Source organism: Paraburkholderia phenoliruptrix (assembly GCF_902859825.1).
GTDB lineage: Bacteria > Pseudomonadota > Gammaproteobacteria > Burkholderiales > Burkholderiaceae > Paraburkholderia > Paraburkholderia phenoliruptrix.
Map to the genome: position 1 here is coordinate 1 of NZ_CADIKB010000008.1, position 55,953 is coordinate 55,953.

Annotated in this window: 54 protein-coding genes and 1 pseudogene (1 of these 55 only partly in view); 35 read left to right on the top strand and 20 right to left on the bottom strand. The window is 65.1% G+C overall.

The window, feature by feature from the left end:
* Positions 1-40: 40 nt before the first annotated feature.
* From HV711_RS11025 to HV711_RS11065, 9 genes are all read right to left on the bottom strand, one after another.
* Positions 41-1,597 carry an ATP-dependent nuclease gene (locus HV711_RS11025; protein WP_244142693.1) on the bottom strand — a complete coding sequence of 519 codons (1,557 nt, stop codon included), beginning with the start codon at positions 1,595-1,597 and terminating at the stop codon, positions 41-43.
* Positions 1,598-1,726: 129 nt separating this feature from the next.
* A complete protein-coding gene (gene qatD / locus HV711_RS11030) occupies positions 1,727-2,476 on the bottom strand; it encodes a Qat anti-phage system TatD family nuclease QatD (RefSeq protein WP_035483945.1) in 750 nt (249 codons plus the stop codon).
* A gap of 13 nt (positions 2,477-2,489) precedes the next feature.
* The gene (gene qatC / locus HV711_RS11035; protein WP_035483948.1) at positions 2,490-3,857 is read right to left on the bottom strand and encodes a Qat anti-phage system QueC-like protein QatC; all 1,368 of its coding nucleotides are present in this window, start codon (positions 3,855-3,857) and stop codon (positions 2,490-2,492) included.
* On the bottom strand, positions 3,854-4,849 hold the full coding sequence (gene qatB / locus HV711_RS33940; protein ID WP_308727937.1) for a Qat anti-phage system associated protein QatB: 996 nt from the start codon (positions 4,847-4,849) through the stop codon (positions 3,854-3,856). Before qatB ends, qatC begins: the two co-directional genes overlap by 4 nt.
* On the bottom strand, positions 4,738-6,672 hold the full coding sequence (qatA, locus tag HV711_RS11045) for a Qat anti-phage system ATPase QatA (protein WP_035483953.1): 1,935 nt from the start codon (positions 6,670-6,672) through the stop codon (positions 4,738-4,740). The genes qatB and qatA overlap by 112 nt, the downstream gene beginning before the upstream one ends.
* Positions 6,669-7,277: a poly-gamma-glutamate hydrolase family protein gene (locus HV711_RS11050; RefSeq protein WP_051224672.1), complete on the bottom strand. Its 609-nt coding sequence runs from the start codon at positions 7,275-7,277 to the stop codon at positions 6,669-6,671. Before HV711_RS11050 ends, qatA begins: the two co-directional genes overlap by 4 nt.
* A 57-nt stretch (positions 7,278-7,334) precedes the next feature.
* On the bottom strand, positions 7,335-8,252 hold the full coding sequence (locus HV711_RS11055; protein ID WP_035483956.1) for a restriction endonuclease: 918 nt from the start codon (positions 8,250-8,252) through the stop codon (positions 7,335-7,337).
* Entirely contained in the window at positions 8,249-9,160 is a 912-nt protein-coding gene (locus HV711_RS11060) for a nucleotidyl transferase AbiEii/AbiGii toxin family protein (RefSeq protein WP_035483958.1), read from the bottom strand. Before HV711_RS11060 ends, HV711_RS11055 begins: the two co-directional genes overlap by 4 nt.
* Entirely contained in the window at positions 9,160-10,251 is a 1,092-nt protein-coding gene (locus HV711_RS11065) for a hypothetical protein (protein WP_035483961.1), read from the bottom strand. The genes HV711_RS11060 and HV711_RS11065 overlap by 1 nt, the downstream gene beginning before the upstream one ends.
* A gap of 446 nt (positions 10,252-10,697) precedes the next feature.
* On the opposite strand from HV711_RS11065, the gene HV711_RS11070 reads away from it, so the two are divergent.
* The 3 genes and pseudogenes from HV711_RS11070 (at position 10,698) to HV711_RS11080 (ending at position 14,843) form a co-directional block, all read left to right on the top strand.
* Complete coding sequence (locus HV711_RS11070; RefSeq protein ID WP_035483964.1) at positions 10,698-11,090, top strand: hypothetical protein; 393 nt, start codon at positions 10,698-10,700, stop codon at positions 11,088-11,090.
* Positions 11,091-11,868: 778 nt separating this feature from the next.
* A pseudogene (locus HV711_RS11075) lies at positions 11,869-12,672 on the top strand (DUF932 domain-containing protein); the annotation flags it as partial.
* 119 nt (positions 12,673-12,791) lie between these two features.
* Entirely contained in the window at positions 12,792-14,843 is a 2,052-nt protein-coding gene (locus tag HV711_RS11080) for a ParB/RepB/Spo0J family partition protein (protein ID WP_052814406.1), read from the top strand.
* A 201-nt stretch (positions 14,844-15,044) separates the two neighbouring features.
* Here the strand turns inward: HV711_RS11080 and HV711_RS11085 are convergent, their stop codons facing one another.
* Positions 15,045-15,563: a GNAT family N-acetyltransferase gene (locus tag HV711_RS11085; protein ID WP_035479616.1), complete on the bottom strand. Its 519-nt coding sequence runs from the start codon at positions 15,561-15,563 to the stop codon at positions 15,045-15,047.
* Between the two features lie 814 nt (positions 15,564-16,377).
* On the opposite strand from HV711_RS11085, the gene HV711_RS11090 reads away from it, so the two are divergent.
* Positions 16,378-16,698, top strand: coding sequence for a DUF736 domain-containing protein (locus HV711_RS11090; protein ID WP_034008064.1), 321 nt, complete (start codon positions 16,378-16,380; stop codon positions 16,696-16,698).
* 63 nt (positions 16,699-16,761) lie between these two features.
* On the opposite strand, the gene HV711_RS11095 is transcribed toward HV711_RS11090, so the two are convergent.
* Positions 16,762-17,067, bottom strand: coding sequence for a helix-turn-helix domain-containing protein (locus HV711_RS11095; protein WP_034008067.1), 306 nt, complete (start codon positions 17,065-17,067; stop codon positions 16,762-16,764).
* 240 nt (positions 17,068-17,307) lie between these two features.
* Here HV711_RS11095 and HV711_RS11100 point away from each other — a divergent pair, with 240 nt between their 5' ends.
* The 9 genes from HV711_RS11100 (at position 17,308) to HV711_RS11140 (ending at position 24,744) form a co-directional block, all read left to right on the top strand.
* Positions 17,308-17,658 carry a DUF2958 domain-containing protein gene (locus HV711_RS11100; RefSeq protein ID WP_034008069.1) on the top strand — a complete coding sequence of 117 codons (351 nt, stop codon included), beginning with the start codon at positions 17,308-17,310 and terminating at the stop codon, positions 17,656-17,658.
* A 309-nt stretch (positions 17,659-17,967) separates the two neighbouring features.
* Positions 17,968-18,729 (top strand): DUF2285 domain-containing protein, encoded by a 762-nt coding sequence (locus HV711_RS11105; RefSeq protein ID WP_034008072.1) that lies wholly within the window; start codon positions 17,968-17,970, stop codon positions 18,727-18,729.
* An 83-nt stretch (positions 18,730-18,812) separates the two neighbouring features.
* Positions 18,813-19,094, top strand: a complete 282-nt coding sequence (locus HV711_RS11110; RefSeq protein WP_003107109.1) for a helix-turn-helix transcriptional regulator — start codon at positions 18,813-18,815, stop codon at positions 19,092-19,094.
* A gap of 26 nt (positions 19,095-19,120) precedes the next feature.
* Positions 19,121-19,978: a replication initiator protein A gene (locus tag HV711_RS11115; protein ID WP_035479500.1), complete on the top strand. Its 858-nt coding sequence runs from the start codon at positions 19,121-19,123 to the stop codon at positions 19,976-19,978.
* A gap of 289 nt (positions 19,979-20,267) precedes the next feature.
* Positions 20,268-20,906 carry a ParA family partition ATPase gene (gene parA, locus HV711_RS11120; RefSeq protein WP_034008074.1) on the top strand — a complete coding sequence of 213 codons (639 nt, stop codon included), beginning with the start codon at positions 20,268-20,270 and terminating at the stop codon, positions 20,904-20,906.
* A complete protein-coding gene (locus tag HV711_RS11125) occupies positions 20,903-21,187 on the top strand; it encodes a hypothetical protein (RefSeq protein ID WP_034008121.1) in 285 nt (94 codons plus the stop codon). Before parA ends, HV711_RS11125 begins: the two co-directional genes overlap by 4 nt.
* On the top strand, positions 21,184-21,717 hold the full coding sequence (locus tag HV711_RS11130; protein WP_034008076.1) for a DUF2840 domain-containing protein: 534 nt from the start codon (positions 21,184-21,186) through the stop codon (positions 21,715-21,717). The genes HV711_RS11125 and HV711_RS11130 overlap by 4 nt, the downstream gene beginning before the upstream one ends.
* Positions 21,714-22,313, top strand: coding sequence for a S26 family signal peptidase (locus HV711_RS11135; RefSeq protein ID WP_034008077.1), 600 nt, complete (start codon positions 21,714-21,716; stop codon positions 22,311-22,313). Before HV711_RS11130 ends, HV711_RS11135 begins: the two co-directional genes overlap by 4 nt.
* A 448-nt stretch (positions 22,314-22,761) precedes the next feature.
* Complete coding sequence (locus tag HV711_RS11140) at positions 22,762-24,744, top strand: relaxase/mobilization nuclease domain-containing protein (protein WP_012436214.1); 1,983 nt, start codon at positions 22,762-22,764, stop codon at positions 24,742-24,744.
* 47 nt (positions 24,745-24,791) lie between these two features.
* Here HV711_RS11140 and HV711_RS33480 read toward each other — a convergent pair whose 3' ends face one another.
* From HV711_RS33480 to HV711_RS11175, 8 genes are read right to left on the bottom strand one after another with little or no spacing between them, the layout of a single operon-like run.
* Positions 24,792-25,184, bottom strand: a complete 393-nt coding sequence (locus HV711_RS33480; RefSeq protein WP_253279287.1) for an enoyl-CoA hydratase/isomerase family protein — start codon at positions 25,182-25,184, stop codon at positions 24,792-24,794.
* A 31-nt stretch (positions 25,185-25,215) separates the two neighbouring features.
* Positions 25,216-25,587 (bottom strand): enoyl-CoA hydratase/isomerase family protein, encoded by a 372-nt coding sequence (locus HV711_RS33485; protein WP_230965136.1) that lies wholly within the window; start codon positions 25,585-25,587, stop codon positions 25,216-25,218.
* Positions 25,588-25,620: 33 nt separating this feature from the next.
* A complete protein-coding gene (locus HV711_RS11150) occupies positions 25,621-26,403 on the bottom strand; it encodes an SDR family NAD(P)-dependent oxidoreductase (RefSeq protein ID WP_035479509.1) in 783 nt (260 codons plus the stop codon).
* A 30-nt stretch (positions 26,404-26,433) separates the two neighbouring features.
* Positions 26,434-27,219, bottom strand: a complete 786-nt coding sequence (locus tag HV711_RS11155; RefSeq protein ID WP_027015145.1) for an enoyl-CoA hydratase/isomerase family protein — start codon at positions 27,217-27,219, stop codon at positions 26,434-26,436.
* An 11-nt stretch (positions 27,220-27,230) separates the two neighbouring features.
* Entirely contained in the window at positions 27,231-28,412 is a 1,182-nt protein-coding gene (locus HV711_RS11160; protein ID WP_035479512.1) for a thiolase family protein, read from the bottom strand.
* A 27-nt stretch (positions 28,413-28,439) separates the two neighbouring features.
* Positions 28,440-30,107, bottom strand: coding sequence for a long-chain fatty acid--CoA ligase (locus tag HV711_RS11165; RefSeq protein ID WP_035479516.1), 1,668 nt, complete (start codon positions 30,105-30,107; stop codon positions 28,440-28,442).
* Positions 30,104-31,171, bottom strand: a complete 1,068-nt coding sequence (locus tag HV711_RS11170) for a CaiB/BaiF CoA transferase family protein (protein ID WP_027015142.1) — start codon at positions 31,169-31,171, stop codon at positions 30,104-30,106. Before HV711_RS11170 ends, HV711_RS11165 begins: the two co-directional genes overlap by 4 nt.
* Positions 31,172-31,173: 2 nt before the next feature.
* Positions 31,174-32,319, bottom strand: a complete 1,146-nt coding sequence (locus HV711_RS11175) for an acyl-CoA dehydrogenase family protein (protein ID WP_035479518.1) — start codon at positions 32,317-32,319, stop codon at positions 31,174-31,176.
* A 194-nt stretch (positions 32,320-32,513) separates the two neighbouring features.
* On the opposite strand from HV711_RS11175, the gene HV711_RS11180 reads away from it, so the two are divergent.
* Positions 32,514-33,554, top strand: coding sequence for an AraC family transcriptional regulator (locus tag HV711_RS11180; RefSeq protein WP_027015141.1), 1,041 nt, complete (start codon positions 32,514-32,516; stop codon positions 33,552-33,554).
* 331 nt (positions 33,555-33,885) lie between these two features.
* Positions 33,886-34,935 carry an MBL fold metallo-hydrolase gene (locus tag HV711_RS11185; RefSeq protein WP_012436223.1) on the top strand — a complete coding sequence of 350 codons (1,050 nt, stop codon included), beginning with the start codon at positions 33,886-33,888 and terminating at the stop codon, positions 34,933-34,935.
* Positions 34,936-35,123: 188 nt separating this feature from the next.
* Here HV711_RS11185 and HV711_RS11190 read toward each other — a convergent pair whose 3' ends face one another.
* A complete protein-coding gene (locus tag HV711_RS11190) occupies positions 35,124-35,402 on the bottom strand; it encodes a transposase (protein ID WP_012436224.1) in 279 nt (92 codons plus the stop codon).
* A 267-nt stretch (positions 35,403-35,669) separates the two neighbouring features.
* On the opposite strand from HV711_RS11190, the gene HV711_RS11195 reads away from it, so the two are divergent.
* From HV711_RS11195 to ugpB, 20 genes are all read left to right on the top strand, one after another.
* Entirely contained in the window at positions 35,670-37,037 is a 1,368-nt protein-coding gene (locus HV711_RS11195) for an MFS transporter (protein WP_012436225.1), read from the top strand.
* 24 nt (positions 37,038-37,061) lie between these two features.
* The gene (locus HV711_RS11200) at positions 37,062-38,843 is read left to right on the top strand and encodes an acyl-CoA dehydrogenase (protein ID WP_012436226.1); all 1,782 of its coding nucleotides are present in this window, start codon (positions 37,062-37,064) and stop codon (positions 38,841-38,843) included.
* A 24-nt stretch (positions 38,844-38,867) separates the two neighbouring features.
* Positions 38,868-39,617, top strand: a complete 750-nt coding sequence (locus HV711_RS11205) for an electron transfer flavoprotein subunit beta/FixA family protein (protein WP_012436227.1) — start codon at positions 38,868-38,870, stop codon at positions 39,615-39,617.
* A complete protein-coding gene (locus HV711_RS11210) occupies positions 39,618-40,550 on the top strand; it encodes an electron transfer flavoprotein subunit alpha/FixB family protein (protein WP_012436228.1) in 933 nt (310 codons plus the stop codon).
* A 17-nt stretch (positions 40,551-40,567) separates the two neighbouring features.
* The gene (locus HV711_RS11215; protein WP_012436229.1) at positions 40,568-41,482 is read left to right on the top strand and encodes a LysR family transcriptional regulator; all 915 of its coding nucleotides are present in this window, start codon (positions 40,568-40,570) and stop codon (positions 41,480-41,482) included.
* A gap of 25 nt (positions 41,483-41,507) precedes the next feature.
* A complete protein-coding gene (locus HV711_RS11220; RefSeq protein WP_012436230.1) occupies positions 41,508-41,738 on the top strand; it encodes an EexN family lipoprotein in 231 nt (76 codons plus the stop codon).
* A gap of 217 nt (positions 41,739-41,955) precedes the next feature.
* Positions 41,956-43,974, top strand: a complete 2,019-nt coding sequence (locus HV711_RS11225) for a conjugal transfer protein TraG (protein WP_012436231.1) — start codon at positions 41,956-41,958, stop codon at positions 43,972-43,974.
* Positions 43,971-44,435 (top strand): CopG family transcriptional regulator, encoded by a 465-nt coding sequence (locus HV711_RS11230; protein ID WP_012436232.1) that lies wholly within the window; start codon positions 43,971-43,973, stop codon positions 44,433-44,435. Before HV711_RS11225 ends, HV711_RS11230 begins: the two co-directional genes overlap by 4 nt.
* Positions 44,432-45,496, top strand: coding sequence for a P-type conjugative transfer ATPase TrbB (gene trbB, locus HV711_RS11235; RefSeq protein WP_035479522.1), 1,065 nt, complete (start codon positions 44,432-44,434; stop codon positions 45,494-45,496). Before HV711_RS11230 ends, trbB begins: the two co-directional genes overlap by 4 nt.
* Positions 45,493-45,876, top strand: coding sequence for a TrbC/VirB2 family type IV secretion system protein (locus tag HV711_RS11240; protein ID WP_012202373.1), 384 nt, complete (start codon positions 45,493-45,495; stop codon positions 45,874-45,876). Before trbB ends, HV711_RS11240 begins: the two co-directional genes overlap by 4 nt.
* Positions 45,873-46,145 carry a VirB3 family type IV secretion system protein gene (locus HV711_RS11245; RefSeq protein ID WP_003103993.1) on the top strand — a complete coding sequence of 91 codons (273 nt, stop codon included), beginning with the start codon at positions 45,873-45,875 and terminating at the stop codon, positions 46,143-46,145. Before HV711_RS11240 ends, HV711_RS11245 begins: the two co-directional genes overlap by 4 nt.
* A gap of 15 nt (positions 46,146-46,160) precedes the next feature.
* Positions 46,161-48,614, top strand: a complete 2,454-nt coding sequence (trbE, locus tag HV711_RS11250) for a conjugal transfer protein TrbE (RefSeq protein ID WP_012202372.1) — start codon at positions 46,161-46,163, stop codon at positions 48,612-48,614.
* The gene (gene trbJ, locus HV711_RS11255; protein WP_012202371.1) at positions 48,611-49,336 is read left to right on the top strand and encodes a P-type conjugative transfer protein TrbJ; all 726 of its coding nucleotides are present in this window, start codon (positions 48,611-48,613) and stop codon (positions 49,334-49,336) included. Before trbE ends, trbJ begins: the two co-directional genes overlap by 4 nt.
* A 12-nt stretch (positions 49,337-49,348) precedes the next feature.
* Entirely contained in the window at positions 49,349-49,648 is a 300-nt protein-coding gene (locus HV711_RS11260) for an EexN family lipoprotein (protein WP_012202370.1), read from the top strand.
* Complete coding sequence (gene trbL, locus HV711_RS11265; protein ID WP_012202369.1) at positions 49,645-51,018, top strand: P-type conjugative transfer protein TrbL; 1,374 nt, start codon at positions 49,645-49,647, stop codon at positions 51,016-51,018. The genes HV711_RS11260 and trbL overlap by 4 nt, the downstream gene beginning before the upstream one ends.
* 18 nt (positions 51,019-51,036) lie before the next feature.
* On the top strand, positions 51,037-51,741 hold the full coding sequence (gene trbF / locus HV711_RS11270) for a conjugal transfer protein TrbF (protein ID WP_012202368.1): 705 nt from the start codon (positions 51,037-51,039) through the stop codon (positions 51,739-51,741).
* Entirely contained in the window at positions 51,738-52,727 is a 990-nt protein-coding gene (gene trbG / locus HV711_RS11275; RefSeq protein ID WP_012202367.1) for a P-type conjugative transfer protein TrbG, read from the top strand. The genes trbF and trbG overlap by 4 nt, the downstream gene beginning before the upstream one ends.
* 2 nt (positions 52,728-52,729) lie before the next feature.
* Complete coding sequence (locus HV711_RS11280) at positions 52,730-54,004, top strand: TraB/TrbI/VirB10 family type IV secretion system protein (RefSeq protein ID WP_012202366.1); 1,275 nt, start codon at positions 52,730-52,732, stop codon at positions 54,002-54,004.
* The gene (locus HV711_RS11285) at positions 54,001-54,246 is read left to right on the top strand and encodes a DUF2274 domain-containing protein (protein WP_035479525.1); all 246 of its coding nucleotides are present in this window, start codon (positions 54,001-54,003) and stop codon (positions 54,244-54,246) included. The genes HV711_RS11280 and HV711_RS11285 overlap by 4 nt, the downstream gene beginning before the upstream one ends.
* A 452-nt stretch (positions 54,247-54,698) precedes the next feature.
* Positions 54,699-55,953, top strand: partial view of a sn-glycerol-3-phosphate ABC transporter substrate-binding protein UgpB gene (ugpB, locus tag HV711_RS11290; RefSeq protein ID WP_028362331.1) — the 5' portion only. 80 nt of this gene lie beyond the right edge of the window; the window shows 1,255 of its 1,335 coding nt (coding positions 1-1,255); the start codon lies at positions 54,699-54,701; its stop codon lies off the right edge, out of view.

Below are 55,953 nucleotides of genomic sequence, written 5' to 3' on the forward strand. Positions count from 1 at the left end.
TCTTTACGTCCGCTGTATCCCGCGCTCTTTGCGGTGAAGTTCAAAAATTCGTTCCCGACGTTCGCGATACAAACATCCCCCGCCGATCCTCAAATAGACCGGGACGTAACACACGGTTGTCGGCATGCAGGGCCAAGTCGTATTCGAATGTCTTGAGACCGTGGAATACCTTGACGAAGGTATCCTCGCCTTCCTTCATCTTGGCGGTGTTGTCCGACACCTTCACAGCAGTACCGGGCGCGGGGTAGGCCGCCTGCGGTTCTCCGTCGCCGTCGGGTTCGCCGACCGGGTCCGCGTCTGTTATGACAGCGACCGGGATCTTCAGTGCCTTTTCGCCGAACAGCGGCAGGAACGAGTCGAAGTTCAATCCTTCGACGCTGATCAGGCTGACACCGTGTTCGCGCAGCCTATGCCCGCACTTCTCCGCCAACACGCTCACCAGCATCAACTCGGCCGCACCTTCGACGAAGATGACACGGCGGGCAAAGAACAACTCGGCACGGGTCACGTCGAGGTAACGTTCCAGCTTCTCCCGCTTCCCCTTGCCGAAGGCGATCGTACGCGGAAAGAATGTCTCCACGGAGCTCCCCGTATCGACCAGGCAGGCAAGGCTGTCGAGATCGGCGATGCTGGCGAAGTTGGGGGAGTGGCTTGTAACGAACAACTGGACAGGCTTCTCGCCCTCGACGGCCTTGATAGTCCCCAGATAGTCCAGCAGTACCGCCTGAAGTTGCGGGTGCAGGTGCGCCTCCGGCTCCTCGATGATCAGGCCTCGATAGCTTGCTTCCGGGTTCTTGGCCAGCTCACTGAGCACGACGGCCATGAAGATCAAGTTGTTGAAGCCGAGCCCGTTCTGCTCAATCTCGAACGTGTCCACCACCAGCGACAGGCGCGACGCCAGCCGCTGAAAGTCGCTACCGCTCAGGCCAAGATCCAGAATTTGGGCAAGCTGCGGCCCAAGCATCGTACCGTGCCGGTTCTTGATGGCTGTGTGAGTGTTGACGACAGGCTCGTGCTTCTTCAACTCCTCGTCGAGCTTCTTCAGCGCGTCATTGATGCCATCGCGTCCCGCGTCGTCAGCCAGGAGCTGAAACAACCGGGCCAATTGGCTGGTGCGACTGGGCTTGAGTCCTTGCGAAGCGTCCCGCAGCGGGGGCAGATAGACACCGCGCAAGTTCTCCATCATGTCTGCGGTCAAGCCCATGTCCTCGTGGTCGCCACACCAGCGCTTGGCACGCAGCCTTCCCGTCTTGTCGGCTTCCGAGTAACGGATGGTGATATGCGCTTCGAGCTTGCCGAGTGCGTCGGGCTTCAGCGCCGCCAGGAAATCGGCCTCGTCATCCGGGTCCAAATCACGAAAGACGTACTGGAACTCGATGTCGCCCGCCGGAGCACCGCCCTTGGGCCGGTGCATATCCTCGCTGTCGAGGCGAGGGTACGGCTCATCATGCCCCGCAAGCAGCGCACGCAGTGCATCGACGACAGCGGTCTTGCCGACGTTGTTAGAGCCGACCAGAACGTTCAGTCCTGGCTGGAAGCTCAGATCAACTTTCTGTAGTTTCCTGAAGTTGGATATTCTCAGTTGTGCCAGATACACCGATGATGTCCTCCTGCGGCCTGTTTCGTGAGTCGGTCGGCAGCCAAGATTGTCGTGTCGGTGTCACGACAATTGGCTTCCGAGAGCACACGTGGTTCGGCCGACCACCACTACTCCATTGATCTCCAACTATCCGAGCAAAGCGCGTAGGTTGTCGCGAACGAGGTTGGCCACATTGGTCGCAGGCAGCCCATGCAAACGGCCCAGCGACTCCACTACGCCCGCCACATCGGCCGGCTGCGAGGGTCTGTCGCCGGCGCGAGTGAAGGGACCGTCGGTTTCCGTCAGCATCCGATCCAGCGGGATGGTCTGCATCATTGGCGCGTGTTTCTCATTGCCAAGCATTCCTGCGTTGATCGAGAAGTAGCAGCCCAACTCCAGCGCACGCTTCGCCTCGCTCTTTGTCCCGGTGAACCAATGAAGAACGATCTTGCCGCGCTCGGGTGGCAGATGCGTCTCGACAAGATCAAGCACCGCCTTGGCTGACCTGATGCTGTGGACCGTGATCACTTTCCCACCGGCCTGAGCGCAGCGCTGCAACACATGCTGGAATACGCGCTTCTGCGCATCGAGTGACTTGAAGAACCGGGGGCCGGCGTCCAATCCGACCTCACCGATGTAGCGCGTCTCCGCAAGGTATCGATCCCACAATTCGATTTCGTTTTCACGCTCCGCGACCAACTGCGGATGCAGCCCCAGTGCCGCTCGAACATGCTTCGTTCGCTGCGCGAGTTCGTGATTGCGAGGCCAGGCGCGCGGTGTTGTCGTCACCGCCAGCGTGAACACGCCGGCCGCCTCCGCGTCCCGAACTGCCACGGCATGGTCCGGGTAGAGATCGAGGTGGCAGTGGAAGTCCACGAGGCCGGTTGAAGAGATCATGCACGCATCCTCGTCAACTCGGTTTCGCCTCGGTGCCATCAATGAGCCGCGCAACTTCGCCAAGGCCGCGCCGATAGACATCGGCAAGCTCATCCAGATGCTCGGCTTCTTCAGCAAGCGAGCCCGGTTTGTGAATCAAGAGGTTTGCGAGCTGCGGTTTTTCCCTCAAGCGCTCGATCGCGTACTGAAACGACCTGACCTGTACTCCGGTCGCTTGGCGCGTATCCAACGGCTGGGCGTGAAGGTCGGATACGGTGTACGTCGTCGGATCGCTTCCCGTACCCCATGCTGCCTCCAACGCTGCGCGGCGGATCAGACATGGCAGACAGTAGCCGCAGTGCTCGATGCCATGCCCTAGCCATCGGGCTTTGGCGGGGGACGAGCACGACAACGAATCTGGCGCCAGCTTCTTCAAGAGGGCCGGGTTGCGGCAGGCTGCGGCCATCTCGCCCTTCGTCTTGTCCCAGTACGGATTCTGAACTTCGCCGTTGATGCCGAGTTCGCCGAGTAGGTCGTTCCACCTTGCCATGTAGTAAGGATGCGTAGTTCGAGTGCTGTTCGAGCCCAGCCGCAAAGGGTCCAATGGCACATTCAGAGCGATCAGACCATTCTCGGGTACGCGCAGTACAAAGCGGTGCCCCAGCCCAGTGCCCGCGAACACGCCGAGTGCGAAGAACAGGAACGACCTGCCGCGCGTGCTGTCTTCCGAGCCAACGTCGGCCACCAAACCTTTCTTGAAGGTCATGCCGACACGCAGCCGCTCGAAAGACGACTTGACATACTGCTTTCTCAAACCCGTGAACAATTTGCCTTGCGCGTCGCTGATTGAACCTTCACCAAAGTGACTGATCAGTAACGGCGTGGCACCATCCTCCAACAGGTCGATGGCGCCAATCAGGCTGTCCAGTCCTCCGGAAAACAGGCTGACGGAATCAAAGGGGAGAGCGATCAGGCTCGGAGGAACTGTCTGGGCGATCGTCGCGAAGCGAGCCGGACGTGCTCTGAAGCCAATCGTCCAGCGATCGCCTGTCAAGAAGTCAAGCGACTTCTTCAGCGTCGGTGCTGCTGCGCTCCAGCGAGCTGGATCGCTGACTGGAACAACCAGCCGTATTTCGCGCGTCCACGAATCCTGTGACTGCTCGGCACGAGAGATGCGTGTGTCGGCCGCATGGACATGAGCTGCCAGCACCAGCAGGTCGATGCCGATCTCCGAGGGGAATACGCCGATCTTCTTCAGGCTGGTGAGCGCGCCACCGAGACCGTGGTCCAAGGACTTTTCGCCGATGACCAATTGCAGGTAGGTTCGCTGCTCATCGGCGCCTACCGTTACATCAACGTGGTCGTCAGGGCCGAAACGGCCAGCCAGGAGTTGCCGCTTCATTGATTGGCCTCCGCATCACCCAAGGTCTGCAAGATCGCGAATGCGGACTCGTACACTGCGTCCACGAAGCCCTGAATTCGTTCGGGCGTGAGATTGGGTGTCTCTGCCCTGGCACGAGTGACCGCGTCGCTTACCCCGCCTCGGATGAAGTCGCGCAACTGCTGCTCGACGCGGTGTGCAGCCTGCGCGTCCGCTGGCATGGTCACGGCCTTGGTGCCGATGTCGTTGCAGATGCGCGCCTCGATCGCATGGGTGGCATACAGCTCGAAAACCGTCTGCATCTGATCCGGGGTGAACGTGGCAAGGTCGGTGAGACCTTCACTCGCCAGTTCAACGATGGTTTCGATGTAGGCCTCGCGGGCGATGCCTTCGTCAACCGTTCCCGCGCCCGGACAGATGTAGTCGGCCAGGCCCACGAAAATTTCGGTGATCGGGCGACCCGCCAACGATTCCAGGTCCAGCGCTCGCAACGCCTCGCGCACACCCCGCGTTTGCGCATCGGTCAGGAAGCCGAGGAGCCGCGCGCCGGAACCCCGAGAGGCGCCCATGCGTTGGGCAGCCTGGCGCGCGCCCCCGGCGGACGTCGAGACGTACCTTGAGACGGCGCGGCCCAGGCTGGCCCGGTCGCTACCGCCGGAGCCCGCGAATCGTGTGAGGTTAGAGCGAGCACCGGCGAAGCGTTGCGGGTCCGCAGTCCGGGGAATGGGCGGGCGGTTCGGCGGCACCGGTGGCGCAGTACCATCCGCGGGCGCCTGGCCGTCCGGACCTGCCCCATTGCCCGGAGGGGCAGCAGGAGCGTCACCGCCACCGGCGTCGCCCAGCCATGAAGGAACAAGCGGTGTTCCGCCGCCAGGGCCGCCGTAAGCTGTCGAGGTTCCCATCAACGGCCTCCCTTCAGATCCCTGAGCACTGCTTCGGCGCTTGCCTTGAGGCCGGGGTTGTTGGTGACCTTGCCCCAGTCTCCCAGCAGCTTCGTCAGGCGCGTGGCACATTCGGTGTCTTTGATGACACCCTGCCAGCCGCTGACCGCCCAAGGCCCGCACTTGCCGCTTGGCAGTGCCTCCAGGAAATCCATCAAGCGGGTCTGAAGGCCGGGCTGGGCCTTTACGAGGACAACGAGGCCTTCGACACCCGCCGGCCTGGTGTCGAAGGCTCCCGTGCTCATGATCTTGCTGCGCACGGCCTCAAACACCTTCTCGGCTTCGGGCTGCACGAGCTGCTTCAACTCGGCGTCGTAGCCTTGGACGGTCATCTTGCCCCCGAACAGCTTCTCCACCACGCCAGCCAAGTGACCCAACACAGACACCGGGCCGAAGTAGTCCTTCTTGTCCTTTGTCACGAACAGGTAGGGGCGCAGATCGAGCCCCGACAGCTTCGGCGAAAGGTGCGCCCAGTCGCGCACCGTCTCCAGCGACTTCCACTCGGTCAACACGGCGCTGTCGGGTGCGGGCGGGGGCTCGCTGGTCTTATGTCCCTTGGGCTCACTCTCTTTGTCACCAGCCGTCGCCAAACCCGTTTCCAGCGCTTCCAGGTCTTCGCACAGCCCTTGCGGATGGACCGCCGCAACGAACGCGATCTGCTCGAACAACCTCGGGATGAAGCGCTCCGCGAGCATGAGCTTCGCAAGCACGGGGAGCTTGATGTCGTCGCCGAAACCGCGTGCGATCGCGGTGCGCTCGCGCAACAACAGCGTGTTGAGAAAGCGCTTGATCTGTCTCGGGTTGCCCTTCGTACCACTGGCCAGGATGGGACCGATCTGGTCGCTGAGCGCAAGCGCATTGTTCGCCTTCTCGGCCTGCTTGCCGAGTGTCGCCTTGACAGTCGCTACGTCCAGACCGCCGCTGGTCCAAGGCCGCTTCAGCTTTTCCCTAGCGACGGCGATCAGCTTCCCATAGTCTGCGTCGTTCTCGCCGATCTCGGCGCCGGTTAGCAACAGCGTGACGTAGATCCGCGTCTCGGCCTCTCCCAAAGCCGGGATGCGGAACGGAACCTGGATGAGCTTTTCGAGATAGTTGCGGGCGTAGTCGCGCGGGCCGGTGCTGTCGGGCAGATCGGGGAAGTGTTTGCGCACCGCGTACTCGATCATCGCCTCGTCGGCCGCGACGACGAACGCCGTCCGCGCCGTGAACACGAACAGCCGGATGGCTTCGAGCGTTTCAATGGCGGTGTCGGGCAGGCAACGGTCGAGGTCATCGATCAGGACAACGAGCTGCTTGATGCCTGCGTCTTTCAAGAGCTGGTCGAACGCCTTGCGGAACGCCTCCACTTCCTCCGGCACATTCTTGGACTCGTCCGGCTTCAGCAGGGCCTTGGCCTCATCGATGGCCGTCGAGATGTTCTCTTTTGTCACGAGCTTGGCGGGGTCTGCCACCAGCGCTTCGAGCGAGCCGACGACGGCTCCGATTTGCTCGGGCGTCGGGATTCCCGTGAAGGCGGTCAAGGCCAAACCACCGGCTCTCTTGGCGACCTTCAGCCAGTCGATGCGGCGGAAGACATCCTTGACGGCCACAGCCGCCTTGTTCAACGCTGGTCGTTTCTCGACCAGGCCCGTGACGATCCCTTCGATCAGAGCTATCTTCGCGTCCTCAAAGCCTTGAAAACGCCACCCATTGAATTTGAGGCACAGGACATCGTTCTTGTCTGCAAAGCCCGCCTCGATCATTTCGAGCACGCTGGACTTGCCCGCCCCCCAGTCGCCGTGCACGCCGATCGTCACCGGATGATCGGGCTTGGCACGAAGCAGCCCGACGATCGTGGCAGCGATGGCCTCGTTGTTCAGCAGGTCGACTTTGGTTTCGTTGTCGGTCAGGATCATTTCCCTTGTCCTCTTCCTCGGTCCGCGTTCGGCAACGCCATCAGCACCGAGCGGATCGCCTTGCATATCGCGTCGCGTGGTCCGTGCAGCCTGAGTCCTATTGTCAGTTCGAGCTGCACACCGATGCCGCGTCGTCCCCGATTGCAAATGTTCTTCGGGTCTGTGGCGGGAAACGGGTGATCCTCGCTTTGGGCATCGACTCCGATCCCATGCATCGCTTCTCTGATCGCCAGCTTCAAAGGTCCATCAAGCCCGCCGAGAAGAACTCGTTGATCATCGCCGCCGCATCCGTGAATCGCAACGACGTAATCGCACTTGGACAGGAGTTCCAAACAACGCGGCTCGTCGAACCGATGGCTTGTCAGATGCAACGTTGAATAGTTGCCGGACTGCCTAATTCCTTCAAAGGAGTAGAGATTGAAGTCTCCTCCAGCAACGCCGCAGGCGATGTCCGACGTGTACTGCTCGATCCTTCCTCCATGTGGCGCAATGACAGCGATCGACGACGCCGCGACCGGACGCACAAGCACTCTGTAGTCCTCACCTTCGGCTTGGGCTTTGGCTAGATCGGCATAGCCCCTATAGCTGGAGGCGAGGCTGCTCATTCTTGATTCCAGTGGATCTTTGACAGGTTCTTGGGTGACATAGCGATCGCCTGCATCTCAGAGCTTCTTCTCGGCACCGGATATGGGATGGACGTAGATGAGCCCTTTGGTTTGTGCCGCCTTGACTTTGCGATCGATCATCTCCCGCAAACTCAGGTGCCCTTCCAGTACCAAGATCAGATCCTCGCCGTCGATGAATAGCGTTTGAATTTCCTTGCCCATTACGAGGCTGCGAATAACCTCTGAACTAAAGCCATTCACTGAAATGAACAGGCCGCGTCCGTATAGTTTGCCCGCCACTTTGCCGGCAAACTGGTAGACGGGCTCGTTGCTTGCAGACCGTTCCTGCCACTTCGCTTCAATCAGATAGTGTTCCCCGTCGAACTTCACTGCGCCATCGACCTGCTCTCCGTTTACGCGGAAAGCCTCGGTGGCCTCCAGATGAGAGAGGCGTGACAACTCGGCCAAGATCCGTTCCAGCGCGTACCCGCGCTGCTGCCGTGAGGTCTTGTCGGCGAGGAGATCGAGGTATTCGGCGCGCAGTTGATCGAGCGACGCCGTGGGTTGCTGGCGAGCTGCCTCCTGTGCAGCTCTGCGCTCGCGATCGGCCTTGATCTTGGCGTCTCGAATTTCCTGCAGTTGGCGGAGATGCTCCAGATTCTTGTTGGCTGTGTTGCGGTCCAGCTTGCGTAGCTTGTCGAAGTAGTACGGGTCGAAATGCGACCAGCTCAGTAGCGATTGCAGCATCGCCCGGAACGGGCCAAGGCCGTTGTCAGAACGTGCTGCGAGTGCGGAGAACAGAGCATCGACCACTTCATGCCGCTTGAGCGCATGCTCGCCCTCGAGCTGCAAAGGCGCGATCTCCGCCTTCGTGCATCCGTGCTTCTCGAAGAAGCCCACGATATCCTTGCGTGGCCAGAACAGGGACAGGATGCAGTCCTTCATACAGCCTTTGATGTCAGCGGGAAAGCTCATGTCGCTGACCCTTGATCGATCCTGGCCAGCAGTTGCTCTATCACGTCACTGGCCTGCCGCTGCCGCAGTGCCCGTGCTTCGCGCAGATCTGGCTCGTCGCTTTCACCGAGCTCGAACCTGGCGACCGATACGGGGCCATCCTTGCGATAGCCCTCGGTTTTCTCGTCGCCCGTGAAACGGCTGCGCAGGATCACCAGCGAGGCCTCGATGACGGCACCGTGCTTGCCGCGCCGCTCGTTGCGGAAGGCTTCGGCCACGGCGGCCATGCCCTCGGGCGCGTGCTCGATGCAATAGACCAGGTCGTGCGCGTCCTTGCGCTCGAAGCGCTGATCGAACGCGAAGGACTTCAAGCAGGTGAAGCTGACGAGATTGGCGTGCTTGATCTTCTCGGTGGCGATGCCGTTGCCGCCCAGCAGTTCGGCCTGGATCTCGGTGACTTGGTACAGGTCGAAGACGATGGACGAGTGCGGGATGTTCAGGGCCGAGATCGTCCCTTCGGTCGGCAGCGGTTGTACCTTGCCGCCAACGAGGTCCGGCGCATCCGCCAGCAGTTCCAGCACCATCAGCGCACCATGCTCGGTGCGGGTCTGCCAACGCCACGAGAGCTTCTTCCCGGCTTCGTTCTCGGCACGCTCGAAGCCCATCTTCTTGAGGTTGTCCTCCAGCGTGTGATAGGCCTCGGTGTCGGCCAGGATTTGCAAATCGATCACGATGTCCACATCCAGCGTGCCGGCGTGCGCCGGCACCGCGGGTGGCCGTGCGGCGACGAGATACCGCGGCGTGAGCCCGCCGACCAGGTAGACCGAATCCTTCCACGGTCCGAGACCGCGCAGCAGCGTCACGAGGACACGTTCGCAGTCCACGGTGTACTGGTCGCTGTAGCCGTCGAGCGTTGCGGGCTTGGCCATCAGAAGCCGATCCTTTCTTTGCGGAAGTGCTCGGCCATTTCCTTGGAGCGGCCTTCGCCACGCAGCAGGTCGAGATAGATCTGAATTGGGCTCGCCAGCCATAGGCCGTCGATCTGCTCGCGAAACAGCAGTTCGCCTGACGACTTGGCTTCGATGACCCCCAAATTGGCGCCCTCATTGACGACACGCGCGTCCAGGTCACCGATCGCGGCATCGGCGTTCGCGCCGATCAGCACGCGCACCCGCACTTGGGAGACATGAGAAATGAACGGCGCATAGCGCTGCGCGGCGGCTTCGTGGCTGATCGCGTACTGGACCTCGTGCGCGTCGAAGACCTGGCCGATTCGCGTCGCCAGCGTGTCTGCCTTCGTGCCCGGCACGTAGTACCGCCGCACAGGTGACGGACGGATGGTGGCGAGCTGCTTGGCCCATGCGTCCAGCAAGGCCGCCGGCTCGCGAAGGTGGCGCTCCTTCCCCGGGCCTTGCCCACGCGCTACCAGCCAGTCGAAGCGCTCCAGTTCGGTCAGCACTTGGGAGGCGGTGGCGGGCGACACCGTCGCCTGCTGTGCCAACTCGGTGACGCCGAACCACTTCTGATGCCGCACCAGCAGGGCGTGAAGCACCTGGGCACGTCGCCCGGTGAACAGCGTCCGCACCGACTTCGCCAGGGCTTTGGGGGGCGGCTTGTCGATATAGAGGTACGCACCGGGGGCGGGTAGGTACAGGCTGCCGCCGCTGTCGTAGTAGCCGACGCGCTCGCTTCTGAGCAGTTCCTTCGCGCCGGGGGAGATGGACTCGGCGACGAGGAGTGGCAAGGGGTTCTCCCGCTGCCCGGTGGGCCTCCCGTGGCTCGCCGCCCGGAGTTGCCAGATTACTTGGCGGACATCTCGCGGAAAGACGACCTTCTTGGCTTCAAGCAACAGGACGAAGGGCTTCCCAGCAACGTGCAAATCGACCTGGGCGTCGTACCCGCGATCGCTGTGCTGGGCGGCTGGCTCCTGGGCGAGGTCGGCCTCTACCTCGGGTAGCTCCCGCAGGGCGTCAACCAAGCGCGCGATCAACTCTCGTTCAGTCAGGGTGGACTCAAACATGCGGCGTGGAGCCTTGTTCACTGTTCAGTAAATATGCGAACTCTACCGAAAATTCAGCCGAATGGCAATTTTTACTGTGCAGTGAAAGAGCGACGGCAGCCTACAGCCCATGCCGAGCCCCCTGTCGGGCGTCACGGCGTTCCGTCGGCGGGCTGGCGGGCTGGCGGGCTGCGCTTCGTGCCGAATCGCGGCCATTCGGCTTTGACCCCTGACGCCTCCGGCCCTCCCGGGCCTGCGCGCTCCGCTTACCGGAAACCCCGCATGCGTGGGGTGGTGTGAGGGGGCGGTCTTGCTGTGTCCCTTCACCGTATCACGGCGTTCTCGCCGTCAAGGGCGGCGCGTGCCAGCACGCTTGCGGCCCGTGGCCGTCTCCGACCCCTGACTGCTGCGCTACGCCGTGCTGGCGACGGTTCCGGGCAATTCCGCCCGTGCAACCGGAGATCGTCATGAACGACAAATCACACATTTCCCTCGAACAGCATGTTTGCCTCGTTTGCGGCACGGCGTTCGATACCGGCGCCGTCCTGTTGGACAAGCGCCTGCGCGCGAGCATGGAGCGCCATACGGCAACCGGCTGGGGGCTTTGCCCCGAGCATCAGAAACTGTCCGACGACGGCTTTGTCGCGCTGGTCGAATGCGATCCGCAGCGCAGCGGCTCGCAGGCCGGCGGGCGCATGAAGCCCGAGCAGGCATATCGCACGGGCCGCCTGGCCCATCTGCGACGCACGGTGTTCGCGCAGGTGTTCAACGTGCCGATCGCGGACGAGCAGGCTTGCGTGTTCGTTGAGCCTGGCGTGATCGACCAGTTGCAGTCGATGGCGGCGCCGGCGGCGAACTGATCGCGCCGCGCTGCCTTCGGTGCGTCGTCCCTGCGGGGGCGGCGCACCTTTTTTCTGCTGCGCTCGTTGCCGATACCTTCGCGCCTGGTGCGCTGCGCGCTTCGCTTGCCTCCAGGGGAAAGCCCTGCGGGCTATCCCCGCCGCGCGATGCTTGGCGCCCCTCAAAGACCGCCGAACCGGCTGCGCCGGATCGGCCAGACCACGGCAGTCGCTGTCGAACCTGTTTCCCGATGACGGGCGCATGAGCTTGTGCATCAAGCATTGAAGGCTGTGCGTCCCCGGCCAAGAAACATGGCCGGTCGCGCTGTCGTGCGCGTGGCGCATCGAGCCGCCTGCGGCGTCTCGCCCCTGACGGGCTTCCATCGTTCCCTCGCTCCGCTCGGCTGACGCCTCCGGCCCGGATTCCAGATCCGGGCCTGCGCGCTTCGCTTGCGTGCGGTCGGCACACAGGGATGGCCGTTGCCATGTCCAGCCGTCTTCCCTGACTTCATCACCTTGTCCGCGACTGTAGCCCGCGGCCGTGTGCCGTCAAGGCGCGCAGGGCCGTGTCCTCGGCTTCGCCTGCGGGCCGCACCAACCCTGCGCTTGTCTCCTTGACGGCCCCCGTCCGCGCGCTCCTGACCGTCGCGGGCGATGAACTCAGGAAAGACGGTGGCAACAGGGCCAACCGGGTTCCTCGTGCCGACCGCACCGAACAGCCGAAAGGCTGGGCTTCCGAATCTAGGAATCCGGTGTGCGGTGAACAGCAAACCCTTTTTTCTTTGTCAGGAGAAATGCCATGCAACTCGCATCCCGCTTCGCTTCCCGCTCCCCGGTGCTGCGTTCGGAACGTCCCTTGTCCGATGACCAAATCCGGGCCGTGGCCCCGTCGATCTTCGCCGAGGCACCGCACGAAAGCCGCTCCGAGCGGTACAGCTACATCCCCACCGCGACTGTGCTGCAAGAACTGCGCGGGGAAGGCTTCGAGCCTTTCATGGTGACGCAAACCCGCGTGCGCCACGACGACCGCCGCGACTACACCAAGCACATGATCCGGCTGCGCCACGCGAGCCAGATCAACGGCCGCGAGGCCAACGAAATCATCCTGCTGAACTCCCATGACGGCACCAGCAGCTATCAGATGCTGGCCGGGATGTTCCGCTTCGTTTGCAGCAATGGCCTTGTCTGCGGCGACACCGTGGCCGACGTGCGCGTGCCGCACAAGGGCGACGTAGCCGGGCACGTCATCGAAGGCGCTTACGAAGTCCTGCACGGCTTCGACCGGGCGCAGGAATCGCGCGATGCCATGCGCGCCATCACGCTGGACGCCGGGGAATCGGAAGTGTTCGCCCGCGCTGCGCTGGCGTTGAAGTACGACGAGGACAGGCCCGCGCCCATCACGGAATCGCAAATCCTGATGCCGCGCCGCCACGACGACGACCGCCGCGACCTGTGGAGCGTGTTCAACCGCACGCAGGAGAACTTGACCAAAGGCGGCCTGTCCGCCCGCGCCGCGAATGGCCGCCGCCAGACCACCCGGCCCGTGCAGGGCATCGACCAGAGCGTGCGCCTGAACCGCGCCCTGCGGCTGCTGGCCGATGGCCGATGGCCTGCGCCAGTTGAAAGCCTGAATCCCCCTTGCTTCCCAACCCGGCAGGGGCAGGCAGCAGCCCTTGCCGCTTCTCTCGCTGCTGCATCCCTGAACCGATAGGAGTTATCACCATGAACGCCATACTCAAAACCGAAGCCGTCGCCATCGAAGCCGCCGCGCCGCTGGAAGTGGCCGACCCGACCAAGAACCTGATCTTGGTTCCCCTCTCGCAGTTGCTGCCGCGCCGCTCCAAGCGCAACGTCCGCACGACCCCACGCCAGTCCATCCCCGAACTGGCCGCGAGCATTGCCCGCATCGGCCTGCTGCAAAACCTGATCGTCATCCTCGCCGCCGATGGCGAGCAATACGAAGTCGTCGCAGGCGACCGCCGCCTGACCGCCTTGAAGCTGCTGGCAAAGAAGAAGCGCATCGCCGCCGACTACGAAGTGCCGTGCCTGCTAGTGGCGGATGCTTCGGCCCGTACCGTGAGCCTCGCCGAGAACGTGCAGCGCGAGAACATGCACCCCGCCGACCAGTTCGCGGCCTTCGCCGCGCTGGTCAAGGAAGGACGCCCCATCGAGGACATTGCCGCCGACTTCGGCGTGTCCCCGCTGGTGGTACAGCGCCGCTTGAAGCTGGCGAACGTCTCGCCGCGCCTCATGGCCGATTACCGGGCCGGAGGCGTCACGCTGGAACAGTTGATGGCCTTGACCATCACCGACGACCACGCCGCGCAGGAAGCCGCGTTCTATGGTGCGCCGGAATGGCAGCGCAGCCCGTCCAAGCTGCGCGAGCGCCTGACCGAGCGCGAAATCGACGCTGCGCACGCGCTGGTGCGCTTCGTCGGGCTGGACGCCTACCGGCAGGCAGGCGGCGGCATCCGCCGCGACCTGTTCGCGGAAGGCGATGCCGGAACCTACCTCACCGATACCGCAGTGCTGGAAACGCTGGTACGCGACAAGCTGGCAACGCTGGCCGAGGACGTGCGCGCCGAGGGCTGGGCATGGGTGGAGGCCGTGCCGCATCTGGCCTACGAGGAACGGCAGGCTTTCCAGAATGCCCCGCGCCATCGCCGCGAGCCGACCACCCGCGAGGCCCGCCGCATTGCCTCGCTGCAAACCCGCCTCGACAAGATCGACGCCGAACTGGAAGAAGCCTGCGACGCCGAGGACGAGGCCAAGGCCGAGAAACTGGAACAGCGGCGCGATCAGGTGGTCGGCGAACTGCAAGACGCGGAGGACGCCTTGCAAGGCTATGCCCCCGAGGTGCGCGAGGTGGCCGGTGCCATCGTCACCATCGACCGCAACGGCGAGGCCGTCATTCATCGCGGCTTGCTGCGCGAAGCCGAGGCCAAGGCGCTGCGCACGCTGGAAAAGCTGCGGCGCGGTTTCGGCAGTGCCGAAGGCGAAGCCGCCGACGACGAGCACGAGGACACCGACGACGCGCCCAAGGCCGCGAGCCTGTCCGACCGGCTCGCGCAGCGGTTGAGCGCCCACCGCACGGCGGCGCTGCAAATCGAAGTCGCACGGCATCCGCACGTCGCGCTGGCCGCGCTGGTGCATGGCATGGTGCAGACCGTCTTGCAGGAAAGCCACTACGGCCACGACCTGCCGCTGGGCGTGCGCCTCACGGCGCAAGACCGGCTGGAAGGCATGGCCCCGGACTGGCCGGAATCGCCTGCCGCCGTGGCGCTGCGCGAACTGCAACAGGTAGCCGGTGAAGCCTTGCCGGAGGACGGCGCCGAACTGTTCGCCGCGCTGCTGGCGAAGTCGCAAGACGAACTGGTGCGGCTGCTGGCCGTGTGCGTGGCTTCCACGGTGGACGTGGTGACGCCCCGTGCCACGCCGCACCAGCCCGGCAAGGAACTGGCGCAGGCCGTGGGCCTCGACATGGCCGCATGGTGGAAGCCGACCGCAGAAGGCTACTTCAAGCACGTTTCCAAGGCCGTGATTCTGGATGCCGTGGGCGCGTTTGCACCGGAATCCGTCACCCGGCTGGCGAAGCTCAAGAAGGCCGACATTGCCAGCGAGGCCGAGCGGCTGGCCGATGGCACCGGCTGGATGCCCGCCATCTTCAAGGCCGAAGGCCCGCAGGAGGCCGCGCAGGAAGAAGGCCCGGAGCAGGATGCCCCGGAGGATACCGAGGCAATGGCGGATGACCCCGCCGAGGCACTGGCCGCTTGACCCGCGCCGAAGGCAAGCGCCCCGGCCTCGACCGGGGCGCTTCGCTTTGTGTGGTGGCGCATCGAGACGAAGGAATAACCGCGATCAGCACCGCGCCCAGGCCGTTCCGCCCTGGGCGCGGTGGACGCGAAATCCGGGTGCGACAGTCGCCGCGCCCGGTGTTCAATAGCCGAATTAGAACGCCGCCGCCTTCGCGCTGGCTCAGGCGGCGGCGTTGAAGGCATCGCTGTAGTGCGCGATGCCTTCCGGCACTGTCCCATGCAGGGCCAGCGCCATGAAATAGCCGGGCGGCACGCCCGGCAGTTGCAAGCCCGCATGGGCCTGGAAGCCAAAGCGCGTGTAGTACGTTGGATCGCCCAGCAGCACGCAGCCTGCGGCCTGCATAGCCCGCAGTTCAGACAGCGCCTGTTCCATCAGGCGCGAACCGATGCCTTGCCCCTGCCTTGGCGGCAGGACGGAGATCGGCCCCAACCCATACCAGCCCTCGGTCTTTCGCCCGTGCTCATGGGTGATCGTTACTGGCGACAGCGCGACGTGATCGACGACGCGCCCATATTCTTCGGCCACGATGGAAAGCGTCAGTTCGTTGGCGGCACGCAAGGCGCGCACGATGAATTGCTCGGTGTGGCTGGTGTGTGGTGCATCAGCGAACGCGGCGATGGTCACGGCCTCGATGGCGGCAATGTCGTCCGGGGTTTCGTGTCGGAGCTGGAGGGTCATGGGCTTGTCTTCGATTGCTTCCTGAAAATATAGAACGGCCTGGGCGTGTCGGCGCACTGCGCCGCCGGGCTTTCGGGCTGCGCCCCGTGCCGCCTTTGCCGTCACGGCCATTCGGCTTCAATCCCTCACGCCTTCGCGTCTGCGGCGCTGCGCGCTTCGCTTGCCTCCAGGGGAAAGTCCTGCGGGCTATCCCCGCCGCGCGATGCTTGGCGCCCCTCGATGCGGCCGAATCGGCTGCGCCGGATCGGCCCGGCCAGCGCCCCGCCCCGATGGGCGGGGCGCTGGCGAACACGCTGGCGCTTGCTGCGGCAGGTTGTGCAGGTGCGTGCCGTCCTCAACGCTGGCGGTTCCTGCCCATCACGTCACGAAGGACGGTTCACGGACAACCCGCCCGGCATCGCTATGGAGCTTCAACGCCACGCCTCAAGAGCGGCGCCGCAAGGTGCGGCGGGGGCGTTCTCGCTTGTCGTCGGGTGGTTGACCTGGCCCGCGTCAGTGGGCGAGCCGGAGAAGCCTTCATGCGGGGATGCCGAGTCGGCCCCATCTCCTTTCGGAGCGGTTCGGCCCAAGGCGTCCTTGTCTCGTTGTGAATCCTGGTGGGGGCGCGGCTGCGCCTCGGGCTTATGGCTGCAACCGTCCGGCGAAAACAATTTCCCCTGCGCTGCGCGCATTCCTCGCGGGACAAATTCTTTTCGCCTTCCGGTTCTCCACTGCGTTGCGACCGCAAGCGGTGCAGCCAGCCCGTCCCCCGCCGGCCGGATCACAACAAGGACGCGATGGGCGCGAACCTTGTTCAACCGAAAGGAGAAACATCATGGCCAACATCGGCACCTTCACCGCAGACAAAGACGGCTTCACCGGCACGCTTCGCACCCTGACGCTCAACGTCAAGGTCAAGCTGGTTCCCAACGACAAGGGCGACACCGAGAACGCCCCGGACTTCCGCCTTCAGGCGGCCGGCCACGACATCGGCGCGGCGTGGAAGAAGACCAGCGAAGCCGGGCGGCCCTACGTGTCCGTATCCCTCGACGATCCTTCGTTCCCGGCGACGGTCTATGCCCGCCTGATCGAGAACGAGGACGAGGACGGTACGCACGACCTGATCTGGTCGCGCAGCAAGCCCAAGGCGGCGTGACCGCCGCAGCGCCCCGCCCATCGCGGCGGGGCGCTGTGCTGCTGTTCGCAGCACATCACCACGTCACGCGCGCGGCTTCGCCGCGTCGCGTTCCTTCAACACCGCCTCCAGCTCCTGGCGCACCTGCGCCAGGAGCTCGTCGGCCTTGTGCGAGCTGTCGCCAGCGTAGGCCAGAGTCAGCAGCGTGAGCGGGTGGATCTCCATCACCTCGCACAGCTCGGCCAGCTTATGCAGGGTCGGGCTTTTAAGGTCGCGTTCGAGGGTGCTCATATAGGTGCGACTGGACACGTCAGAGAAGGCTTCCTGGCTCAAGCCACGCGCCTTTCTAACTGTCTTCAATGCCTTCGCCAATGAGTTCCCAGCCGCCACCTATGGTTTCCCTCGAAAAACCAAGATGACAGCCCATTGCGCTCTATAGGGCTACAATCTATAGTGTTCATTTGGTGTTCTACGTTTTTGTGCCTTTACGGAAATCCGCATCGGCGGGTTCCAGCAAAGCCACGCAAGCGCATCCGTGCTTGCGCACGAAGGCGTAAATCCGGTTTGGCGGTTCTGCGCTTCAACGTGAAACCGCATCCGTGCATCATTGGATTTGTGGGATTGCCGACCATGCCCCAGCCACTCGCCACCGTCCCGGAGCGCGCGCAACTGCTCGCCAACGGCGAGGCCCGCGCCGCTGGCCGGGCCATCGACCCGGTGCCCGTGGTGCGGCTGTTCACGCCGGACGCGCATGTGACCTGGCTGCTGGCCGCACTCGATCCCGCCGATGGCGATACCGCCTGGGGTCTCATCGACCTGGGAATCGGGATGCCGGCGCAGGGAACCGTCAAGCTGTCCGAGCTGGCCGGCATCGTCGGGCCGCGCCAGCAGCCCGTGCTGCGCGACCGCTATTTCCGCCCCACACGCACGCTGTCGGAATACACCCGGCTGGCCGAGCGCGACGGCGCGATCCCGGACTGAATACGGCCGACTGTGACTTTTTCAGTCTGGCGTCATACCGGGCAGGTCTTAATCAGCATTCTTGCGGCGTAGCCCCACCAGTCTGATCCAAATAGACATGATGCCCAGCGCGGGCTGCGGCAGGCTGGCCTGTGCAGCACTCCAAGTTCGGGGCGCTGCCGCCGCATCATTGAGACGAATATCGCAACGCATCGGAGCCAATCGGTCTTGACAACCCCATTCGCCTTTTTAACCCATGACGCTCTGACGATGGCGATGTAGCGCGTAGTTCTTCCGTGGCGGCGAGTCCTGTTCGCAGGAGGAGGCGTCATGGTCAATCCTCATCACCTCGCGTATTGGTATCCGACTGCCGCATACCTGTATGTCTTTTGGCTGGATGCGCTCGCGCTCGCTTGGGAGTATTTGCGCAGGCATCCCGACTACCGGCTCGACTGGCTTCGCCGTCATCGCGGGCCAGACACAGCGCATCGCTGGGGTTTGCGCCTACTGGAAGACCCGGCGCTCGATGCGCGCGACGCGCATCCGGCCTGGCTGCCCGGCCATGCCGCCGTGGTGAAGCTCTACCCCGATGCCGATCCGCCACAGGATGCGGCGACCTTCGCGTTCTGGCGCATCCCCGGTCACAAGCAACTGCTCCATGACGGCAAAGGGCTGGCGCTGATCGCGCGCAGCCCAGGTCATTGCCTGCGCTTCGCGCTCGCGCCCGGCCTGGAAGACGGCATGGCCGTGGCCTATGCCCACCGCGGCGAGGCTGCCGCGCCTACGCGCGGTCATGCGCTCCAAGCGGCACTGGCGGCGGCCAAGCCCAGGCCGACACCTACCGCGCTGCTGGAACTGCACAGCTTGCAGGCGCTCGACGCGACCCTGGCGGGCGCGTCCTTGCGTGAAGTCGCGGAAGGACTGTTCGGCGTAGATGCCGCAGCCGATTGGTACAGCGATGGCGGGCTGCGCTCCAAGGTGCGCCGCCTGGTGCATCGCGGCGATGCGTTGATGCGCGGCGGCTACCGCCGGTTAGCACAGCTTCCGCCGCTTGAGAAGGGTCGTTTTGATGTGGATGCAAAACGGCCCTGATCTAAAACCCCTCGCTTCTTGAGACTGCCTCCATCCGGTCGCGCTGTGTGGCCGGGCGCTTTCAACCGATGGAGGTTCACACCATGCGTCCCGCTCCCTTGCGGCCTGCCGCCACTGTCTCGACCGCTGCCGCGCAGCCCCAACGCTATCTCACCAACGACGAAGCCGCCGAGTACCTGCGCTTGTCGCCGCGCACGCTGGAAAAGCAGCGCGTGATCGGCGGCGGCCCGCGCTTTCGCAAGTTCGGCCGGCGCGTCATGTACGCCGTGGCCGACCTCGATGCCTGGGCTGCCGACCGCAGCTTCGAGACGACTTCCGATCCCGAATACGCCGAGCACCACTCGGCCGACAGCCGTGCGCGCTGATCGGCGGCGCGCGGCAGGCCATCGCCATGTCCAGCACCGCGCTGCCGTCCCGGCAGCGGCCGTTGCAGGAGCGCGAACAACTCGACCTGTTCCGCGCCTTGCCCGGCGACATGGCGCCGCGCGACAGCCAGGATTTGATGGCCTATCCGTTCTTCTCGCTCGGCAAGTCCAAGCGGGTCAAGCCCATCGACTTCCGCGCGGGCAACGTCACGATCCGCGTGGAAGGCACGCAGGAGCACGGCATCGCCACGATTTGGGATGCGGACGTGCTGATATGGGCGGCCTCGCAGATCGTGGAAGCGAAGGACGCGGGCCTGCGGCCGTCGCGGCTGATGCAGGCCACGCCCTACGAGATTCTGCGCTTCATCGGGCGCGGCAAGTCGCTGCGCGACTACCAGCGCCTCAAGGCCGCGCTGGATCGCCTGCAATCGACCACGGTGGCCACGTCCATCCGCGAGACGACCGGGCGGCGCCTGCACCGTTTCTCGTGGATCAACGAATGGAAGGAACTGGCCGATGCCAGCGGCACGCCGCTGGGCATCGAGCTGATCCTGCCGGACTGGTTTTACGCGGGGGTGTTGGATGCTGCGCTGGTGCTGACCATCGACCCGGCGTACTTCCGGCTCACCGGCGGCATCGAGCGTTGGCTGTACCGCCTGGTGCGCAAGCACGGCGGCAAGCAGGCATACGGCTGGCAGTTCGACTTTCGCTACCTGCACCAGAAATCCGGCAGCACCGCCAAGCCTTACGACTTCGCCTGCGACCTGCGCGCGCTGGTCGCGCGGCAGTCGCTGCCCGGCTATGTCCTGGGCATCGAGCGGATGCCCGACAACGGCATGGAGTTGCTGACGTTCCGGCCCGTGCCGCAGACGGCACGGGGATAACTCCGGGAAAACTTGTGAATGGTGTCGTGCTATCAGGCGTGCGGGGTATCGTGCTATCAGGCGTGGGACTATCGTGCTATCAGGCGTGCCGATCGGCCGCAAACCCGCGCCAGCATTGGGTTTCGCGCCCCTCTAACTTCCCTAACTTAAATTCTCTAACTTTTAGTAGGGAAACGCCGCTGCGGTGGACAACCACCACGCGGCCACAAACGGCAGGCAATACCAGCCGGCAGCCGACAGGTTTTGCAGGCCAATCAAGGCAAGGCTTTCCAAGAGGGAGGGCCGCGCCATGATCGTCGCTCTGCTCAACCAGAAAGGCGGCGTGGGCAAGACCACGCTCGCCACACACATCGCCGGCGAGCTGGCGATGCGCGGCCAGCACGTCGTCCTGCTGGACGCCGACCCGCAGGGTTCATCGCTGGACTGGACACAGCGCAGAAGCCAGCAGGGTTTGCCAAGGTTGTTCAGCGCCGTGGGCCTGGCACGCGAAACGCTGCATCAGGAAGCACCAGAACTCGCCAGGCGGGCCGATCACGTCGTCATCGACGGCCCGCCACGCATCGCGGCACTGGCGCGCTCCGCGCTGCTGGCGGCCGAGCGCGTGCTGATCCCCGTGCAACCCAGCCCCTACGACCTGCGGGCCAGCGCCGAGATGGTGGCGCTGATCCGCGAGGCCCAGGTGTTCCGGCCTGCGCTGCGCGCGGCCTTCGTCATCAACCGGCGCGTCAGCACCACGATCATCGGGCGCGAGGCGCGGCAGTCGCTGGCCGACCAACCGCTGCCGGCGCTGCGCGCCGAGGTTCGCCAGCGCATCGTCTTCGCCGACAGCGTGGCCGCCGGTCGGCTCGCACGCGAGACGGCGCCGGACAGCGCCGCCGCGCGTGAAATCACCGCGCTGGTGGACGAACTGCTGCGGTGGCCGACATGACCGAGAAGCCGCCACCGAACAGCAGACGCACGGCAAAGCGCGTCGGCATCGGCGCGCGTCCGCCCGCGAATCCGCAAGCCGAGGCGTGGATTCGCCAAGGCGACGCCGATGCGCTGGGCAAGGGCGACCTCTACACCGCCCGCCTGACCCTCGACATCACGCCCGCGCTGCGCGCGCGCATCAAGGTGTCGGCCTTCACGCAAGGCGTGACCGTGGCCGATCTGCTGCGCGGCCTGCTGGAGCGGGAGTTTCCCGAGCATCGCAGGGAGAACACCCCATGACCGCATCCGCTTCGCCTGCCGCTGGCGCGGCTACGGCTGCGCTCGCAGCTCCTTCCGGCCATCCTGCCAGGGCGCCGCTGACGCGCGTGGCACTGGCCTACATCGAACCGCGCTTCAAGCTCTACCTGCGCTTCGGCGAACCTGCGCGCACGCACCAGCTCGACCGCTGGCGGCGCTGCGCGGTGTTCCTGCCGCGTGCAATGTTCTGCCGCGTGCGCTGGGAAGCAAACGACTACGGCACGATCCGCTGGCAACTCATGGTGATGCAAGCCGCCACGCCGCTGGACGACATGCAGCGCATCCCCGGTGTGCGGCCGGGCGCACGCCTGCTGCTGCACGCCGAAGGCGAAAACACGGTGCGGGCCGTGCTGGAACGCATCGACGGCATCGAAGGGCAAGGCATCGTCGCCATCGACGTGTCACCCGCGTACTGGCGCACGCTGGGCAACCGTCTGGCGGCCCGCCTGGCGCTGCCCGAATACACCGCCGAGCGGCACGCCGCCTGGCTGGCCGGAAGGGCGCTGCCATGACGACCCAATCCAACACCACATGCACGCACGAAGTCGCGCCGCATCCTCGCTCGCGCCTGCGCGTTCGCATCGTGCTGGCGGGCTTCGCTGCCGTCGGCCTCGCTGCGCTGGCCTGGGCGGTGTTCGTGTCGCCGCTGCCGCGTCTGACCTACAACCCGTCCGACAGCGTGGCGGTCGGCTGGTATCGCATCGAACCGTTCGACCCGCGCACCGCCTCGCTGCCACGTCCGTTGTCCGTGGACAGCATCGTGCTGGTGCCGCTGCCCGACAGGGCCGCCATGCTGGCTGCGCAGCGCGGCTACCTGCCGACCCGCGTTCCGCTGCTCAAACGTGTGGGCGCAGTCGCGCCGCAACACGTTTGCATCGTCGCCGGGCAGGTACGCATCGACGGCGTGCCTGCGGCCGCCGCGCTGCCTACTGACCGGCTGGGCCGGCCGCTGCCATCCTTGCAGCTTTGCCGCCGCCTCGAACCCGGCGAACTGTTCCTGTTGAGCGTGACCAATCCGGCATCGTTCGACAGCCGTTATTTCGGCCCGGTCAGCGCATCCGCCGTGATCGGCGTCGCGGACCCGGTCTGGCTGGAGACACGCCCATGATGGCCGCCGATTCACTGCACGTTGCCGTGCCTCTCATCGTGCCATCGGGCATGCCGTTCCGGCTGCCGCCGCCGTGTCGTCGCGCGTGCAGCGCGGGCGCATTCGCGCCGCGCTTCGCGCAACATCCGGCGCAGCCGTCCAGCGTGCAGGCGTCTTGCCTCGAACGCGCCTGGCCTGCGGCCATTGGCGCGTTCGCCGGCGTGCTGGCTGCAAGCAGCACAGCGCCGCCGGGCCGCCGACGCCCGGAGCGACAGCGAAGGGCAAAGGCGGAAGGCAAGACAAAAGGGTGCGGCACCTGTCGGCCCGCAAAGCCAGTCTGCACATGGGGGTGGCGCGACACGCAGCGGCTTCGCCACCGTGCCGCGTGGGGCGCGAAGCCCGCGCCGATGCGGGCATGTCCGCGTGCTTCGCACGCCCGGACACGCCAGAACTTGCAAGGAGCACAGCCATGACCGACCGCCGCGACGACGATTTCCGCATCCGTCCCAGCGCCCCGAAGAACCGGGGCCAGAGCTTCGTCTCCAAGGTACTCAAGCAGGCGGGCAAGGCCAGCGGCGGTAAGTCCTCGGTGCGCCGTCCTGGTGGCAGTAGCAAGAGTGCCGGCTCCGGCCAGCGGCCCGGCTCACGCTTGGGACGCGGCCACACGGCGGCGCGCTTCGCGGGGGCGAAGCTCACGTCCATGTCGCGGCGTGTGACCATCAAGACGCTGCTGCTCAATCAGCACCGAGCCAGCCCGCAGTCGCTTGCCAAGCACCTGCGCTATATCGAGCGCGATGGTGTGGGCCGCGATGGCGAGTCGGGCCAAGCCTACGGGCCGCAGACCGATGCCGCCGACCTCGATGCGTTCAAGGAACGCTGCGCCGACGACCGGCATCACTTCCGCTTTATCCTTTCGCCCGAAGATGGCGCGGAGCTGGAAGACCTGCGCACCTATACCCGGCACCTCATGGGTCGCATGGAGGCCGACCTTGGCACGGGCCTCGATTGGGTGGCCGTCAATCACTGGAACACCGACAACCCGCACACGCACATCGTCGTGCGCGGGCGCGACGACACCGGCAAAGACCTCATCATCGCGGGCGACTACATCGCCGATGGGTTCCGCCATCGCGCCGCCGAACTGGCGACCGAATGGCTGGGGCCGCGCACCGAGCTGGAGATCCAGCAGACCTTGCGGCGCGAGGTGGATCAGGAGCGGTGGACGAGCCTGGATCGCACCTTGAAGCGCGAGGCCGGCGACGATGGCATGGTGCATGTCGAACGGCTCAACGAACCCCGACTGCAACGCCAGCGTCTGCTGCTGATCGGCAGGTTGCAGCGTTTGCAGCGCCTGGGCCTGGCCGACGAGGCCCAGCCCGGCACGTGGACCGTCCACAACGATGCGGAAAAGACCCTGCGCGCCCTGGGCGAGCGCGGCGACATCATCCGCACCATGCAGCGGGCCATGCGCGGCGAGCCACGCGAACTGGCGGTGTTCGAGCCTGGGGACGATGGCCGAACCATCCTCGGCCGCGTGGCCGCGAAGGGGCTGGCCGACGAACTGCACGACCGGGGCTATCTGGTCATCGACGGCGTGGACGGCAAGGCCCACTACGTTGCGCTCAACGCCCGCGACGAGCTGGCGAACTATCCGACCGGCGCCGTGGTGGAGGCAAGGAGATCGGCTGACGTGCGCGCGGCCGACAAGAACATCGCCGCGTTGGCGAGCGATGGCCTGTACCGCACCGACCACCACCTTGCCATCGCGCAGGGTCAGGCCGTGCCCGGCCGCGATCCGCAGGAAGTGGTCGCGTCCCACGTCCGCCGGCTGGAAGCCTTGCGCCGTGCCGGTATCGTGGAACGGGTGGCCGAGGGGCTATGGAAGGTGCCGGACGACTTGCCCGAGCAGGGCCGTCGCTACGATGCGCAGCGCCTGGGCGGCGTGGCGGTGGAGCTGAAATCGCACCTGCCCATCGAGCGGCAGGCCCGCGTGATCGGAGCCACCTGGCTCGACCAGCAGTTGATCGGCGGCGGCTCGGGCCTGGGCAACCTGGGCTTTGGCAGCGAGGTCAACCAGGCGATGCAGCAGCGCGCCGAATTCCTGGCCGAACAGGGGCTGGCAGAGCGGCGCGGGCAGCGCGTAATCCTCGCGCGCAATCTATTGGCGACACTACGCGATCGGGATGTGATTCGGGCTGCCAAGGATATTGCCACCGAAACCGGGCTGGAACACCGTCTGGCGGCCGATGGCCAGCGCGTGACCGGCATCTACCGGCGCAGCCTCATGCTCGCCAGTGGCCGCTTTGCCATGCTCGATGATGGTATGGGGTTCAGCTTGGTGCCATGGACGCCGGTCATCGAACAACGACTCGGCATGCTGATTTCTGGGCAGGTACATGGTGGCACCCTATCCTGGCAAATCCGACGGCAGCAGGGTTTATCCGTTACCTGACGCCAGCAGCGATTGAGCACCTACCGACCGGATGCGTCTACAGCCGTTCAGCGTCCGGCAAACTGCGGGACTCGCTTTGCGACGAACGCGTGAACCGCTTCCAGCGAATCTGTGGTTTTCGAGGCTCGATTCATTTCGGCCGCCTCCAGCCTCAATGAGGTCGCCAGATCACTCTCGAAGGCAGCGAGTTGCAGGCGCTTGGCGCCCGCATAACCTTGCGTTGGTCCGACCGAAAATTGCACCGCCATACGCCGCGCTTCGCCCAGCAGGCTCTCGCCAGGAACCACTTTCTCGACCAATCCCCAGGCCAAGGCCTCGTCCGAACTGACTACGCGATTGGTCAAGATCATGTCTCGTGCGCGTCGTCCACCCACTGCGCGTGGAAGTAGCCAGCTGATGCCGAAATCCCCCGCGTATCCGAGGCCGGTATGGGCCGCCACAAACTTCGTCCCACTTGCGGCAATCAGGTAGTCAGAGGCCAAGGCAAGCCCGAGACCGCCTCCGGCCTCCGGCTACCGCGCCTTGTACGGCGCAGACTACCGGGAACGGCAGGCTGGCGAATTGAGGAATCATGCTTTCGGCCACTCTCAGTTCGTCATCGACCAAGGTAGACAACGCATCGCCTGCGGCCACCATTTCTTCGATGTCGCCTCCGCAACTGAACATCCGGCCCTCGCCGCGCAGCAGCAAAGCTCGAATCGAGCCATCGCGTTCGACATCTGCAATGACACCAGCGAGCACGTTTACGACCGACGTGCTCAACGCATTCATTTTTTTTGGCGAGTTGAGTGTTATGGTCGCGACGGCACCATTCTTTTCGAGAATTACCGGATTTCCAGGCATGCTGACGTTCCCTGATTGATCAAAATTTCAGCGTCAGCGCGGCGCCATGCGAATGGCACCATCCACACGAATGGACTCGGCATTCATGTAGCCGCAAGTAACGAGAAACTCGACGGCCTGCGCGAATTCATCGGGGTCGCCTAAACGCTTGGGGAAGGGCACGCTGGCCGCCAGCGCCTGTTTGACGTTGTCCGGCAGACCCAGCAGCAACGGTGTACCGAAGATCCCCGGCATGATGGTGTTGATCCGGATCCCTTCGTCCATCATGTCGCGCGCGATTGGCAGGGTCATGCCCACGATGGCTGCCTTGCTGGCCGCATAGCTGGCCTGGCCGACCTGGCCGTCCTGCGCGGCGGCCGAAGCAGTGTTGACGATGGCGCCGCGGTCGCCATCGGCCAGCGGCGCGAGCGTCAACATGCCCGCAGCTGACTTGGCGATGCAGCGGAAGGTGCCCACCAGGTTGATCTGAATGATGCGATTGAAACGATCTGCCGCGCATGGGCGGATTTCGCCGGTTTTCTTGTCGCGGCTGACAGTCTTGACGGCATCGGCAGTGCCGGCGCAGTTGACCAGAATGCGTTCCTGCCCAATGGCCGCGCGGGCCTTGGCGAAGGCGGCGTCCACCTGCTCCTCGGACATCACGTCCACATTGCAGTAAACGCCGCCGAGTTCGCTAGCCAACGCCTGGCCGAAGGTTTCGTTCATGTCGAAGATGGCGACTTTGACGCCATGGCTGGCCAAACGCCGGGCCGTGGCGGCTCCCAGGCCGGAAGCGCCCCCGGTGATGACGGCAGAGATGTCGGAGTTCAGTTGCATGGTTTTTCCTCGATGGGTGAGAAACAGGCGTTATTGGCCGGTAAAGTTGGGTGTGCGCTTGCCTAGGAATGCCGCTTGCCCTTCCAGGTTGTCGGCCGAACGCAAAGCGACGAGGAAATTGCGCTTCTCATGCTCCAGGCCTTGCGCGAGCGGAGTCTCAAAGCTGGCCAGTGCCGCATCTTTCGCCAGCGCCACGGCCAGCGGCGAATTGGCTGCAATCCGGTTGGCCATCGCCAACGCCGTCGGCAGGGCCTGGCCATCAGCCGTCACTTCGGCGACCATGCCTGCATCGCAAGCCTTGCGGGCGTCGATGAAATCGCCGGTCAGCAACAGGGCCATGGCCTTGGACTTACCGATAGCGTGGATCAGGCGCTGCGTGCCCCCGGCACCCGGAATGGCGCCCAGCTTGACTTCCGGCACACCGAAATTGGCGGACTCGCCAGCGATCGCGATGTCGCAGGCCAGCGCTAATTCTGTGCCGCCGCCCAGCGCGAGCTTTTCCACCGCTGCGATGACGGGCTTGGGGAAGCGCTCCAGTTCCGACCAAAAGTGGCCGCCTGCTGCCGCACGATCGCCCAGCAGTGGCTCGGCGCGCAGCGCATCGAAGGCCGTGATGTCGGCCCCGGCGCAGAACACGCCCTCGGCGCCGGTGATGATGACCGCGCGCACGGTATCGTCGTCGCGCAGTTGCACAAGCTGCGCACGCAGGCCATCGAATACCGCGCGGTTCAAGCTGTTCTTCGCGCGCGGGCGGTTGATGGTCAAGGTGGCGATGGCGCCATCGCGGCTGACGAGCACTTCGCTGGCTTCGCTCATGGTGGCCCCGCTCATCCAAGCCGCTCGATGATGGTGGTGTTGGCCGTGCCCGAGGCCTCGCAAATCGTCTGCAGGCCATAGCGGCCGCCCCGGCGCTCCAGCTCGCACAGCAGGTCAGTGAGCATGCGCGCGCCGGTAGAGCCCAGCGGATGGCCGATGGCTATCGAGCCGCCGTTGACGTTGAGGCGGTCGTCCAGGATGCCGAACTCCTGCTGAAACATCAGCGGCACGCCGCCGAAGGCCTCGTTGACTTCGAACAGATCGATATCGTCGAGGGTCAGACCCGATTCCTTCAGTGCCTTGCGGGTGGCGTCGAGCACGGCGGTGAACTGGATCACCGGGTCGGCGGCTGCCACGGCGGTGCTGACGAAGCGCGCACGCGGCTTCAGGCCGTATTGCTTGGCGTAGGCACGGCTGGCGATCAGCAGCGCGGCGGCACCGTCGCTGATCTGCGATGAGTTGGCGGCCGTGGTGGCGCCGTCGGCGGCAAACACGCCTTTCAGCGTGGCCATCTTCTCGGGGTTGGGGTCCGCGCGCACGCCCTCGTCGGCGGCGACGATCGGGCTGTCCGGATCGGCCGGATCCTCGGTCAGCCGCACCAGTTGATCCCTGACGCGGCCAGCCTGCGAGGCCTCGGTGGCCCGCCGATGGCTACGCACGGCGAAGGCATCCAAGGCCTCGCGCGTGAGACCGAAGCGCTTGTTCATCAACTCCGAGGAAGCGCCCTGCGGTATCAGCGGGTTGTCCTGGTAGCGCGCCAGTTCGCTCGGGCTGTATTGCGAGCCCAGCGGCGCGCCGGGCTTGAACGACGGCGGCATGGGGGCCTGCGACATCGACTCGACCCCGGCACCGATGACCAGTTGGTAAGCGCCCGCCCGGATGCCATGCACGGCAAAGCTCACCGCCTGCTGGCCCGACCCGCATTGCCGATCGACCGTCACCGCCGGCACGGATTCGGGCAGCCCCGCCGCCAATACGGCATGACGGCCCAGGTTGCCGTGCTGCTGGTCCCACTGCAGCACGCAGCCGACGATCACATCGTCCAGATCGGCCGGGTTGATGCCGGAGTGCTCGACCAGTTGGCGCAGCGTCTCGCCCAACAAATCGACGGGATGCCATTTCTGCAAGCGCCCGCCGCGCTTGCCCACGGGGGTGCGCAGCGCACCGACGATGACGGGTTCATGGTCATTCATGTTGTTCTCCTGGTTCAAAAGGTTGGCTCACTCGGCGTAGCGGCCCGCATGCTCGGCGCGGATGCGCTTCTTGTCGAGCTTGCCGACGCTGGTCTTGGGGATGGCTTCGACGAACAGGACCTGATCCGGCCACTGCCACTTGGCGAAGGCGCTGCCCAGGTACTCCTTCAGTTGTTCCTGGGTCGCCTGCTGGTCGGGCTTGAGCACCACCAGGGCCAGCGGCCGTTCCTGCCACTTCGAATGCGGAACGCCGACCACGGCGGCGTCGCGCACGGCGGGGTGGCCCATGAGCAGGTTTTCCATGTCGATGGAAGAAATCCATTCGCCGCCGCTCTTGATCACGTCCTTGATGCGGTCGGTAACTTTGAGGTAACCGTTCTCGTCCACCGTTCCGACATCGCCCGAGCGCCACCAGCCGCCTTCCAGGAAACGGTCTGCGGAATCAGGCATGTCGTGGTATCTGGCCGTGATCCAGGGGCCGCGCACGCAAATCTCGCCCGCTGACTTTCCGTCGTGCGGCAAGTCCTTGTCGTCGGCATCGAGGATGCGAATATCCACCCCGGTCAGCACCAGACCCTGCTTGCGCTTGAGGTTCCACTTCTCTTCCTCGGTCAAGCGCTTCTTGAGCGTGGACTTGAGGCGGTTCATCGTCACCAGCGTCGTGGCTTCGGTGGCGCCGTAGGCGTGCACCACCTCAGCACCCGTGAGGTCGTAGAAACCGATCATCATCGACAGCGGCGGCTCGGAGGCGCCAGACAGCATGCGCATGCGGCTGAAGTCCGGCTTGACCTGCATCGTCTCGATGTACTGCAGCATGGGCTGGAAGATGGCCGGTGCGCCGTTGGTGATGGTCACACCCTCAGCGATCATGGCGTCAACCAGCGGCTTGGTGTCTTCGGCAGCGTAGCGGCCCGGCAGCACGATCTTGTCGGCCAGCAGCGTGGCGGCCTGTGGCAGGCCCCAGCACTGCCCGTGGAACATGGGCGTGATGAGCATGACGCAGTCGTCCAGCGTCATGCCCAGATTGGTGGCCATGGCCGTGGAGTGCAGATAGATGCCGCGGTGCGAGTAGTACACGCCCTTGGGCTTGCCTGTGGTGCCGGTGGTATAGCAGGCGCTGTAGGCCGAGGTTTCGTCGATCTCGGGCCAGTCGATCTTCGTGTCGGCGGCGGCCAGCAGGTCTTCGTAGTGCAGCAGCGGTTTCAGCGTGGTCTTGATCTGGTCCAGCGGCTTGTCGGTCATGACAATCCAGCCCTTGATCTGGGGCGAATTCGCTGCGACGGATTCGGCAAGGGGTAGCAATGACTCGTCTACGCAAACGTAGGACACCTTGCTGTGGTCGACCACGTAGCCCAGGTCCTCTGGGCCCAGGCGCAGATTCATCTGCAACATGACAGCACCCAGGCCGGGAATAGACCAGTACAGCTCGAAGTGACGTCGGCTGTTCCAGTCCAGGATGCCGACCCGGTCGCCGGGCTCGACACCGAGCGCGCGCAGTGCATTGGCGCTGCGGCAGATGCGCGCGTAGCAGTCCGCGTAGGTGTAGCGATCCCAGCCGCCATCGGGTGTGCGGTAGACGATCTCCTGGTCCCCATGGGTGCGCGCGGCGTGCCGGATCAGCGTCGTGGTGTTGAGCTGGCGGTCGTTGCCCGTGGTGGACGGGCAGCCGCGGACGATGTGGGTGGTAGCAGTCATTTCTTTGTCTCCTGGGTGGTGGTTGCGTTGAGTGCCTGGAACCGTGGGGCCGAGGCCGCTTCGATGGCGCCGAAAGAGGTGGTCTGGTAGATGCCCCGTGCCGCGTTGTGCGGATGCCGCACTGCCTCGGCCAGGCTGAGCACGGGTGCAAAGCAGGCGTCGCTGCCTTCAAGCAGCGCGCACCAGTGCGCCTGGGGCTGGGTGCGGATGAGGGCCGCGATGCGCTCCTTCAACGCTGGCCACGCCGCCGTGTCGTACTGGTCTGCAGGGTTCACGTCCGCCAGGCCCAACTTGGACAACAGCAATGCGTAGAACGGCGGCTCGATCGCGCCGAGGCTGATGAAGCCGCCGTCGGCGCAGACGTACACGTCATAGAACGGCGAATCGTGGAACGGGCTCGGCTGTGCGCCGTCGATCTGCCCGTTGGCGCGAATCCAGTGCACCAGCGTGCCCAGCATGGCCACGATGTCCACGATGGCTGCGTCCACAACCCGGCCACGGCCGGTGGCCCGTGCATCGACCAGCGCGCAGGCGATGCCAAAAGCCATGCCTAGCGCCCCGGCACCGTCCCCGAGTACCGAGGGCGGCACGATGGGCGCCTGCCCCCTGTGCGCCGACAGCGACAGCAGGCCCGTCAGCGCGACGTAGTTCAGGTCGTGGCCCGCGGCCTGGGCAAGTGGCCCGTCCTGGCCCCAGCCCGTCATCCGGCCATAGACCAGCCGGGGATTGAGCGCCGCGCAATCTGCGGGGCCGAAGCCCAGCCGCTCCATCACCCTTGGGCGAAAGCCTTCGATCAGAGCGTCGGCCTGGGCAATCAGTTCCAGTGCGCGCGCCTTGCCACCGGGCGACTTCAGGTCGATGACCTCGACCTTCTTGCCGCGGTGCAGCGGGTTCTCCACCGCCCCGCCCAGCCGCTGCGCCCCAGCAGCCTGCTCGGCCCGTGCCAGCGCGATCACCTCGGCGCCCATGTCGACCAGCATCCTGGCGGCCAGAGGGCCTGGACCGATGCCCTCAAACTCCACCACACGGACGCCGTGCAGAGGCAACTGCAGCGTGTGCGGCATGTTCACAGCTTCCTCGAAACCAGGTCTTTCAGGACCTCGTTGGCGCCGCCGTAGATCTTCTGCACTCGCGAAGCGGCATACATCCGCGCGATCGGATACTCGGCCATGTAGCCGTAGCCGCCGAACAATTGGAGACACTCGTCCACCACGCGGCACTGCTGTTCGGTGCACCACCACTTGGCCATGTAGGCGGCCTCGTTGTCGAGTGTGCCGTCCAGCAGTCTCTGTGTACAGTCGTTGACGAAGCTGCGCACCACATGCGCGATGGTCGCCATCTCGGCCAGCTTTTGGCGCGTTGTCTGCATGTCGAACAGAGGCGCACCGAATATCTTGCGCTGCTTCGTGTATTCGATGGTGAGCTCCAACGCCCGGTCGATGACGGCCGCCGCCGGCACTGCAATGACCATGCGCTCGTAGGGCAGCGCGCCCATCAGTTGCCCAAAGCCTTGTCCTTCAACGCTCCCCAGCAGTTGGTCGGCTGGAACGCGCACGCTGTCGAAGAAGAGCTCCGCCGTGTCCGAGGCCTGCATGCCGATCTTTTCAAGCAGGCGGCCCACACGAAAGCCTGGCAGGTTCTCGGTCTCCAGTACGAACAGCGACACCCCTTTGCTGCCCGCGCCACTGGTGCGCGCCGCGACGATCAGCAGGTTTCCGGTGAAGCCGTTGGTGATGAAGGTCTTGGCGCCGTCGATCACGTAGTAGTCGCCGTCGCGCCGGGCCCGGGTGGAGATGGCCTTCAGATCCGAGCCGCAGCCCGGCTCGGTCATCGCGATTGCGGCCAGCATCTCGCCGTTCGTCACCTTGGGCAGCCAGCGCTGCTTTTGCGCTTCGGTGCCAAAGTCCAGGATGTAATGCGAAGCGATGGTGTGCACCGCGATATTGACCGGCATCTCGGCCTTGGCCAGTTCGTCCTGCACCACCAGCTGGTAGGCGAGGCTGGCGCCGGCACCACCATAGGTCTCGGGCATCTCGGGCAGCAGAAAGCTCATCCCGCCGAACAGACGCCAGACCTCGCGCGGGATGTAGCCCTGGCGGCGCCATTCGTCGAGCCGGGGAGTGAATTCGGCGGCAACGTAGCGACGCACCTGCTCGCGAAAAGCGTCGATCTCGTGGTCCATCCAGGCGTGGCGATACAGCTGTGGCAGCATGGGCATGTCTCCTTGTATGTTGGCTTCTGACCCCGCACCGGGCGTTCCGCACAGCGCCACTGCCGAAGTGTTTTTGGGGATGCGACAATCGTAATAATTGGCCCCTGCAAGGGCGATAGCGGATTGCCTCAATCAACTGACAAATAACTTCTTTTGGCCCGCGCGACCGGCGTTGGCTCCTTCGATCACACGCAATGCTGCAACCCGTCTTCACCGCTCCTATCTTTGCCGTGCATGGCCTGCTGGACGGCGCGCGCGGCAAGGGGCTGGCCACGCAAGAATGGCTGAAGGGCGTGCTGGGGCGCGCCGGCATCAGCGAATCGCTGCTGGAGCTCGAGGATTCGCGCGTAACCGTGGAGCAGTTCAACGCGCTATTTATCGCTGTCAAGGACAGCCTGAACGACGAGTGCCTGGGCTACCTACATGAGCGACCCATGCGCCCGGGCAGCTTCGCGCTAATGGTGCGCAGCGCGTTCACTGCCCATTCGTTGTCATGCGCCCTGCGTCGCCTGAGCGAATCCTTCGCCCTGCTGCAGGACGACGTGACGCTGGTGCCCGTGACCGAGGGCGCGCTGGGGGGCTTCGCGCTGGAGATGCGCGGCGGCCCGGGCGCACATGCCGAATTCCTTCATGCACATCTGCTGCGCGTGTTCTGGCGCTTGTTGCTGTGGCTGCACGGCGGCCGGCTGGTGCCGCAGCGATTCGACTTCAATTTTGCGCTGCCGCTCCATGCGATGAGCTACGGGCGCATCTTTTCCGGTTCGCTGTGCTTCGGGCAGCCGCGCACGGCCGCCTGGTTCGACGCCGACGCCTTCAAACTGCCGGTGCGGCGCGATCGGGACGCGCTGCAGTCCTTTCTGCGCGCCACGCCGGGCAACGTGGTGGGGCCGCACCTGAACGAGCGCAGCGCCAGCGCGCGGGTCCGCATGGTGCTGCAGCTGGCCAACCCCGAATGGCCCGACCTGCCCGTCACCGCGCAGCGCCTGCATATGTCGGTGAGTGCGTTGCAGCGGCACCTGGCCACCGAGGGCACTTCCTTCCAGGCACTGAAGGACCAACTGCGGCGCGACATGGCGATCGTGCGCCTAACCAGCAGCGAAGCCTCGCTCATCGCCATCGCCGCCGACCTGGGCTTCACCGACAGCACCGCCTTCCAGCGCGCATTCAAGGTCTGGACCGGCAGCGCGCCGGGAGCCTACCGCGCCCGCTCGCGTAGCCCGCAGCACCCTACATAGAGGCATTCGACCAATTCCGGCACGGCCACGAGGCTGTAGCCGACCACCGAGAAGATCGGCGCCTTCATAGCTGCCGGGTCTTGGCCCACATCGAGCGAGGCTCTCGTGCGCTCAAGAGACTGTTTGCAGCCCTGGCAGTTGCACCGACGGCAGCGCAGCGACAGGCTGCGCCAGGAAGCAGACGCTTTCCGTCAGCCTATCGAGGTCATTCGTCATTGCCACCGTTGAGGCTGACTTCTAAGCTTCCTAAGCTAAAACTGAGCTCGCACTGCATAGGAGTGATGGCTCTGCGCCATTAGGAGCAGCACTGCCAGAATGTAAATCAAGCATCATGACCGACGCAGCCCCGGCACTCTCGTATCCGTTCTCGGATCTCCCACTCCCTGGCCAAGCCACGGAAATCAAGCCTGGTGTGCTGTGGCTGCGCATGCCGCTGCCGTTTTCCCTGGATCACATCAACCTCTGGGCATTGAGCGACGGTCCTGGTTGGGCGGTCGTGGACACGGGCATTCGCAGCGTGGACGTCAGGAACGCGTGGCTCGCCTTGCTCGCTCCGCAGGGGCCGCTAGCCGGCCGACCCATCTCCCGTGTGATAGCGACGCACATGCACCCGGATCATGTGGGCATGGCGGGATGGTTGACACGTCGCTTCGAATGCGCGCTTTGGATGACACGAGACGAGTATTTGAGCTGTCGGGTGATGCTTGCCGATACGGGGCGGGAAGCGCCAGTCGATGGCGTTCGCTTCTATCGGAGGGCCGGATGGAGCGACACCGAGGTGGATGAGTACCGCACCCGGTTCGGTGACTTCGGTAAAATGATCCATCCATTGCCTGACAGCTTTGTGCGGCTCACGGATGGCCAGATGTTGCGGATCGGGGACCAGGAATGGGAAGTCATCGTCGGCACAGGACATTCCCCCGAGCACGCGTGCTTCTACTCGCGCGAACTGGATTTGCTGATATCGGGGGATCAGGTTCTTCCCAGGATCAGTTCCAATACCTCCGTGTACGCCACCGAGCCGCATGCGAATCCTCTGCAGGGTTGGCTCGATTCCATCGACCGGTTGATGCAACGCGTACCTGGGAGCGCCCTGATTCTGCCTGCCCACAACGAACCTTTCCATGGCCTGCACCTACGGTTGGAGCAACTGCGTGCGAGCACCGTCAGAGGCACCGACCGCGTCAGGCAACAACTTGCGCAGCCTCTGAGGGTCATCGACCTGGTTCGCGCCCTGTACCGTTCGTCCATTGTTGCGGAGCAAATGCACCTCAACCTCGCGACCGGAGAGACGCTCGCCCACCTAAACTATCTCGACCAGCGTGGGGAAATCGTGTCTGCAGAAGACGAAGACGGCGCAATGCGCTATCGGCTCGCCTGATGCACTAATTTGCCCTCAAGGATATAGAAGTAACCCAATCAAGCCTGTCATTGACTGGGTTCTTTGCTGATGTGTTTCGAGAGCAATGAGTCCTTGCACCAGCGCGTCGTGTACGGCCTCCAGTTCTTTGAACACCGTGTTGGCAAACCAATCCTGGCACGGCACCTTCCACAGATGCTCGACCGGGTTCAGCTCAAGGCTGGCAGAAACTCTAGGCGCATATTCTGTGGCACATCCAAGTGACCCGCGATGTGCCAACCCGCCTGATCCATGACCATCATGATGAACTCGACGGCATGGCGTCGCGCCATCTCGGCCAGGAACACCTGCATCGTCTCAGCGTTGGCCCAGGGCAGCACCAGAGAGTCAATCACGCCATCGTGCGTGCTGACGGCGGCGAAGGCGTACAGGGTCTGGCGTTGAGGCGTGCGCCGACGATGGGGCGTGAGCCCCTGGGCACCCAACACTGCCGGGGTGTTCCCAGCAGGCAGAAGCGCCCTTCGTGCTGGAATATCAGCCGCACGCGGCGACCATATTCAGCTTGACGCCTGACCTCTTGGCGCACTTGAACAGTGCTCTCAGAAAGGGGCCGTTTGTCATTCGATCGGGGCGCTTCGTCATCGCGGCTCGCAGCACCGGCACCTAGGATTCCTTGTGTGCGCTGGACGACATGTAGCGGAGCGGCGATGACCGCCGCCCCACGATCCAGAGCCTAACTCAAAGGAGACAAACACGTGTGCCAAATCGACATGCAGAAGCTCGCCGACGACGCTCGCTTCAACCGCTTTCATGCCAAGGTGCTTCTGTGGTGCCTGTTGATTCTCATCATCGACGGCTATGACATCGCCGTGGTGGGCATCGCCCTGCCGTCCATCATGCAGCAGATGGGCGTGAACGCATCGACTGCCGGTTTCATGGCCAGTTCGGCCCTGTTCGGCATGATGTTCGGCGCCATGGTTCTGGGCACGCTGTCCGACCGGATTGGTCGGCGCTGGGCCCTCTCCATTGGCGTCATGCTGTTCAGCGTGTTCACCGCGGCCGCCGGATTCACCAAGGATCCCATCAGCTTCAGCGTGGTGCGCTTCATCGCGGGCCTGGGGATTGGCGGTGTGCTGCCGGTCATCGTGGCACAGATGGTCGAGTACTCGCCCAAGAAGATCCGCAGCCTGATGACGGCGCTGATGACTTCGGGCTACGCACTGGGCGGCATCCTGGCCGCGGTGCTCGGCAAGCAGCTGATCGGCGAGTACGGCTGGCAGGTCGTTTTCATCGCAGCGGGTGTGCCGGTCCTGCTGATTCCGTTCATCTTGAAGCTGGTGCCGGAATCAATGACCTACCTGATCTCGCGCAGCCGCAACGGCGAACTGGCCGAAGTGGCCCGTAATCTCCAGCCGGGAGTCAAGCACCCGGCGGACGCCCAGTTCGTCGTGCCCACCGCCGACCGCGTGGCGGGTGCGCCGGTCTCCCGGCTGTTCCAGGACGGGCGAGGCCCGAGCACGGTGCTGTTCTGGATCGCCTTCTTCTCGGGCCTGTTCATGGTCTATGCGCTCAGCAGCTGGCTGACCAAGCTGATGGCTATGGCTGGCTACAGCCTGGGGTCTGCCCTCAGCTTCGTGATCGCGCTGAACGTTGGCGCCATCATCGGTGCCGTGGGAGGCGGGTGGCTCGCCGACAAGTTCAACATCAAGTGGGTGCTGGTGGGGATGTATGCGCTGGGCGGCGTGCTGCTGTACCTGATGACGTTCCAGACCTCGACCGAGCTGCGTTATCTGATCATCGGCGCGGTCGGCGCCTGCACCACCGGCGCGCAATTGGTGGCCTATGCCTACTGCGGGCAGTTTTACCCGATGTCCATCCGCTCGACCGGCATCGGCATGGCCTCCGGCGTGGGGCGCCTGGGCGCGATCGCGGCGCCGCTGCTAATCGGCCAGATCGTTGCGCTTGAGCTGCCGCTGGAGCAGAACTTCCTGGTGATCGGGGCTTTCGGAATCATCGGCTCGATCGCCCTGGCGTTCATCAGGCATGGCGGCCCGGCGTCGGTGGGCCCGCAAGAGGCTGCACGCGAGTTGCGCCCGTCGCAACAGACGCCGCAAAACGCCTGATCGTAGCCATCAAGGAAATTCGCTGTGTCTGTCTACATAGCCCCCCTGCGCGAAATGCTGTTCGCCATGAAAGAGGTCGGCGGCCTGGACGCGATCTGCGCCCAGCCCGACCATGAAGAAACCACGCCCGACCTGGTCGAGGCCATCCTGCAGGAGGCGGCTAATTACGCCGCTGGCGTGCTGGATCCGCTCAACCGCCCCGGCGACGTGCAGGGCGCGCGCTGGCACGATGGTCGGGTCACGCCCGCCGACGGCTTTCGCGAAGCCTGGGCCAGCTTCTGCGAGAACGGCTGGAACGGCATGCCCGCTGCCACCGAATGGGGCGGCCAGGGCCTGCCCACGCTGGTCTCCACCGCCGTGCTGGAGATGTGGAAGTCGTCCAACCTCGCGTTCAGCCTGTGCCAGATGCTCACGCTGGGCGCGGTGGAGGCCATTGCGCACCATGGCAGCGACGCACTCCAGCGCCGCTTCCTGGCACCCATGGTCGAGGGCCGCTGGACGGGCACCATGAACCTCACCGAGCCCCAGGCCGGCTCTGACCTGGCCGCGCTGCGCAGCCGTGCCGTACACGAGGGCGACCACTACCACGTCAGCGGCAACAAGATCTTCATCACCTGGGGCGAGCACGACATGGCCGAGAACATCGTGCACCTGGTGCTGGCGCGCCTACCCGATGCGCCACCGGGGGTGAAAGGCATCTCGCTGTTCCTGTGCCCGAAGTACCTGGTCAACGACGATGGCACCCTGGGCGAACGCAACGACTTGGCCTGCACGTCGATTGAGCACAAGATGGGCATCCACGGCAGCCCCACGGCGTCGATGAGTTTTGGCGACAGCGGCGGCGCTATCGGCTACCTGGTCGGCGAGCCGCACCAGGGGCTGGCCTGCATGTTCACCATGATGAACCACGCGCGGCTGAACGTTGGCCTGGAAGGCGTGGGCATTTCCGAGCGCGCCTACCAGCGCGCACGCGCCTATGCGCTGGAGCGGGTGCAGGGCAAGCCGCTGATCAGCGGCAGCACCGCCATCGCAGGCCACCCGGACGTGCGGCGCATGCTGATGGACATGAAGGCCCGCACCGAGGCCATGCGCGCGCTGGCCTACTTCTGCGCCGGTCAGATGGACCGCGCCGCGGGCCACGCCGATGCGCAGGAGCGCGCGCAGGCGCAGGCCCTGGTCGGCCTGCTGATACCGGTGGTCAAAGGCTGGTGTACCGACAGCGCGCAGGGCATCACGTCCGACGGCGTGCAGGTGCATGGCGGCATGGGCTACGTCGAGGAAACCGGCGCCTCCCAGCACATGCGCGACGCGCGCATCACGACCATCTACGAAGGCACCACGGGCATCCAGGCCAACGACCTGATCGGCCGCAAGCTGGCACGCGAGGGCGGGCGCACGCTGAAGGCGCTGCTGGGCCGCATCGACGGCGATGCGCGCCGGTTGGTCGAATCGCCCGATGCAGTGCTGGCGCAGATCGGCCGCGCGTTGGCAGCCGCTGCCCAGGCGCTGGACGAAGCGGTCGACTGGCTGCTGGCCCACGACGGTCAACCCGCGCAGTGCGCGGCGGGCGCCGTGCCCTTCCTGCGGCTGGCGGGCACCGTGATCGGCGGCTGGCTGTCGGCGCGCATGGCCGAAGCCGCTACCGCGCAACTCGCGGCGGGCGCGGGCGATGCGGGCTTTCTCGGTACCAAGCGCGCCACAGCCAGCCATTACGCGGCGCATGTCCTGGTGCAGGCGCCGATGCTGCGCGACATCGTCACGGGCGGCGCCGCCAGCACGCTGGCCCTGGCGGACGATCAACTCTGAATGATCCTGAAAGGAAACCCTCCCATGAAAATCCTGGTTCCCGTCAAGCGGGTGGTTGACTACAACGTCAAGGTCCGCGTCAAGAGCGATGGCAGCGGCGTGGACATCGCCAATGTCAAGATGAGCATGAACCCCTTCGACGAGATTGCCGTCGAAGAGGCTGTGCGGCTCAGGGAGAAAGGCGCGGCAACGGAGATCGTCGCCGTCTCGTGCGGCGTGTCTCAATGCCAGGAGACGCTGCGCACCGCCATGGCCATCGGTGCCGACCGCGGCATCCTAGTCGAGACCAATGAAGAACTGCAGCCGCTGGCCGTGGCTAAGCTGCTTAAGGCCCTGATCGACAAGGAACAGCCCGGCCTCGTGATCCTGGGCAAGCAGGCCATCGACGACGACTGCAACCAGACCGGCCAGATGCTGGCGGCGCTGGCCGGTCTGCCGCAAGCCACCTTCGCCTCCAAGGTCGAGCTCGCCAGCGACAAGGCAGCCGTGACCCGCGAAGTGGACGGCGGCCTGGAAACCCTTAGCCTCACGCTGCCCGCGGTCATCACCGCCGACCTGCGTCTGAACGAACCGCGCTACGTCACCTTGCCCAACATCATGAAGGCCAAGAAAAAGCCGCTGGACACCATCAAGCCCGAAGACCTCGGCGTTCAAGTCGCCCCGCGCCTGAAGACCCTGAAGGTGACCGAACCCGCCAAGCGCGGCGCCGGCGTGAAGGTGGCTGACGTGGCCGCCCTGGTCGAAAAACTCAAGAACGAAGCGAAGGTGATCTAAATGTCGGTACTCGTTATTGCTGAACACGACAACGCATCCATCAAGGGCGCAACCCTGAACACCGTGACGGCTGCAGCCGCTTGCGGTGGCGACGTGCACGTGCTGGTGGCCGGCCACAATGCCGGCGCTGCCGCACAAGCCGCCGCCCAGATCGCCGGTGTCGCCAAGGTCATCCACGCCGACGCCGCAGGCTTGGCCCACGGCCTGGCCGAGAACGTGGCCGCCCAGGTGCTGGCCATCGCCGGCAACTATAGCCACATCCTGTTCCCGGCCACGGCCGGCGGCAAGAACGTGGCCCCCCGCGTGGCCGCCAAGCTCGACGTCGCCCAGATCAGCGACATCACCAAGGTGGTGAGCGCCGACACCTTCGAACGCCCCATCTACGCCGGCAATGCCATCGCCACCGTGCAAAGCAGCGACGCCACCAAAGTCATCACCGTGCGCACCACCGGCTTCGACGCCACAGCGGCGACCGGAGGCAACGCAGCAGTGGAAACGGCAACCGCAGCGGCAGACACCGGCAAGAGCAGCTACGTGGGCAGCGAAATCGCCAAGAGCGACCGGCCCGAACTGACGGCGGCCAAGATCATCGTCTCCGGCGGCCGTGCGCTGGGCAGCAAGGAAAAATTCGACGAAGTCATCACCCCGCTGGCCGACAAGCTGGGCGCGGCCATCGGCGCGAGCCGCGCGGCGGTGGATGCGGGCTACGCGCCCAATGACCTGCAGGTGGGCCAGACCGGCAAGATCGTGGCGCCGCAGCTGTACGTGGCGGCGGGCATCTCGGGGGCGATCCAGCACCTGGCGGGCATGAAGGACTCCAAGGTGATCGTGGCGATCAACAAGGACCCGGAGGCGCCGATCTTCAGCGTGGCCGACTACGGGCTGGAGGCGGACCTGTTCGCGGCTGTGCCGGAACTCGTCAAGGCCTTTTAACTTGGATGAGATACACCATGGAGCTTCGGCATTTGCGTTGCTTTATAGCGGTGGCCGAAGAACTTCACTTTGGCCGCGCAGCGGAAAAGCTGCACATCGATCAGTCCCCTTTGTCGCGCACCATCAAGGAGATAGAGGAAGAGCTCGGGGCGCAACTGTTCACGCGAACCACGCGAAGCACCCGCCTGACCTTTGCCGGAATGGCATTCCTGGAGCGGGTGCCGCGAATCTTCGAAGCTCTGAAACAGGCGTGTGACGGCGTCAAGTCCGCCGCCAGTGGGTTTCAGGGACAGTTGCGCATCGCTTTGTCCGATGGCATCACGCCCTCGCGAATGCCGACGCTGCTGGCACGGTGCCGAGAGGAAGATCCAGAGATTGACATTCGGTTATTTGAGATGCCGTTGGACCAACAGATCAAGGGTCTGCACGATGACCTGTATGACGTCGGCTTTTCGATGGCCGAAGAGGTGGGCGACGGCATTGTGGTCAGGCCTGCGTGGGAAGACGAGCTGATGGTGGCGGTCCCAGCTCGCCATCCTGTGCTGGCCCACAAGCACGTTCCGTTGGAAGAAGTGCTGCGCTATCCGCTGGCGCTATGCGATCCGGCGATATGCGAAGGCCATGCACGCCAAGTTGATCGCGTTTTGCAGCGCTACGAGCAACAGCCACTGATCGCCCAGCGCGTGGCGTCCTATGAGGTGATGATGACCTTAGTCTCCGCCGGATTGGCACTTGGTTTGGCGGGCGCCGCGCACATTGCATCCGGCCGTGGGCCAGGTGTTGTGGCCCGGCGCTTGGCGGGCAAGTCGCAGATGCTGGCCACGTATCTGCTGCACCGTGACGTGGAGCCCTCCGAAATGCTGGCTCGGTTCATCGCACGAGTGGACTCCATTGATTCGGCGGATGGCTCCAGCGCCGCCGAGGACTCCTGATCCACCTGCTGAAAGGACCCAAGCCATGCCCCGATTCCTGTCGCTGCTGATGGCCGCTGCACTGACAGCCTCCTGTGGGCCATCCCAACCGACGGAAACCGTGGACTTCCTCGTGGCCCATCCTGAGCGTCTCAAGGAAGTCCAGCGCCTGTGCAAGGAAGAGCGCGCGAAGGCCGGCGAAGAACTCTGCCGACGTGCCGCCGAGGCCGCGAATCGCCGCTTCTTTGGTGACCGGCCGGAGCAGAAGTCCCAATAAGGTAACCTTCCGTCGCGGCGCCGCGACAAAGTTCTCGCAGTTACCTCATCACGCCGCAGCGCGCTCGCGCATGCGGCATTTTTATTGTCTTCGCCACCGCAAGAAGTCTGGCTCTTTTGGCCTGAATCCCCGCCATAACGGTCTTTGACCGGCCTGCACGCTCGCCTTGATCCTCGGCACTACGGCACGTTCCTGTGCCGTAGTGGGAGGTTGACCAATGCAAGGAACGAACGTGCTGTTCGGTCAGATTGCCGTCGTCTTCGGCATCGTGATCGCTGGCGTATGGAGCGCCACGCAATGGACAGCAGCGGCCCTGGGCTACCAGCTACGCCTGGGCTCGCCGTGGTTCGACTTCTTCGGTACGCCGGTCTACCACCCCTGGGGCCTGTTCGAGTGGTGGTTCTTCTTCGACGCCTACGCGCCGCATATCTTCGACGCGGGCGGTGCCATTGCCGCAGGCAGCGGCCTGATCGCGATGGTAGTTGCCATCGGCATGTCGATCTGGCGCTCGCGCCAGTCCAAGCTGGTCACGACCTACGGCTCGGCCCGCTGGGCCAATGCGGAGGACATCCACAAGGCGGGCCTTGACCAGCCTGCGGGCGTGTTCCTCGGCCTGCATCGCCAGCAGTACCTGCGCCATGAAGGCCCGGAACACGTCCTGACATTCGCGCCCACCCGCTCGGGCAAAGGCGTGGGCCTGGTGGTTCCCACCTTGTTGAGCTGGCCTGCATCGGCCGTCATTCACGACATCAAGGGCGAGAACTGGAGCATCACCGCCGGCTGGCGCTCGCGCTTCTCGCATTGCCTGCTGTTCAACCCGACCGATGCGAAGTCGTCGGCCTACAACCCACTGCTGGAGGTGAGGCGCGGCGCGCACGAAGTGCGCGACGTGCAGAACATCGCAGACATTCTGGTCGATCCCGAAGGAGCACTGGAGCGGCGCAACCATTGGGAGAAGACCTCGCATGCGCTGCTGGTTGGGGCCATCCTGCACGTGCTCTACGCAGGCGAAGACAAGACGCTGCGCGGAGTCGCCAACTTCCTCAGCGACCCGGCCTGTCCCTTCGAGCTGACCCTGCATCGGATGATGACCACGCCGCACATCGGTGGTGGGCCGCATCTGGTGGTGGCATCGGCAGCGCGCGAAGTCCTGAACAAATCGGACAACGAGCGTTCCGGCGTGTTGAGCACCGCCATGTCATTCCTCGGCCTGTACCGCGACCCCACGGTGGCCGAAGTCACCTCGCGCTGCGACTGGCGCATTGCCGACCTGATCGCGGCCGAGCATCCGGTGTCGCTGTACCTGGTGGTGCCGCCTTCGGACATTTCGCGGACGAAACCGCTCATTCGCCTGATCCTCAACCAGATCGGGCGACGGCTGACGGAATCGCTCGACGGCAGCGACGGCATCGCGCGCCGCCACAAGCTGCTATTGATGCTCGACGAGTTCCCCGCGCTCGGACGGCTCGACTTCTTCGAGACGGCCCTGGCCTTCATGGCCGGCTACGGTATCCGCAGCTTCCTCATCGCCCAGTCGCTCAACCAGATTGACAAAGCCTACGGCCAGAACCATTCGATCCTGGACAACTGCCATGTCCGGGTGACGTTCGCCACCAACGACGAGCGCACCGCCAAGCGCATCTCCGAAACGCTGGGCACCGCGACCGAGCTGCGCGCGCAGCGCAACTACGCCGGCCACCGGCTCGCGCCATGGCTCGGGCATCTGATGGTGTCGCGCCAGGAGACGGCACGTCCGCTGCTCACGCCGGGCGAGGTAATGCAGCTTCCGCCCGACGAGGCCGTGGTGATGGTGTCCAGCGTGGCGCCCATCAAGGCCAAGAAGCTGCGCTACTACGCGGACAGCAATTTCAAGCGGCGCGTGCTTCCGCCGCCGGTGCTTGCAACCCTGTCCATGCAGGGGCGCTATGCCGATGTGCCACCGGAACGCGCCGACGACTGGAGCGGGCTGGCGATTCCCGCCATGCCGGTCGCACCGACGGCCGACGCCGCCGATGGGCTGGAGAACCTGGGTTCGGCCGACGACAGCGGCCCACGCCGCCAGCCCGAACTTTCCGAAGCCGTCACCTACGACCCCGACCTGGTTGCGCCCGCAGCCGACCTCGGGCTGCTCGATGACGACGACATGCCGCATCCCCTTCCTCGCCAGCTCGATCCGGCCCTGCAGCGCACGGCCCGGCTGGCTTCCCTCGACCCTGACGACGGAATCGACCTATGACCCAACACCGCCTCAATGTGTTCATCCAGCCGGAGCACAGCAAGCGGCTCGATGAACTGGCCGCCAAGAAGGGCGTGTCCAAGTCCAGCATCGTCGCGGCGGCCCTGGCCTCCTGGCTGTCGCCCGATGCGGCCGACCAGCGCGAGGCGGCAATTGCCAAGCGGCTGGACCGCCTGTCGCGCCACGCCGAGCGCCTGGAGCGCGACCAGAACATTGCCATCGAAACATTGGCGCTGTTCATCCGCTATTTCCTCACGGTGAGCACACCCGTGCCCGAGGCCCATCAGGATGCCGCTCGCGCCCAGGGCAAGGCCCGCTTCGAGCAGTTCGTCGAGCAGCTCGGTCGCCATTTGCTGCGCGGGCGCAGCCTGGTGCGGGATGTGGTGGAGGAACTGCACACCGATCCGACGCGACCGGAGGGCGCTGCGGCCGTCGCGGATGCCCAGGAGCGTGCCTTATGAGCGCCGTTCCTTCCTCCTTCACGGCCACCTCGCTGGATCGCCGCATCCAGATGCTGCGCACGGCCATGGGGCCGCTGATCGCTGCCGCGCTCGAAGACCCGGACGTGGTGGAAATCATGCTCAACCCCGATCGCACGCTCTGGGTGGATCGTCTGTCCACGGGCCGCGCGCCGATGGGCGTGGAACTGTCCGAGGCCGATGGCGAACGCATCATCCGCCTCGTTGCAGCTCACGTTGGCACGGAAGTTCATCGGGGCCAGCCGTTGTTGACGGCAGAGCTGCCCGAGACGGGCGAACGCTTCGAGGGCATCCTGCCGCCCGCCGCGCCGGGGCCGGCCTTCGCCTTGCGCAAGCGCGCCTTTGGCGTGATCCCACTGTCGCGCTACATCGAGGACGGAATGATGACCGCCGCGCAGGCGGGCCTGCTGGTGCGCGCCGTGCGCGAGCGCCAGAACATCCTGATCGCAGGCGGCACCAGCACGGGCAAGACCACGCTCGCCAATGCCTTGCTCGCCGAGATTGCCGCTACCGGTGACCGCGTGCTGGTGCTTGAAGACACGGTGGAGCTGCAATGCGCGGCGCGCGATCACGTACCGCTGCGCACGCGCCAGGGCGTGGTGTCGATGACCGAGCTGGTGCGCTCTTCCATGCGCCTGCGCCCGGATCGCGTGATCGTTGGCGAAGTGCGTGGTGCCGAGGCGCTGGATCTCATCAAGGTATGGGGCACGGGCCACCCCGGCGGCATCGCCACCATCCACGCCGGCTCCGCGCTGGGCGCGCTGCTGCGCCTGGAGCAACTGATTCTCGAAGTGGCGGAGAACCCGCCCCGTGCGCTGATCGCGGAAGCGGTCAACGTGGTCATCCACATCGCCGGGCGCGGACGCAAGCGCCGCATCGAGAGCATCGCCCGCGTCGTCGGCTTTGACGGCGTGGGCTACCGATTGGCGGATTGGGAGGCGGACGCGCTGGACACGCCGTTTCCCGAGTTGTCGCCAAACCCCGATGCCGTACCCGCTGCGGCGACTTCCTCATCCCTTGACTCACTTGGAGAACTGCCATGACGCAGATGACCATTCCTGCTTTCCGTTTTTCTGCAAATCCGGCTTTGCGTCTTGCGCGGCTGCGCTGCCTGGCCCGTCCTGCGGGGCAAGGGCTGCTGCTGGCCGCGTTGCTGTTGTTCCTGGCCGGAGCCGCGCAGGCCGCCGGTTCCTCGATGCCGTGGGAAGGCCCGCTGCAATCCATCCTCGAATCCATCCAGGGGCCGGTGGCGCGCATCGTCGCGGTCATCATCATCATCGCCACGGGCCTCGCGCTCGCGTTCGGCGACACGTCCGGCGGGTTCCGCAAGCTGATCCAGATCGTATTCGGTCTGTCCATCGCGTTCGCCGCTTCGAGCTTCTTCCTGTCGTTCTTCAGCTTCTCCGGCGGGGCGGTCGTATGAGTGCCCCTGACACCTTCGCGGACGGCTTCGAGGTGCCGCTGCATCGCTCGCTGACCGAGCCGATTCTGCTGGGCGGTGCGCCGCGCACCGTAGCGATCGCTAACGGCACGCTGGCCGCCGCTGTCGGCCTGGGCCTGCAACTGTGGATTCCGGGCGTCGTGCTCTGGATCGTCGGCCATTCGCTGGCGGTGTGGGGTGCGCGCGTCGATCCGCAGTTCATGCAGGTCTTCGCCCGGCACATCAAGCACCGCCCGCTGCTGGACGTGTGAGGGGAGGACGCCGCGATGCTGAACCTCGCCGAATACCGCCAGCGCCCGGCCTTGCTTGCCGACTGGCTGCCCTGGGCCGGGCTGGTCGCACCGGGCGTCGTCTTGAACAAGGACGGCAGTTTCCAGCGCACGGCCCGGTTTCGCGGGCCTGACCTCGACAGCGCGACGCAAGGCGAGCTGATCGCCACGTCGGCGCGGTTGAACAACGCGCTGCGCCGCATGGGATCGGGCTGGGCGCTGTTCATCGAAGCCGAGCGCCGGCCTGCGGCCGACTATCCGCACTCGGAGTTTCCCGAGCCGCTTTCGTGGGTGGTGGAGGAAGAACGCCGGGCCGCCTTCGAGGAATCGGGCCATCACTTCGAGAGCGGCTATCACCTGACGTTGCTTTACCTGCCGCCGGAAGAATCCCGCGCCCGTGCAGCCAAGATGCTCTACGAGAACACACCGACGAATGGCGTGGACTGGCGCGAGCGGCTGCAAGCCTTCGTCGCGGAAACGGATCGCGTCTTTGACCTGCTCGACGGCGTGATGCCGGAAATCGTCTGGCTGGATGACAGCCAGACGCTGACCTACCTGCACACGACCATCTCGACGCGGCGCTACCGCGTCGGTGTGCCCGAAGTGCCGTTCCACATCGACGCCCTGCTGACCGACTCGCCGCTGGTCGGTGGCCTGGCGCCCATGCTGGGCGACCAGCACCTGCGCGTGGTGTCGGTGCGCGGTTTTCCGACCTCGACCTGGCCGGGGATTCTGGACGACCTCAACCGCTTGGGCTTTGCATATCGTTGGAGTACGCGCTTTCTCTGTCTCGACAAATCCGAGGCGGAAAAGGAACTCACCCGCCTGCGCCGCCAGTGGTTTGCAAAAAGGAAGAACGTCATCGCGCTGCTGCGCGAAACGATCTTCCAGCAGGAAAGCCCGTTGGTCGATACTGACGCCAGCAACAAGGCGACCGACGCCGATGCCGCCTTACAGGAGCTGGGCAGCGATCAGGTCGCCTTCGGCTATCTCACCGCCACGGTGACGGTGCTCGATGCCGACCCGGCCGTAGCCGACGAGAAGCTGCGCATGGTGGAGCGGGTCATCCAGGGGCGCGGCTTCGTCACCATCCCGGAAACGCTCAACGCCGTGGATGCGTGGCTGTCATCCATTCCGGGCAACGCTTACGCCAACGTGCGCCAGCCCATCGTCTCGACGCTGAACCTAGCACACATGATGCCGGTGTCCGCAGTATGGGCGGGGCCGGAAAAGAACGACCACCTCGACGGCCCGCCGCTGATCGTCACGCGCACCGATGGCGCGACGCCGTTCCGGCTGGTGACGCACATCGGCGACGTGGGCCACACGCTGGTCGCAGGCCCGACCGGCATGGGCAAGTCGGTCTTGCTCGCCACGCTGGCGATGCAGTTCCGTCGCTATCGCGGTTCGCGCATCTTCGCCTTCGACATGGGCCGCTCGATGCGGGCCACGATCCTGGGCTTGGGCGGCGAACACTACGACCTGGGCACGGATGGCGAAATCGCCTTCCAGCCCCTGGCACGCATCGACCGCGAGGGCTACCGCACCTGGGCCGCAGAATGGGTCGAAGGCCGCTTGCTGCACGAAGGCGTGGCGGTCGGCCCCGACGAGAAGGCGGCTATCTGGTCGGCGCTTGGAAGCCTCGCCGGTGCGCCGGTGGAGCAGCGCACGATGACCGGCCTGTCGGTGCTGCTGCAATCGAACGCGCTGCGCCAGGCGCTCGCGCCCTACGTGCTCGGTGGTGCGCACGGCAAGCTGCTGGACGCTGACCACGACCGGCTCGGCATGGCCGACGTGCAGTGCTTCGAGATGGAGGAGCTGATGCACAGCAAGGCCGCCGTCATGGCCGTGCTGCATTACCTCTTTGCGCGCTTCGATGAACGCTTCGACGGATCGCCCACGCTGCTGATCCTCGATGAAGCGTGGTTGTTCCTCGATGACCCGGTGTTTGCCGCGCGTATCCGCCAGTGGCTCAAGACGCTACGCAAGAAAAACGTGTCGGTGATCTTCGCCACGCAGTCGCTCGCGGACATCAAGGATTCGAGCATCGCCCCCGCGATTATCGAAAGCTGCGCCAGCCGCATCTTCCTGCCGAACCCGCAGGCGACTGAGCCGCAGATTCGCACGATCTACGAAGGCTTCGGCCTCAACAGCCGGCAGATCGAGATCGTCGCCACCGCGCAGCCCAAGCGCGACTACTACTACCAATCCCGCCTCGGCAACCGCCTGTTCGACCTCGACCTGGGGCCGGCCGCGCTGGCGTTTGCGGGCGCTTCCACGCCGCAAGACCAGCGCGACATAGACCGCGTGCTGCTGGACGCCGGCGTACCCGGCTTCGCGGGCGCCTGGCTGCGCCATCGCGGCCTCGATTGGGCGGCCGACCTGCTGCCCTCGTTCCCCGGCCTTGCGCCGGGTTCCCTCGCTGATCAACCCCTGGAGAACCTGTCATGAAAAAGCGTCTTGTCGCCGCCGCAATCGCGGCCATGCTTTGCACCGCCACCGCCCATGCGCAATGGGTCGTGGTCGATCCCACCAACCTCGTGCAGAACACGCTGACCGCGATCCGCACGCTGGAGCAGATCAACAACCAGATCCAGCAGCTTCAGAACGAAGCGCAGATGCTGATGAACCAGGCGCGCAATCTCGCCAGCCTGCCATCCAGCGTGGTCGGCCAGTTGCGCGCCAATCTGGCGACCACGCAGCGGCTGATCGACCAGGCGCGCGGCCTGGCCTACGACGTGACGAATCTGGATCGGGAGTTTCAGCGCCTGTATCCCGAGCAGTACGCCGCCACGGTGAGCGGCGACCAGATGTACCGCGACACGCAGGAGCGATGGAAGAACACGCTCAACGGCTTGCAGACCACGATGCGGATGCAGGCCCAGGTTTCGCAGAACCTGGGCGAAGACGAAAGCGTGCTCGCCGACCTCGTGGGCAAGAGCCAGTCAGCCGAAGGTGCGTTGCAGGCGATGCAGGCCATGAACCAGTTGCTGGCCTTGCAGGCCAAGCAGTCGATCCAGTCGCAGCGGCTCCAGATCACGCAGGATCGCGCTGCCGCGCTGGAACTGGCGCGGCAGGCGGCGGCCACGGAGCGCGGACGTGAGATGACGCGCCGCTTCCTGGGCAGTGGCACGCCGTACACGCCGCAAGCCGTCGATTTCTACAACCACTGACGAGGTGCGGCCATGAAGTACGCGCCTGTCGTGTTCGCTCTCGCGTTCCTGCTGTCCGGCTGCGATCAGCCGCTGTCGGTGGCTTCACTGGCCGCCGATCCATCCCGGTTGCACACGCTGCGCGCGCAGTGCCGCACGGGCGCGCACGACGGCGCGTTTTGCGCGCAGGTGGCCCAGGCCGACCTGCGGCGCTTTCTCTCCGGCCAGACCGGGCCGAGCGAGTATCAGACGCTAGCCGACCTGCCGCCGATTCCGCCCAGCTTCGATGAACCCGCCGATGCCGATGCGCCTGGGCAGGAGGACTCACCATGAACGACGTAACGATCATCGACCGCTTCCTCGATACCTTCTCGCGCTACATCGACTCGGGCTTTGGACTGCTGCATGGCGAGGTGGCGTTTCTGACCGCCACGCTGATCGTCATCGACATGACGATCGCCGGGCTGTTCTGGGCGATGGGCCATGCCGTCGGCCAGGGCGAGGACGTGATCGCCAAGCTGATCCGCAAGGTGCTGTACGTCGGTGCCTTCGCCTACATCATCGGCAACTTCAACACGCTGGCCGGCATCCTGTTCCGCTCCTTCGCCGGGCTGGGCCTAACGGCCAGCGGCTCGACCTTGAGCATGGAGAACTTCCTACACCCTGGGCGGCTGGCCAAGGTCGGCATCGACGCCGGTGCGCCGATCCTTGAGCAGATCGGCAACATGGCGGGCTTCCCCGAGGTGTTCGTGAACATCACGCCCATCGTCGTGATGTTCCTCGCGTGGTTGATCGTCATCCTGTGCTTCTTCGTGCTGGCGATCCAGCTTTTCATCACGCTGATCGAGTTCAAGCTGACCACGCTCGCCGGCTTCGTGCTGGTGCCGTTCGCGCTGTGGAACAAGACCGCGTTCCTCGCCGAAAAGGTGCTGGGCAACGTGGTGTCGTCCGGCATCAAGGTGCTGGTGCTCGCCGTCATTGTGGGCATCGGCTCGGGGCTGTTCGCCGAGTTTCAGGTACATCCCGCCGAGCCATCCATCGACCACTCCGTGGTCGTGATGCTGGCCTCGCTGACCCTGCTGGCCTTGGGCATCTTCGGGCCAGGCATTGCAACCGGGCTGGTGTCTGGCGGGCCGCAGCTTGGCGCGGGTGCGATGGCCGGTGCTGCGCTGGGCGCTGCGGGCGCTGCCGTTGCCGTCGGCGCCGCAGCCACGGGCGTCGGCGGCGCGGTAGCTGCTGGAGCGCGCATGGCGCCCGCTGCCGCCAAGCTGGCCGGCAGCGGCGCGCGGGCTGCCGCTGGGGCTGCCAGCAGTGCACGGTCGGCGTTCCAGGCCGGTTCCGCTTCGGCCGGCGGCGGCCTCAAGGGTGCCGCTGCGGGCTTCGGCAATGTCGCCAAGACAGGCGCTCAGGCAGCCGGGCAGAAGGTGGCCGATGGCGCGCGTTCGATGAAGGAACGTGCCGCCGCAGCTTTCCGCCAGGAAGGCACGACTTCGGCGGGAGGCGGTACAGCCGCCGCATCGGGCGGCCCAGCGTCTGGTGGTGATACGCCCTCCACCGCGCCGCAGGAGCAACCCGCCTGGGCCAAACGCCTGCATCGCCGCCAGCAACTCACCCATGCCGCAACCACCGCCGCCCACACGCTGCGCGGGGGCGACGGCGGCAGTTCCAGCCAGGGGCCGAGTCTGCGCGATTCCGATTCCTGATCTTCAAGGAGAACACCCATGCGATTCAAACGACCGCAGGTGCGCTATGCCGACACGCCGCAGCCTGCTACTCCGTACCAATCCGCCGCACAGGTGTGGGACGAGCGCATCGGCTCGGCCCGCGTGCAGGCGAAGAACTGGCGTTTCATGGCCTTCGGCTGTCTCACGCTGGCCGTGCTGATGGCCGGGGGCCTGGTCTGGCGCTCGGCGCAATCCATCGTGACACCCTATGTCATCGAGGTGGACAACGCGGGCCAAGTGCGCGCCGTGGGCGAGGCCGCTACGCCGTACCGGCCCAGCGATGCGCAGATCGCCTACCACCTGGGCCGCTTCATCGGCCTGGTGCGCTCGCTGTCCATCGACCCGATCGTGGTGCGGCAGAACTGGCTGGACGCCTACGACTACACCACCGACAAGGGCGCCGTGGTGCTCAACGAGTACGCCCGCGTGAACGATCCGTTCGCGCGCATCGGCAAGGAGTCGGTGACGGTGCAGATCACCAGCGTGACCCGCGCCAGCGACGCCTCTTTCAACGTGCGCTGGACGGAACAACGCTTCGTCAACGGCGCTCCTGCTGGCACCGAACGCTGGAACGCGGTGATTTCCATCGTGCAGCAGACCCCGCGCACCGAACAGCGCCTGCGCAAGAACCCGTTGGGCATCTACGTCAACGGCCTGTCGTGGAGCCGCGAACTGGATTCTTCCGAAGGAGCCAAGCCATGAACCCGTCTTTCCGTACTTACGTTTCCGTGCTGGCGCTCGCGGCCCTGGCGGGCTGCGCCACCCAGGGCAAGCCGCCGCCGACCATCTCGCTCGATGAGCCGGTGCAGGCGCAGCCGCTGCCGGAGCCGCCTGCACCTGTGGAGGCGGTCGCTGTGCCCGAGGTGCTGCCGATGCCGGCACAGTTGAAGCCAGCGCCCGAGGGCGAAGAAGCCAAGCCGGCGCCGGAGCCGGTCGACGAGAAGGTGCGCGTCTCACGGGCCAATACCGAGGCGCGCGTCGCGCCCACGCGCGAGGGCTACGTCAACGCGATTCAGGTGTGGCCTTTCACGGACGGCGCGCTGTATCAGGTCTATGCGGCCGTGGGCCGCGTGACCGTGATCGCGCTCCAGCCCGGTGAGGAACTGGTGACGGTGGCCGCTGGCGACACGGTGCGCTGGATCGTGGGCGACACATCGAGCGGCAGCGGGGATGCGCTGCGCGTGAACGTGATGGTCAAGCCCATCCGCTCGGGCCTCAAGACGAATCTCGTTGTAACCACCAGCCGACGCACCTATCTGCTGGAACTGACCTCGACAGAGAAGACATGGATGGCGTCGATATCCTGGGAGTACCCCAAGGACAAGATGCTCGCCTTGCAGCGCCAGGCGCAGGCGGCCAGCGCCGCCGCGCCGGTCGAGACCGGGCTGTCGCTGGAGAAGATCCGTTTCCGCTATGCCATCAGTGGCAGCAATCCGCCGTGGAAGCCGCTGCGCGCCTTCGATGACGGCGAGAAGGTATATATCCAGTTTCCCGCCGGCATCGCCCAGGGCGAGTTGCCGCCGCTGTTCGTGATCGGTGCGCAGGGCGACGGGCAATTGGTGAACTACCGCTTCCGCTCGCCGTATTTCATCGTTGATCGCTTGTTCGGCGCTGCCGAGTTGCGCTTGGGCGGGGACAAGGGCGACGTGGTGCGGATCGAGCGCACCGACGGCACGCGGGGGAACTGACCATGAGCCAGGACGACACCCCCGACCTCACCACGCCGCAGGCGGGCAAGGTCGCGCCCGAGGCGGTGGCGCTACGCGCCCAGCCGTGTCCGGTCACGCGCCTGAACCGGCGCACGCTGGCCGTCCTCGTCGGCGGCCTGTCGGTCGCCGTGCTCGGGGCCACGATCTGGTCATTGCAGCCGCATCGGCGCGGCACTGGCGAACAGACCGAGCTTTACAACGTGGATCGCGTATCGAAGTCCGAGGGGCTGGATGGCCTGCCTTCCGACTACTCGAAGCTGCGGAAGGTGCCCGAGTTGGGGCCGCCGCTGCCGGGCGATCTTGGCCCCGCCATCGTCGCTTCGCAGCAGCCGGCCGTAGCCGCTTACGCGGCCCCCGGCCACGATCCGAATGACGCTTTGCGCAAAGAGGCGGAAGCCGCTGCGGCTTCGTCGGTGTTCTTCCGCTCCGGCGGCCAGGGCCAAGGCCAGGCCGCAACGGTGGCGCAGGCGGCGCCGGGTGCGCCGGGTGCTGCAAGCGCGCTCGCAGCCTTCGACCCGCTCGCCGCCGGGCCGGCCTCGACGGCGGCCCAGCCCGCCGACCCGACCGCCACGCAGAACCGGCAAGACCAGAAGGAGGCGTTCCTGAAAGGCGGCTCTACGGAAACCCGCAATTCCGGCAACCTGGCGCTGCCGGCGTCGCCGTATCAGGTGATGGCCGGTACGGTGATCGCCGGGGCGCTGGTCACAGGCATCAAGTCCGATCTTCCGGGCGATGTGATCGCCACCGTCACGGAGCCCGTCTATGACACGGCCACGGGCAAGTTCCTGCTGATCCCGCAGGGATCGCGCATCCTCGGGCGCTACAACAGCCAGGTCAGCTACGGGCAGAGCCGCGTACAGGTGGTATGGAACCGGGTCATCCTGCCCGACACGTCATCGCTGACGCTCGACAACCTCGTGGGCACCGACCCGGCCGGCTACGCCGGCCTGGAAGACGACGTGGACTGGCACTGGAACCGCGTCTTCGCCGGCGCCGTGTTGACGACGCTGCTGGGCGTGGGCGCCGAGCTGGCCGCGCCGGAGAACCGCCAGGACGGCAACCGCATCGTCATCGCCGGGCGCGACAGCGCACAGGACAGCATCAATCAGGTCGGCCAGGAGATCACTCGGCGCAACATGAACATCCAGCCGACGCTGACAGCACGACCGGGCTTGCCGGTTCGGGTGATCGTGGCGCGCGACCTCGTGTTGCGTCCTTACCAACCCATGTTCTATCAGCTTGGAGGTGCGCGATGAGTACCCCCCGAAAACTCCGCCTCGGCCCGTTGCCGTCCAGCGGTAGCACGAAGCTGACGTTCACCTGCCCGGCCAGCCTGAAAGCCGACCTGGACGCCTACGCCGCACTGCACGCGCAGACGTATGGCGAGGCCGTCGATGCAACGACGTTGATCCCGCACATGCTGGAGACGTTCATGGCGGGGGATCGGGGATTCAGAAAGGGAAGCAGGGGCAAGGCCGCACCGCCGAAGTCGGGTTGACGATGTGGACGCATCCACCACCCACTCACGATGAAAGCGCAGCCCTCGGGTTGCGCTTTCGCTTTCTGGGGATGGATTGCGACAGGCCGGGGCATAAGATGGCTATGCGATCTTGCCCGCTGCGGCGCCCCTGCGTTTGCCACCGCAAAGCGCCCATGTGGCACCTAGCCAGAAATGCAGCAAGCGCGCGCCGCAGCCCGAATCTAGGCTAACCTATTGCCCCATAAGACCTTTTGCGCCGCTGCATGACCTCACAAAAGACTTGACAGCGGACATTTTTCATTGCCGAAGCCCTCTATTTCAGTTTCGTGACATGCGATGTTAAATTGCGACATCCGGCGCCCGTCAAAGGCGTAAAAAAGCGCCGGCCCGGCGGCGACGCCGGACTGTCATCGAATACAAATAGAATCGCGCGATTCGCATTCGCGCACCTTCCGTCAGGAGACAAATCGATGAGTTTGAAGCCGCTGTTCCGTTCGCTTTCCGTTGCCGCCGTGCTGAGTGTCGGCACTCTCGGCATGAGCCAGACGGCTCGGGCCGCCACTGAAATCCAGTTCTGGCACGCCATGGAAGCCGCGCTCGGCGAGCGTCTGAACGACATCGCCAACGCGTTCAACGCGTCGCAGTCCGACTACAAGATCGTGCCCGTGTTCAAGGGCACCTACGACCAGACGCTGGCAGCGGGCATCGCCGCTTATCGCAGCGGCAACGCGCCGGCCATCCTGCAGGTCTATGAGGTCGGCACCGCGACCATGATGCAGGCGAAAAAAGCCGTGGTTCCGGTATCGGACGTGTTCAAGCAAGCCGGCCTGCCGCTCGACGAAAAAGCGTTCGTGCCGACCATTGCGAGCTACTACAGCGACGCGAAAACCGGCCATCTCATCTCCATGCCGTTCAACAGCTCGACGCCGGTTCTGTACTACAACAAGGACGCATTCAAGAAAGCCGGCCTCGATCCGAACCAGCCGCCTAAAACCTGGGCCGAACTGCAAACCGACGCGCAGAAGCTGAAAGCGTCCGGCATGGCTTGCGGCTACTCGTCGGGCTGGCAGAGCTGGATCCAGTTGGAGAACTACAGCGCGTGGCACGGCGCGCCGTTCGCGTCGAAGAACAATGGTTTCGACGGCGCCGACGCGCAGCTCGAATTCAACAAGCCGCTGCAGGTCGCGCACATCCAGTTCCTGCAGAACATGCAGAAAGACGGCACGTTCACCTATGTAGGCCGCAAGGACGAGCCGGTCTCGAAGTTCTATAGCGGCGACTGCGGAATCATCACGAACTCGTCGGGCTCGCTCGCCACCATCAAGAAGTATGCGAAGTTTAACTTCGGCACCGGCATGATGCCTTACGACGCCAACGTGAAGGGCGCGCCGCAGAACGCCATCATCGGCGGGGCGAGCTTGTGGGTGCTGTCGGGCAAGGATCCGGCTGTCTACAAAGGCGTGGCGAAATTCCTGTCGTACCTGAGCTCGCCGGAAGTCGCCGCGAAGTGGCATCAGGACACGGGCTATCTGCCGGTCACGACCGCCGCGTATCAGCTGACCCAGCAACAGGGCTTCTACGAGAAGAACCCGGGCAGCGACACCGCCATCAAGCAGATGCTCAACAAGCCGCCTCTGCCGTACACGAAGGGCCTGCGCCTTGGCAACATGCCGCAGATCCGCACCATCATCGACGAAGAACTCGAGCAGGTGTGGGCCGACAAGA

Excerpts from the sequence above, each read along its gene's own strand:
- qatD (WP_035483945.1), bottom strand. The coding sequence starts at position 2,476 with ATGATCTCTTCAACCGGCCTCGTGGACTTCCACTGCCACCTCGATCTC.
- qatC (WP_035483948.1), bottom strand. The coding sequence starts at position 3,857 with ATGAAGCGGCAACTCCTGGCTGGCCGTTTCGGCCCTGACGACCACGTT.
- qatB (WP_308727937.1), bottom strand. The coding sequence starts at position 4,849 with ATGTGCCACGCGCCTGACGAAGCTGCTGGGAGACTGGGGCAAGGTCAC.
- qatA (WP_035483953.1), bottom strand. The coding sequence starts at position 6,672 with ATGATCCTGACCGACAACGAAACCAAAGTCGACCTGCTGAACAACGAG.
- HV711_RS11050 (WP_051224672.1), bottom strand. The coding sequence starts at position 7,277 with ATGAGCAGCCTCGCCTCCAGCTATAGGGGCTATGCCGATCTAGCCAAA.
- HV711_RS11055 (WP_035483956.1), bottom strand. The coding sequence starts at position 8,252 with ATGAGCTTTCCCGCTGACATCAAAGGCTGTATGAAGGACTGCATCCTG.
- HV711_RS11060 (WP_035483958.1), bottom strand. The coding sequence starts at position 9,160 with ATGGCCAAGCCCGCAACGCTCGACGGCTACAGCGACCAGTACACCGTG.
- HV711_RS11065 (WP_035483961.1), bottom strand. The coding sequence starts at position 10,251 with ATGTTTGAGTCCACCCTGACTGAACGAGAGTTGATCGCGCGCTTGGTT.
- HV711_RS11070 (WP_035483964.1), top strand. The coding sequence starts at position 10,698 with ATGAACGACAAATCACACATTTCCCTCGAACAGCATGTTTGCCTCGTT.
- HV711_RS11080 (WP_052814406.1), top strand. The coding sequence starts at position 12,792 with ATGAACGCCATACTCAAAACCGAAGCCGTCGCCATCGAAGCCGCCGCG.
- HV711_RS11085 (WP_035479616.1), bottom strand. The coding sequence starts at position 15,563 with ATGACCCTCCAGCTCCGACACGAAACCCCGGACGACATTGCCGCCATC.
- HV711_RS11090 (WP_034008064.1), top strand. The coding sequence starts at position 16,378 with ATGGCCAACATCGGCACCTTCACCGCAGACAAAGACGGCTTCACCGGC.
- HV711_RS11100 (WP_034008069.1), top strand. The coding sequence starts at position 17,308 with ATGCCCCAGCCACTCGCCACCGTCCCGGAGCGCGCGCAACTGCTCGCC.
- HV711_RS11105 (WP_034008072.1), top strand. The coding sequence starts at position 17,968 with ATGGTCAATCCTCATCACCTCGCGTATTGGTATCCGACTGCCGCATAC.
- HV711_RS11110 (WP_003107109.1), top strand. The coding sequence starts at position 18,813 with ATGCGTCCCGCTCCCTTGCGGCCTGCCGCCACTGTCTCGACCGCTGCC.
- HV711_RS11115 (WP_035479500.1), top strand. The coding sequence starts at position 19,121 with ATGTCCAGCACCGCGCTGCCGTCCCGGCAGCGGCCGTTGCAGGAGCGC.
- parA (WP_034008074.1), top strand. The coding sequence starts at position 20,268 with ATGATCGTCGCTCTGCTCAACCAGAAAGGCGGCGTGGGCAAGACCACG.
- HV711_RS11125 (WP_034008121.1), top strand. The coding sequence starts at position 20,903 with ATGACCGAGAAGCCGCCACCGAACAGCAGACGCACGGCAAAGCGCGTC.
- HV711_RS11130 (WP_034008076.1), top strand. The coding sequence starts at position 21,184 with ATGACCGCATCCGCTTCGCCTGCCGCTGGCGCGGCTACGGCTGCGCTC.
- HV711_RS11135 (WP_034008077.1), top strand. The coding sequence starts at position 21,714 with ATGACGACCCAATCCAACACCACATGCACGCACGAAGTCGCGCCGCAT.
- HV711_RS11140 (WP_012436214.1), top strand. The coding sequence starts at position 22,762 with ATGACCGACCGCCGCGACGACGATTTCCGCATCCGTCCCAGCGCCCCG.
- HV711_RS33485 (WP_230965136.1), bottom strand. The coding sequence starts at position 25,587 with ATGCCTGGAAATCCGGTAATTCTCGAAAAGAATGGTGCCGTCGCGACC.
- HV711_RS11150 (WP_035479509.1), bottom strand. The coding sequence starts at position 26,403 with ATGCAACTGAACTCCGACATCTCTGCCGTCATCACCGGGGGCGCTTCC.
- HV711_RS11155 (WP_027015145.1), bottom strand. The coding sequence starts at position 27,219 with ATGAGCGAAGCCAGCGAAGTGCTCGTCAGCCGCGATGGCGCCATCGCC.
- HV711_RS11160 (WP_035479512.1), bottom strand. The coding sequence starts at position 28,412 with ATGAATGACCATGAACCCGTCATCGTCGGTGCGCTGCGCACCCCCGTG.
- HV711_RS11165 (WP_035479516.1), bottom strand. The coding sequence starts at position 30,107 with ATGACTGCTACCACCCACATCGTCCGCGGCTGCCCGTCCACCACGGGC.
- HV711_RS11170 (WP_027015142.1), bottom strand. The coding sequence starts at position 31,171 with ATGCCGCACACGCTGCAGTTGCCTCTGCACGGCGTCCGTGTGGTGGAG.
- HV711_RS11175 (WP_035479518.1), bottom strand. The coding sequence starts at position 32,319 with ATGCTGCCACAGCTGTATCGCCACGCCTGGATGGACCACGAGATCGAC.
- HV711_RS11180 (WP_027015141.1), top strand. The coding sequence starts at position 32,514 with ATGCTGCAACCCGTCTTCACCGCTCCTATCTTTGCCGTGCATGGCCTG.
- HV711_RS11185 (WP_012436223.1), top strand. The coding sequence starts at position 33,886 with ATGACCGACGCAGCCCCGGCACTCTCGTATCCGTTCTCGGATCTCCCA.
- HV711_RS11205 (WP_012436227.1), top strand. The coding sequence starts at position 38,868 with ATGAAAATCCTGGTTCCCGTCAAGCGGGTGGTTGACTACAACGTCAAG.
- HV711_RS11210 (WP_012436228.1), top strand. The coding sequence starts at position 39,618 with ATGTCGGTACTCGTTATTGCTGAACACGACAACGCATCCATCAAGGGC.
- HV711_RS11215 (WP_012436229.1), top strand. The coding sequence starts at position 40,568 with ATGGAGCTTCGGCATTTGCGTTGCTTTATAGCGGTGGCCGAAGAACTT.
- HV711_RS11220 (WP_012436230.1), top strand. The coding sequence starts at position 41,508 with ATGCCCCGATTCCTGTCGCTGCTGATGGCCGCTGCACTGACAGCCTCC.
- HV711_RS11225 (WP_012436231.1), top strand. The coding sequence starts at position 41,956 with ATGCAAGGAACGAACGTGCTGTTCGGTCAGATTGCCGTCGTCTTCGGC.
- HV711_RS11230 (WP_012436232.1), top strand. The coding sequence starts at position 43,971 with ATGACCCAACACCGCCTCAATGTGTTCATCCAGCCGGAGCACAGCAAG.
- trbB (WP_035479522.1), top strand. The coding sequence starts at position 44,432 with ATGAGCGCCGTTCCTTCCTCCTTCACGGCCACCTCGCTGGATCGCCGC.
- HV711_RS11240 (WP_012202373.1), top strand. The coding sequence starts at position 45,493 with ATGACGCAGATGACCATTCCTGCTTTCCGTTTTTCTGCAAATCCGGCT.
- HV711_RS11245 (WP_003103993.1), top strand. The coding sequence starts at position 45,873 with ATGAGTGCCCCTGACACCTTCGCGGACGGCTTCGAGGTGCCGCTGCAT.
- trbE (WP_012202372.1), top strand. The coding sequence starts at position 46,161 with ATGCTGAACCTCGCCGAATACCGCCAGCGCCCGGCCTTGCTTGCCGAC.
- trbJ (WP_012202371.1), top strand. The coding sequence starts at position 48,611 with ATGAAAAAGCGTCTTGTCGCCGCCGCAATCGCGGCCATGCTTTGCACC.
- HV711_RS11260 (WP_012202370.1), top strand. The coding sequence starts at position 49,349 with ATGAAGTACGCGCCTGTCGTGTTCGCTCTCGCGTTCCTGCTGTCCGGC.
- trbL (WP_012202369.1), top strand. The coding sequence starts at position 49,645 with ATGAACGACGTAACGATCATCGACCGCTTCCTCGATACCTTCTCGCGC.
- trbF (WP_012202368.1), top strand. The coding sequence starts at position 51,037 with ATGCGATTCAAACGACCGCAGGTGCGCTATGCCGACACGCCGCAGCCT.
- trbG (WP_012202367.1), top strand. The coding sequence starts at position 51,738 with ATGAACCCGTCTTTCCGTACTTACGTTTCCGTGCTGGCGCTCGCGGCC.
- HV711_RS11280 (WP_012202366.1), top strand. The coding sequence starts at position 52,730 with ATGAGCCAGGACGACACCCCCGACCTCACCACGCCGCAGGCGGGCAAG.
- HV711_RS11285 (WP_035479525.1), top strand. The coding sequence starts at position 54,001 with ATGAGTACCCCCCGAAAACTCCGCCTCGGCCCGTTGCCGTCCAGCGGT.